Annotated in this window: 47 protein-coding genes and 1 tRNA gene (2 of these 48 only partly in view); 26 read left to right on the top strand and 22 right to left on the bottom strand. The window is 64.6% G+C overall.

From position 1 onward, the window contains the following. Nucleotides 1–716, top strand: partial view of a dienelactone hydrolase family protein gene (locus NG900_RS23980; RefSeq protein WP_252684473.1) — the 3' portion only. The gene continues 166 nt to the left of window position 1, outside the view; only the last 716 of its 882 coding nucleotides appear in the window; the start codon falls outside the window, past its left edge; it ends in the stop codon at nucleotides 714–716. A 129-nt stretch (nucleotides 717–845) separates the two neighbouring features. Beyond that, nucleotides 846–1,652, top strand: a complete 807-nt coding sequence (locus NG900_RS23985) for a ZIP family metal transporter (protein ID WP_252684475.1) — start codon at nucleotides 846–848, stop codon at nucleotides 1,650–1,652. A gap of 68 nt (nucleotides 1,653–1,720) precedes the next feature. On the opposite strand, the gene NG900_RS23990 is transcribed toward NG900_RS23985, so the two are convergent. From NG900_RS23990 to NG900_RS24000, 3 genes are all read right to left on the bottom strand, one after another. Further along, complete coding sequence (locus NG900_RS23990; RefSeq protein ID WP_252684477.1) at nucleotides 1,721–2,608, bottom strand: sulfurtransferase; 888 nt, start codon at nucleotides 2,606–2,608, stop codon at nucleotides 1,721–1,723. A gap of 15 nt (nucleotides 2,609–2,623) precedes the next feature. After that, nucleotides 2,624–3,613: a DMT family transporter gene (locus tag NG900_RS23995; protein ID WP_420804181.1), complete on the bottom strand. Its 990-nt coding sequence runs from the start codon at nucleotides 3,611–3,613 to the stop codon at nucleotides 2,624–2,626. A 97-nt stretch (nucleotides 3,614–3,710) separates the two neighbouring features. Beyond that, nucleotides 3,711–4,808: an aromatic ring-hydroxylating oxygenase subunit alpha gene (locus tag NG900_RS24000; protein ID WP_252684479.1), complete on the bottom strand. Its 1,098-nt coding sequence runs from the start codon at nucleotides 4,806–4,808 to the stop codon at nucleotides 3,711–3,713. 427 nt (nucleotides 4,809–5,235) lie between these two features. Between NG900_RS24000 and NG900_RS24005 the strand changes: the two genes are divergently transcribed. The 4 genes from NG900_RS24005 (at nucleotide 5,236) to folE2 (ending at nucleotide 9,451) form a co-directional block, all read left to right on the top strand. Next, nucleotides 5,236–5,520 carry an exodeoxyribonuclease VII small subunit gene (locus NG900_RS24005; RefSeq protein WP_252684481.1) on the top strand — a complete coding sequence of 95 codons (285 nt, stop codon included), beginning with the start codon at nucleotides 5,236–5,238 and terminating at the stop codon, nucleotides 5,518–5,520. Next, nucleotides 5,517–6,425: a polyprenyl synthetase family protein gene (locus NG900_RS24010; RefSeq protein WP_252684483.1), complete on the top strand. Its 909-nt coding sequence runs from the start codon at nucleotides 5,517–5,519 to the stop codon at nucleotides 6,423–6,425. The genes NG900_RS24005 and NG900_RS24010 overlap by 4 nt, the downstream gene beginning before the upstream one ends. Before the next feature lie 66 nt (nucleotides 6,426–6,491). Beyond that, nucleotides 6,492–8,402: a 1-deoxy-D-xylulose-5-phosphate synthase gene (gene dxs, locus NG900_RS24015; RefSeq protein WP_252684485.1), complete on the top strand. Its 1,911-nt coding sequence runs from the start codon at nucleotides 6,492–6,494 to the stop codon at nucleotides 8,400–8,402. A gap of 242 nt (nucleotides 8,403–8,644) precedes the next feature. Continuing rightward, entirely contained in the window at nucleotides 8,645–9,451 is an 807-nt protein-coding gene (folE2, locus tag NG900_RS24020; RefSeq protein ID WP_252684487.1) for a GTP cyclohydrolase FolE2, read from the top strand. A gap of 44 nt (nucleotides 9,452–9,495) precedes the next feature. On the opposite strand, the gene tsaD is transcribed toward folE2, so the two are convergent. Then, entirely contained in the window at nucleotides 9,496–10,539 is a 1,044-nt protein-coding gene (tsaD, locus tag NG900_RS24025; protein ID WP_252684489.1) for a tRNA (adenosine(37)-N6)-threonylcarbamoyltransferase complex transferase subunit TsaD, read from the bottom strand. Nucleotides 10,540–10,633: 94 nt separating this feature from the next. On the opposite strand from tsaD, the gene NG900_RS24030 reads away from it, so the two are divergent. The 6 genes from NG900_RS24030 (at nucleotide 10,634) to NG900_RS24055 (ending at nucleotide 18,483) form a co-directional block, all read left to right on the top strand. Next, nucleotides 10,634–11,857, top strand: coding sequence for a BaiN/RdsA family NAD(P)/FAD-dependent oxidoreductase (locus tag NG900_RS24030; protein ID WP_252684491.1), 1,224 nt, complete (start codon nucleotides 10,634–10,636; stop codon nucleotides 11,855–11,857). 121 nt (nucleotides 11,858–11,978) lie between these two features. Beyond that, nucleotides 11,979–12,428, top strand: a complete 450-nt coding sequence (locus NG900_RS24035; RefSeq protein ID WP_252684493.1) for a GatB/YqeY domain-containing protein — start codon at nucleotides 11,979–11,981, stop codon at nucleotides 12,426–12,428. Between the two features lie 39 nt (nucleotides 12,429–12,467). Continuing rightward, nucleotides 12,468–14,279, top strand: coding sequence for a DNA primase (gene dnaG, locus NG900_RS24040; protein WP_252684495.1), 1,812 nt, complete (start codon nucleotides 12,468–12,470; stop codon nucleotides 14,277–14,279). Nucleotides 14,280–14,592: 313 nt separating this feature from the next. Then, nucleotides 14,593–17,079 carry an RNA polymerase sigma factor RpoD gene (rpoD, locus tag NG900_RS24045; protein ID WP_252684497.1) on the top strand — a complete coding sequence of 829 codons (2,487 nt, stop codon included), beginning with the start codon at nucleotides 14,593–14,595 and terminating at the stop codon, nucleotides 17,077–17,079. A 114-nt stretch (nucleotides 17,080–17,193) separates the two neighbouring features. Further along, a tRNA-Ile gene (locus NG900_RS24050) sits at nucleotides 17,194–17,272 on the top strand. Between the two features lie 194 nt (nucleotides 17,273–17,466). Further along, nucleotides 17,467–18,483: an MBL fold metallo-hydrolase gene (locus NG900_RS24055; protein WP_252684499.1), complete on the top strand. Its 1,017-nt coding sequence runs from the start codon at nucleotides 17,467–17,469 to the stop codon at nucleotides 18,481–18,483. A 15-nt stretch (nucleotides 18,484–18,498) separates the two neighbouring features. Here NG900_RS24055 and NG900_RS24060 read toward each other — a convergent pair whose 3' ends face one another. The 3 genes from NG900_RS24060 to NG900_RS24070 are packed head-to-tail and all read right to left on the bottom strand — an operon-like array spanning nucleotide 18,499 to nucleotide 24,835. Continuing rightward, a complete protein-coding gene (locus tag NG900_RS24060; RefSeq protein WP_252684501.1) occupies nucleotides 18,499–19,776 on the bottom strand; it encodes a branched-chain amino acid ABC transporter substrate-binding protein in 1,278 nt (425 codons plus the stop codon). A 23-nt stretch (nucleotides 19,777–19,799) separates the two neighbouring features. Further along, nucleotides 19,800–23,117, bottom strand: coding sequence for an acetyl-CoA carboxylase family protein (locus NG900_RS24065; protein WP_252684503.1), 3,318 nt, complete (start codon nucleotides 23,115–23,117; stop codon nucleotides 19,800–19,802). Between the two features lie 14 nt (nucleotides 23,118–23,131). Next, entirely contained in the window at nucleotides 23,132–24,835 is a 1,704-nt protein-coding gene (locus tag NG900_RS24070) for an AMP-binding protein (protein WP_252684506.1), read from the bottom strand. Nucleotides 24,836–25,036: 201 nt separating this feature from the next. Between NG900_RS24070 and NG900_RS24075 the strand changes: the two genes are divergently transcribed. Next, nucleotides 25,037–25,747: a TetR/AcrR family transcriptional regulator gene (locus NG900_RS24075; protein ID WP_252684508.1), complete on the top strand. Its 711-nt coding sequence runs from the start codon at nucleotides 25,037–25,039 to the stop codon at nucleotides 25,745–25,747. On the opposite strand, the gene NG900_RS24080 is transcribed toward NG900_RS24075, so the two are convergent. Further along, nucleotides 25,731–26,546 (bottom strand): oxygen-binding di-iron domain-containing protein, encoded by an 816-nt coding sequence (locus NG900_RS24080; RefSeq protein WP_252684510.1) that lies wholly within the window; start codon nucleotides 26,544–26,546, stop codon nucleotides 25,731–25,733. The genes NG900_RS24075 and NG900_RS24080 overlap by 17 nt on opposite strands. Nucleotides 26,547–26,811: 265 nt before the next feature. Here NG900_RS24080 and NG900_RS24085 point away from each other — a divergent pair, with 265 nt between their 5' ends. Beyond that, entirely contained in the window at nucleotides 26,812–28,293 is a 1,482-nt protein-coding gene (locus NG900_RS24085; protein WP_420804182.1) for a DEAD/DEAH box helicase, read from the top strand. A 28-nt stretch (nucleotides 28,294–28,321) separates the two neighbouring features. Here the strand turns inward: NG900_RS24085 and gluQRS are convergent, their stop codons facing one another. Both gluQRS and NG900_RS24095 read right to left on the bottom strand, forming a co-directional pair. After that, nucleotides 28,322–29,275 carry a tRNA glutamyl-Q(34) synthetase GluQRS gene (gene gluQRS / locus NG900_RS24090; RefSeq protein ID WP_252684514.1) on the bottom strand — a complete coding sequence of 318 codons (954 nt, stop codon included), beginning with the start codon at nucleotides 29,273–29,275 and terminating at the stop codon, nucleotides 28,322–28,324. 53 nt (nucleotides 29,276–29,328) lie between these two features. Continuing rightward, on the bottom strand, nucleotides 29,329–30,231 hold the full coding sequence (locus NG900_RS24095; protein ID WP_252684516.1) for a LysR family transcriptional regulator: 903 nt from the start codon (nucleotides 30,229–30,231) through the stop codon (nucleotides 29,329–29,331). Between the two features lie 106 nt (nucleotides 30,232–30,337). Between NG900_RS24095 and NG900_RS24100 the strand changes: the two genes are divergently transcribed. Further along, entirely contained in the window at nucleotides 30,338–31,036 is a 699-nt protein-coding gene (locus NG900_RS24100; RefSeq protein WP_252684518.1) for a pirin family protein, read from the top strand. Between the two features lie 80 nt (nucleotides 31,037–31,116). Next, nucleotides 31,117–31,689, top strand: a complete 573-nt coding sequence (locus tag NG900_RS24105; protein WP_252684520.1) for a flavodoxin family protein — start codon at nucleotides 31,117–31,119, stop codon at nucleotides 31,687–31,689. Nucleotides 31,690–31,873: 184 nt separating this feature from the next. Here NG900_RS24105 and NG900_RS24110 read toward each other — a convergent pair whose 3' ends face one another. After that, a complete protein-coding gene (locus NG900_RS24110; protein ID WP_252684522.1) occupies nucleotides 31,874–32,722 on the bottom strand; it encodes a sulfurtransferase in 849 nt (282 codons plus the stop codon). A 150-nt stretch (nucleotides 32,723–32,872) separates the two neighbouring features. Between NG900_RS24110 and dnaE the strand changes: the two genes are divergently transcribed. The 5 genes from dnaE to NG900_RS24135 all read left to right on the top strand — a co-directional run bounded on the left by dnaE (nucleotide 32,873) and on the right by NG900_RS24135 (nucleotide 40,448). Further along, nucleotides 32,873–36,409: a DNA polymerase III subunit alpha gene (gene dnaE / locus NG900_RS24115; RefSeq protein WP_252684524.1), complete on the top strand. Its 3,537-nt coding sequence runs from the start codon at nucleotides 32,873–32,875 to the stop codon at nucleotides 36,407–36,409. 82 nt (nucleotides 36,410–36,491) lie between these two features. Continuing rightward, a complete protein-coding gene (locus NG900_RS24120; protein WP_252684526.1) occupies nucleotides 36,492–37,565 on the top strand; it encodes a glycosyltransferase family 4 protein in 1,074 nt (357 codons plus the stop codon). After that, nucleotides 37,565–38,833 (top strand): O-antigen ligase family protein, encoded by a 1,269-nt coding sequence (locus NG900_RS24125; RefSeq protein ID WP_252684528.1) that lies wholly within the window; start codon nucleotides 37,565–37,567, stop codon nucleotides 38,831–38,833. Before NG900_RS24120 ends, NG900_RS24125 begins: the two co-directional genes overlap by 1 nt. A gap of 12 nt (nucleotides 38,834–38,845) precedes the next feature. Further along, nucleotides 38,846–39,619 (top strand): glycosyltransferase family 2 protein, encoded by a 774-nt coding sequence (locus NG900_RS24130; RefSeq protein ID WP_252684530.1) that lies wholly within the window; start codon nucleotides 38,846–38,848, stop codon nucleotides 39,617–39,619. Continuing rightward, nucleotides 39,606–40,448 carry a glycosyltransferase family 2 protein gene (locus NG900_RS24135; protein ID WP_252684532.1) on the top strand — a complete coding sequence of 281 codons (843 nt, stop codon included), beginning with the start codon at nucleotides 39,606–39,608 and terminating at the stop codon, nucleotides 40,446–40,448. The genes NG900_RS24130 and NG900_RS24135 overlap by 14 nt, the downstream gene beginning before the upstream one ends. A gap of 16 nt (nucleotides 40,449–40,464) precedes the next feature. Here the strand turns inward: NG900_RS24135 and NG900_RS24140 are convergent, their stop codons facing one another. Then, on the bottom strand, nucleotides 40,465–41,247 hold the full coding sequence (locus tag NG900_RS24140; RefSeq protein ID WP_252684534.1) for a glycosyltransferase family 25 protein: 783 nt from the start codon (nucleotides 41,245–41,247) through the stop codon (nucleotides 40,465–40,467). A 229-nt stretch (nucleotides 41,248–41,476) separates the two neighbouring features. Between NG900_RS24140 and msbA the strand changes: the two genes are divergently transcribed. Then, nucleotides 41,477–43,201 carry a lipid A export permease/ATP-binding protein MsbA gene (gene msbA / locus NG900_RS24145; protein ID WP_289813967.1) on the top strand — a complete coding sequence of 575 codons (1,725 nt, stop codon included), beginning with the start codon at nucleotides 41,477–41,479 and terminating at the stop codon, nucleotides 43,199–43,201. Between the two features lie 157 nt (nucleotides 43,202–43,358). Next, complete coding sequence (locus tag NG900_RS24150) at nucleotides 43,359–43,955, top strand: peroxidase-related enzyme (RefSeq protein WP_252684623.1); 597 nt, start codon at nucleotides 43,359–43,361, stop codon at nucleotides 43,953–43,955. Between the two features lie 25 nt (nucleotides 43,956–43,980). Here the strand turns inward: NG900_RS24150 and rng are convergent, their stop codons facing one another. From rng to NG900_RS24190, 8 genes are all read right to left on the bottom strand, one after another. After that, nucleotides 43,981–45,450 (bottom strand): ribonuclease G, encoded by a 1,470-nt coding sequence (gene rng / locus NG900_RS24155; protein ID WP_252684536.1) that lies wholly within the window; start codon nucleotides 45,448–45,450, stop codon nucleotides 43,981–43,983. Between the two features lie 124 nt (nucleotides 45,451–45,574). Continuing rightward, nucleotides 45,575–46,198, bottom strand: coding sequence for a Maf family protein (locus NG900_RS24160; protein WP_252684538.1), 624 nt, complete (start codon nucleotides 46,196–46,198; stop codon nucleotides 45,575–45,577). Further along, on the bottom strand, nucleotides 46,195–46,665 hold the full coding sequence (gene rlmH / locus NG900_RS24165) for a 23S rRNA (pseudouridine(1915)-N(3))-methyltransferase RlmH (RefSeq protein ID WP_252684540.1): 471 nt from the start codon (nucleotides 46,663–46,665) through the stop codon (nucleotides 46,195–46,197). Before rlmH ends, NG900_RS24160 begins: the two co-directional genes overlap by 4 nt. A gap of 29 nt (nucleotides 46,666–46,694) precedes the next feature. Continuing rightward, on the bottom strand, nucleotides 46,695–47,324 hold the full coding sequence (rsfS, locus tag NG900_RS24170) for a ribosome silencing factor (RefSeq protein WP_252684542.1): 630 nt from the start codon (nucleotides 47,322–47,324) through the stop codon (nucleotides 46,695–46,697). Nucleotides 47,325–47,387: 63 nt separating this feature from the next. After that, nucleotides 47,388–48,098 carry a nicotinate-nucleotide adenylyltransferase gene (locus NG900_RS24175; protein ID WP_252684545.1) on the bottom strand — a complete coding sequence of 237 codons (711 nt, stop codon included), beginning with the start codon at nucleotides 48,096–48,098 and terminating at the stop codon, nucleotides 47,388–47,390. Then, complete coding sequence (gene hemF / locus NG900_RS24180) at nucleotides 48,095–49,003, bottom strand: oxygen-dependent coproporphyrinogen oxidase (protein ID WP_252684547.1); 909 nt, start codon at nucleotides 49,001–49,003, stop codon at nucleotides 48,095–48,097. The genes NG900_RS24175 and hemF overlap by 4 nt, the downstream gene beginning before the upstream one ends. Before the next feature lie 147 nt (nucleotides 49,004–49,150). After that, nucleotides 49,151–50,419 (bottom strand): phosphoribosylamine--glycine ligase, encoded by a 1,269-nt coding sequence (purD, locus tag NG900_RS24185; protein WP_252684549.1) that lies wholly within the window; start codon nucleotides 50,417–50,419, stop codon nucleotides 49,151–49,153. 84 nt (nucleotides 50,420–50,503) lie between these two features. After that, on the bottom strand, nucleotides 50,504–51,229 hold the full coding sequence (locus NG900_RS24190; RefSeq protein ID WP_252684551.1) for a YebC/PmpR family DNA-binding transcriptional regulator: 726 nt from the start codon (nucleotides 51,227–51,229) through the stop codon (nucleotides 50,504–50,506). Between the two features lie 183 nt (nucleotides 51,230–51,412). Between NG900_RS24190 and NG900_RS24195 the strand changes: the two genes are divergently transcribed. Beyond that, entirely contained in the window at nucleotides 51,413–52,972 is a 1,560-nt protein-coding gene (locus NG900_RS24195; protein ID WP_252684553.1) for a helicase HerA-like C-terminal domain-containing protein, read from the top strand. 71 nt (nucleotides 52,973–53,043) lie between these two features. On the opposite strand, the gene upp is transcribed toward NG900_RS24195, so the two are convergent. Further along, nucleotides 53,044–53,694, bottom strand: coding sequence for a uracil phosphoribosyltransferase (gene upp, locus NG900_RS24200; RefSeq protein ID WP_252684555.1), 651 nt, complete (start codon nucleotides 53,692–53,694; stop codon nucleotides 53,044–53,046). Between the two features lie 66 nt (nucleotides 53,695–53,760). Then, nucleotides 53,761–55,248, bottom strand: a complete 1,488-nt coding sequence (locus NG900_RS24205; protein WP_252684557.1) for an NCS1 family nucleobase:cation symporter-1 — start codon at nucleotides 55,246–55,248, stop codon at nucleotides 53,761–53,763. Between the two features lie 175 nt (nucleotides 55,249–55,423). Here NG900_RS24205 and NG900_RS24210 point away from each other — a divergent pair, with 175 nt between their 5' ends. Then, complete coding sequence (locus tag NG900_RS24210) at nucleotides 55,424–56,347, top strand: DMT family transporter (RefSeq protein WP_252684625.1); 924 nt, start codon at nucleotides 55,424–55,426, stop codon at nucleotides 56,345–56,347. Between the two features lie 22 nt (nucleotides 56,348–56,369). Then, nucleotides 56,370–56,686, top strand: partial view of an SDR family oxidoreductase gene (locus tag NG900_RS24215; RefSeq protein ID WP_252684559.1) — the start only. The gene runs 475 nt beyond the window's last position; the window shows 317 of its 792 coding nt (coding positions 1–317); it begins with the start codon at nucleotides 56,370–56,372; its stop codon lies off the right edge, out of view.

Below are 56,686 nucleotides of genomic sequence, written 5' to 3' on the forward strand. Positions count from 1 at the left end.
TTGTGCCCGTGGGCGACTTCAAGATGCCTGCCTATCGCGCCCAGCCCGAAGGCAAGACCAGGCTGCCCGTGGTCATTGTCGTGAGCGAGATCTTCGGTGTGCACGAGTACATCGCCGATATCTGCCGGCGCTTCGCCAAGCTCGGCTACCTGGCGATCGCGCCGGAGCTGTTCGTGCGCCAGGGCGATCCGCGCGCCTACGGCACGATCCAGGAGGCCGTCGCCAACGTGGTGTCCAAGGTATCGGACGCGCAGGTGGCGGGCGATCTGGACGCCACGGTGGCGTGGGCCAAGGAGAACGGTGGCGATGCGGCGCGCATTGGTATCACCGGTTTCTGCTGGGGCGGGCGTCATGTCTGGCTGGCCGCCGAGCGCAACCCCGGCATCAAGGCAGCGGTGGTCTGGTACGGACCGCTCAACAGCAATTCCACGCCGTTGCAGCCTGTTTCGCCGATCGACAAGGTGGACGAGCTCAAGGCGCCGGTGCTGGGCCTGTATGGCGCGAAGGACACCGTGATCACGGAAGACGCACGCAATGCCCTGAAAACAGCGTTGGAAAAATCCAAGAACCCGAAGGCGCACGCATCACGCATCATCGTGTACCCGAATTCGGGCCACGCCTTCCACGCCGACTACCGCCCAAGCTATGTGAAGGCTGACGCGGAAGACGGCTGGAAGAAGTGCCTCGCCTGGTTCAAGGATCACGGCGTCGAATAGCACCGCAACACCCAGCGCGAAAGGCCCCACACGTGGGCCTTTTTCTTTGGCCGCCACTGGCAAAGGTTGATAAAGCGGCATACAATTCGCCCTTCTTGCAACTCTGTTGCGTTTATTGGCCTGCGCCGCATGACCTTCGATACCACCCTGTTAGGCATTCTCCTGGCCACCGCGCTGTCTGGCGTTGGCAGCATGGCGGGCGCCGCCGCGCTGTCATTGACGGTGCTCTCGCGTGTGGTGGATCGCATGGTCAGCTTTTCCGTGGGCGTGCTGCTGGCCACGTCGCTGCTGCACTCGCTGCCGGAGGCCTTCGAAGCGCATCAGGGTGTCGAGCCCAATGCGCATGCGCTGTTTGCCACGCTGCTGGCGGGCCTGCTGGGTTTCTTCCTGCTCGAGAAGATCTCGCTGATCCGCCACTCGCACCACCACGAGGGCGACGGGCATGGCCACCACCACGGCCATGATCGGCAAGAAGCCGGCCGCAGCGGCATGATGATCCTGGTGGGCGACGGGCTGCACAATTTTTCCGATGGCATCGTCATTGCGGCTGCGTTCCTGGCCGACACGAAAGTCGGCATCGTCACCGCGCTGGCCATTGCGGCGCACGAAATCCCGCAGGAAATCGGCGATTTCATGGTGCTGCTCAATGCAGGCTTCTCCAAGACGCGTGCGTTTGTCTACAACCTGATCTGCAGCGTCTGCGCGCTGGTGGGCGCGGTGCTCGGCTACTACCTGCTGGATCGCCTGACGTCGTGGATTCCGTACGTGCTCGTGGTCGCCTCCAGCAGCTTCATCTACATCGCCGTGTGCGATCTGATGCCGCAGATGAAGCGCCGGCCGCGTAAGCAGGAATCTGCTATCCAGGTTGCGCTGATTGCGGCGGGTGTGCTGATGATCTTCCTGTTGACCAACGGCCTGCACGGTCACGCGCACTGACGCATCGCATTGCTCAACGAAAAAGCCCGGTCGATACCGGGCTTTTTGCTGTAGGCGAGGTCTGCGGGTTACGGATTCGGCCCCGTGGCCACCGGGCGCGACGGATCGCTGCACCACTCGCTCCATGAGCCGGCGTAGAGCGCGGCGCCCGTCAGCCCGGCGATCTCCATGGCCAGGGCGTTGTGGCAGGCGGTCACGCCAGAGCCGCATTGCAGCATCGCGTCTTGCGGCTGGGCGCCGGCCAGCACGGCAGCAAAGTCCGCGCGCAACTGATCGGCCGGCTTGAAGGTGCCGTCGGCCTGCAGGTTGTCGCGGAAGAAGCGGTTGCGTGCGCCGGGGATGTGCCCGCCGACGGGGTCGAGCGTTTCGTTTTCGCCGCGGTAGCGGTCGGGCGCGCGGGCGTCGATGATGGGCTTGTCGGCGTGGCCGAGGTACTTCTGCACCAAATCGGCCGTCACCATTTGCACGAGCGACGGTTTGCGGGTGATGTTGCCCGGGGTGGCGTTGAGCTGCGGCTCTTCCGGCACGACGTTGTCGACCGGGAAGTGTGCGGTTTCCCAGGCCTGCAGGCCGCCATCGAGCACGGCCACATCGGCATGGCCAACCCAGCGCAGCAGCCACCACAGGCGCGCGGCGTACATGCTCCCCTGGCGGTCGTAGGCGACAACCTGCGAATCGTCATTCACGCCCAACGCCTGCAGGCGTGCGACCAGTGCTTCCGCATCCGGCAGGGGGTGGCGCCCGTTCGTGCCGGTCTTCGGACCGGACAGCTCGTTGTCGAGGTGCATGTAGAACGCACCGGGAATATGGTTGGCGTGATACGCATCGCGCCCGGCGGCAGGGTTGGCGAGGTCGAAGCTGCAATCGATGACAACCACGCTTTCCGGCGCGCTTTGCTGCAGCGCGGCCAATTGCGGCGCGGTGATGAGGGTGGCGTAGCGAGCGCGTTCGCTCATGGCGGCAATCTCCAATCAAACTTCCGGATGAATCTCGGCTTCCGGGCCGGACACGGCGGTCTGCGGCGTCGGATGCTCGGCGCCCGACTGACGGGCGCGCATGACCGTGGTCACGATGCCGCTGCCGATGATGAGCGCCATGCCCGCCCACGACAGCGCATTCAGGTGATCATTCCAGAGCAACATACCCCAGCCGCTCGCAAAGACGATGCCGGTGTATTGCAGGTTGGCCGTCAGCAACGTGTTGCCGCGCTTGTAGGCGCGCGTCATGGCGGTCTGGCCCAGCGTAGCCAGAAGCCCGACCGCCAGCAACAGGCCGGCGGTGTGCCACGTATGCGGCTGCGCGCCGCCGATCAGCATCCACACGCCGCCGGCAATCGCACTGACGAACGAAAAGTAGAACACGATGCGCGCCTCGTTCTCGCCCAGGTCGCCCAATTGGCGGACCTCCACATAGGCGAGGGCCGTGAACACGCCCGACACCAGCCCGACCATGCCGCCGGCAAGCTGCGATGAACCCACGCCCACACTCGGCTGCAACAGGCATATCACGCCCACGAACGACATCAGGATCGCCGCCACCATCTTCCTGTCGGCGCCACCGGCCTTACCGGCCAGCGCGGCGCCTGCACCGATGATCAGCGCAATCCACACTGGCGACATGTAGTTCAGCGTCATGGCCGTCGCCAGCGGCAGCAGGCTGATCGACGTGAACCACAGCAGCAGCGACGTCACCCCGAACACGCTGCGCTTGATGTGCGACGTGAGATATGGCGTGCGGATGCCCGCGCCCGTCTTGGCGAGGATGGCACCCATCACGATCATGCCGATCACGCTGCGGTAGAAGACGATTTCGCCCGTGCTGTAGTGCGCCGAGGCGAGCTTCACGCACACGCCCATCGCCGAGAAGGCGAATGCGGCGAGGATCATCCACAGCGACTGGCGGGAGGAGCTGTCGGCCGTTGGGGCGGCGTTCTGGACAGCGGTCGTGGTATCGGCGGGCATGGCGAGGGGAGGGCGAAAAAAAACGGCGCAGGCTGCGTGACCTGCACCGTTCGTATTGTGACGCGGAAGGCGGCGGATGCCTACCTTCGGTGGCCGCTTAATACTTCATGACGCGTCGATACCACTCGTGGAAGTGCTGCATGCCGTCTTCCATGGGCGACTGGTATGGGCCGACTTCGCTTGTGCCGCGCTTGAGCAGGGCGAGGCGCCCAGCGTCCATGCGCTCAGCGATCTCGTCATCTTCGATGCACGTTTCCATATAGGCGGCGCGCTCGGCTTCAACGAATTCGCGCTCGAACAGGACGATTTCTTCCGGGTAGTAGAACTCGACCACGTTGCGTGTCTTGGTCGGGCCCAGCGGATGCAGCGTCGAGACCACCAGCACGTTCGGATACCACTCGACCATTACGTTCGGGTAGTACGTCAGCCACACCGCGCCGTACTTGGGCATTTCGCCGTTGTTGAAGCGCAGCACGGCGTCGTGCCACTTCTGGTACGCCGGCGTGCCCGGTTTGCGCAAATTGGCGTGGATGCCGACCGTCTGCACGCTGTGCCACTCGCCGAATTCCCATTCCAGGTCGTCACACGAGACGAACTGGCCGAGCCCAGGGTGGAAGGGCACGACGTGGTAGTCCTCGAGGTACACCTCGATGAAGGTCTTCCAGTTGTAGTTGCAGTCGTGCACCTCGACGTGGTCGAGCATGTAGCCGGAGAAATCGAGATCGCGCGCCACGCCCAGGCGGGCGAGGTCGTTGCGCACGTCGCGCTTGCCCTCGAACAGCAGCCCGTTCCAGTTCTGCAGCGGCGAGCGCGACAGGTGTGCGCACGGCTGTTTCTCGAAGTGCGGCGCGCCCAGCAGGTCACCTTTGAGGTCGTACGTCCAGCGGTGCAGCGGGCAGACGATGTTCTGGGCGTTGCCGCGCCCATTGAGCATGATCGCCTGGCGATGCCGGCATACGTTGGAAAGCAGTTCGACGCCGTTCGGGTTGCGTACCAGCACGCGGCCTTCGGCCTCGGCGGCAAGCGTGTGATAGTCGCCAACTTCGGGGACCATCAGCTCATGGCCGACGTAACCCGGGCCATGCTTGAACAGACGTTCGATTTCAGTTTGATACAGCGCCTCGTCGAAGTAAGCAGAGACGGGCAGCTGGGTTTCAGACGGCACCAGGTTCAGTGCGGCGCTGAGATTGGACATTATCCCCACTCCCAATAACGGTGAAAGTAGTGAACAACCCAACCATCGAAAGATTCGACGAAAAATTCGATTTGGGAAAGGACGCCATCGGCAGGTGGCCTAGGGTCTGTTGATATGGGAAACGAGCGTCTGAGGCCCCCGCTTGGGCCAACGACCATACGTTTTATGGGCCAACAGACCCAAACCATCGTACGGAACGGCGTAGCACCGGCCCGGCCTTTGGAGGAAAGGGGGCGATTGTACCCCAGGGGAATTGATAAGTCCCTGATTTTCGTCATCTTTCAGCCGTTGACCAGCCGACACCGCGCCGGACGGCGCCACGCCTCGGAACCCTGAACCAACCTCCCCGCACCGGACGCCATGTGCGCAGAGCGCACGCGGAATTGCCGTAAAATGCCGGATTGTCCTTTTCTGATTCGCAATCGGCATGCCCCGTGCCTCAAACGACGCCCCGACTGGCGCGTCCACTCCTTCCGCCACGCCGGCTTCATACGAAGCGGCCATGGCCGAGCTCGAAACCCTTGTCGCCAGCATGGAATCCGGTGAGTTGCCGCTGGAGGCCTCGCTTGCGGCGTATCGACGCGGGGCCGAGCTGGTCAAGTACTGCCAGCAGGTGCTGGAGCGTGTGGAGCAGCAGGTGCGTGTGCTCGACGGCGATGCCCTGAAGCCGCTGTCCGACGATACCGGTACCAACGAGCAGGGCGACGCATGAGCGCGCCTGCCCAATTCGCCCCATGGATGGCGTCGGTCGTTGCACGCACGGAAACCGCGCTCGAACGCGCATTGCCGGCCGAAAGCGTCTCGCCGCAACGCCTGCATGCCGCCATGCGCTATGCCACGCTGGGCGCCGGCAAGCGCGTGCGCCCGCTGCTGACGCATGCCGCCGGTGCGCTGGGCGATGCGTCGCCTGAGGCACTCGATGGCGTGAGCTGCGCGGTGGAGATGATCCACGCCTATTCGCTTGTCCACGACGACATGCCCTGCATGGACGACGACGACCTGCGGCGTGGCCGCCCGACCGTGCATCGCGCCTATGATGAAGCGACGGCTCTGCTGGTCGGCGACGCCTTGCAGACGCAGGCGTTCATCGTGCTGGCCGAGCTGGGCGCGGTGAGCCCTGCAACCCGCGCGGTGCTGGTGGGTGAGTTGGCGCACGCCTCCGGCTCACTGGGCATGGCGGGTGGTCAGGCGATCGATCTACAAAGCGTTGGCATTGCCTTGTCGCAAGATGCACTGGAAGCGATGCACCGCATGAAGACCGGCGCGCTGCTGCGGGCAAGCCTGCGGATGGGCGCGCTCTGTGCTGGAGTGAATGCCGCTGCGCTGGAGCAGGTGGATGCCTATGCGGGCGCGGTCGGCCTGGCGTTCCAAGTGGTCGACGACATCCTCGACGTGACGGCCGATACCGCCACGCTGGGCAAGACCGCCGGCAAGGACGAGGCCAACGACAAACCCACCTACGTGTCCATCCTCGGGCTGGACAAGGCGCGGGCGCTGGCTGATGAGCTGCACGCTGCAGCGGGCGCGGCGGTTTCACAGCTTGCCCAGGAGTTGGGCGAAGCGCGCACTGTCCGGTTGGCCGAGATGGCCGACCTGATCGTGCGGCGTAGCCACTGAACAACATTGCGCTGGGGTAGAGCCCAACGCCCAATGCCAAAAAACGCGCCTGAGCGGCGGTCCCACATGACGTACGAACTTCTCAACACCATCGACGATCCGGCCGACCTGCGCCGCCTGGACCGCCGCCAGCTCGAGCCTCTGGCCAGCGAGCTGCGCGCCTTCGTGCTCGATTCCGTCTCGCAGACGGGCGGCCACCTGTCGTCGAACCTCGGCACGGTCGAGCTGACCATCGCGCTGCACTACGTTTTCAACACGCCCGAAGACCGCATCGTGTGGGACGTGGGCCATCAGAGCTATCCGCACAAGATCCTTACCGGGCGCCGTGACCAGATGGGCACGTTGCGCCAGTTGGACGGCATCTCGGGCTTCCCGCGCCGCAGCGAGAGTCCGTACGACACGTTCGGCACGGCGCATTCGTCCACGTCGATTTCGGCTGCGCTGGGCATGGCTCTGGGCGCCAAGACCAACGGGGAAGACCGCGTCGCCATTGCCGTCATCGGCGACGGCGCCATGAGCGCCGGCATGGCGTTCGAGGCGATGAACAACGCGGGGGTCTATAAAGACCTGCCGTTGGTCGTGGTGCTGAACGACAACGACATGTCGATCTCGCCGCCGGTGGGGGCGCTCAATCGCTATCTGGCGCGCCTGATGAGCGGCCAGTTCTACGCGGCCACCAAGAAGGGCGTGGAAAAGCTGTTGTCGGTGGCGCCGCCGGTACTCGAATTTGCCAAGCGCTTTGAGGAGCACACCAAGGGCATGTTCGTGCCGGCCACGATGTTCGAGGAGTTCGGCTTCAACTACATCGGGCCGATCGATGGCCACGATCTCGAATCGCTCGTGCCGACGCTGCAGAACATCCGCAAGCGCGCGTTGGAAGGCGGCGGCCCGCAGTTCCTGCACGTGGTCACCAAGAAGGGCCAGGGCTACAAGCTGGCCGAGGCCGACCCGATCCTCTATCACGGCCCCGGCAAGTTCAATCCGCAGGAAGGCATCAAGCCTTCCGGCCGTCCGGCCAAGGTGACGTACACGCAGGTGTTCGGCCAATGGCTGTGCGACATGGCTGCGGCGGACAAACGCCTGGTCGGCATCACGCCGGCCATGCGCGAGGGCTCGGGCATGGTCGAGTTCGAGCAGCGCTTTCCCGATCGCTACTACGACGTGGGCATCGCCGAGCAGCATGCCGTGACGTTTGCGGGCGGTCTGGCGTGCGAGGGCCTGAAGCCCGTCGTCGCCATCTATTCGACGTTTCTGCAGCGCGGCTACGACCAGTTGATCCATGACGTGGCGCTGCAGAACCTGCCCGTGGTGTTTGCGCTAGATCGTGCTGGCCTAGTCGGAGCGGACGGTGCGACGCACGCCGGCGCATACGACATTGCGTACCTGCGCTGCATCCCCAACATGATGGTGATGACGCCGGCCGACGAGAACGAATGCCGCCAGCTTTTGAGCACGGCCTTCGCCCAGGATTGCCCGACGGCGGTGCGCTATCCGCGTGGCGCGGGCACGGGCGTGGCGGTGCAGCCGACGCTGGAGCCGCTGCCGTTGGGCAAGGCCGAAGTGCGGCGCGCATCGACGGCACCGGCCGGCCAGCGCGTGGCGATCCTGGCGTTCGGCTCGATGGTGGCCCCTGCCACGGCCGCTGCGGAACGCCTGGACGCGACTATCGTCAACATGCGCTTCGTCAAGCCGCTCGACGTGGCATGCGTGCTGGAGATGGCGCGCACGCACGACTACGTGGTCACGGTGGAAGAGGGCTGCGTGATGGGGGGAGCCGGCAGTGCCTGCCTGGAAGCGCTGGCCGCGGTGGGTGTGGCAACACCTGTGCTGCAATTGGGTCTGCCTGACCGCTTTGTGGACCACGGCGACCATGCCGCGCTGCTGGCGCAATGCGGGCTGGACGCCAATGGCATTCTCGCTTCCATCCGGGAACGTTTTGCCGTGCAGCCGCGGGCCGCGACGCCGCGTGTGGCCTGAGCTGCCTGCGGCGATAGGAAGAATCAATCACCCGTATTGCGTCTGCGGGTTTGAGTAGTTGACTGCAGAGGTAGGAAATTTCCCTTACACTCCGCAGTCCAATTTGTGAATTGTGTGCGCAGTCGCGGGATGGGTTGAGTCGATCACTTGAGGGGTGGTCACTCTCAGCCAGGTTCCGCGGTTTCACACTCGTTGCGTTCCGGTCGACTGCGATGGCCGGGCGACCGTAAAGGAAACCGATCATGAACGATATGAACCCGGCCTTCGCGATGCCGGACGTGCAGTCCAGCCACGATACCCGCCAGATTCCCATCCAACGCGTGGGCGTGCGCGGCGTGCGCTACCCGATGTCGCTGCAGACCCCGTCGGGCGTGCAGAACACTGTGGGCACGTACAACCTCGATGTGCATCTCCCGTCCGACCAGAAGGGCACGCACATGTCGCGCTTCGTCGCGCTGCTCGAAGAAGAGCGCGAACCGCTGAACCTGGCGCAATTCCAGCTCCTCCTGGAAAAGATGCTGGAGAAGCTCGAAGCCGACGCCGGCCGCATTGAAGTCCACTTCCCGTATTTCGTCAGCAAGACGGCCCCGGTGTCGGGCGTGCAGTCGCTGATGGACTATGAAGTGACGATGATCGGCGAAGTGCGCGACGGCCACACCAAGGTTCGCGTCAAGGCGCTGGTGCCGGTGACGAGCCTGTGCCCGTGCTCGAAGAAGATTTCGGAATACGGCGCACATAACCAGCGCTCGCACATCACGATCGACGCCGAGCTGGCGGCCGATACGCCGGTCGAATCGCTGATCCGCATGGCCGAAGAAGAAGCTTCGTGCGAACTGTGGGGCCTGCTCAAGCGCCCGGACGAGAAGTTCGTGACCGAGCGTGCGTACGAAAACCCGAAGTTCGTGGAAGACCTGGTGCGCGACATCGCCATGCGCCTGAACCAGGACGACCGCATCGTCGCCTACACGCTGGAAGCCGAGAACTTCGAATCGATCCACAACCACAGCGCGTATGCGCTGATCGAGCGCGACAAGCGCCTCGACAAGTAATCGACATGGCAGTAAAGAAAAAACCGCTCAAATGAGCGGTTTTTTTATGCCTGTTGGATACGAATGTCTTCGAGATCCCAGCGCGGTGTGACGCCGTACCCGTAGCCGTCCTGCACCTGCGTCGGGTCTGCCTGCAGCCGCATCGCGCCGGCAAAGGCGATCATCGCGCCGTTGTCGGTGCAGAACTGCAGGTCGGGGTAGTAGACGCGCAGGCCGCGCTTCTTGCCTTCGGCGTTAAGGCCTTCGCGCAACTGGCGGTTGGCGCCCACGCCGCCTGCCACGACGATGCGCGTGAGGCCGTGCTCGCGCGCGGCACGCAACGTCTTCTTGACGAGCACTTCGACGATGGCGTCGACGAATGCGCGGGCCAAATCGGCACGCGGCTGATGGCAGGTCTCGCTGTCGGTCAGGTTGAGCTTGCGCACCTGCGTGAGTACCGCCGTTTTCAAGCCCGCGAACGAGAAATCGAAATTGCCCGAATGCAGCATCGGCCGGGGCAGGTCGAACACGCCGGGGTTGCCGAACTCGGCCAGGCGCGAGACGGCAGGGCCACCGGGGTAGCCCAAGCCGAGCAGCTTGGCGGTCTTGTCGAAGGCTTCACCGGCAGCATCGTCGAGCGTTTCGCCGAGCAGCGTGTACTGGCCGACGCCATCCACGCGCATCAGTTGCGTGTGCCCGCCCGAGACGAGCAGCGCCAGAAACGGAAACTCAGGCCGATCCGCCTCCAGCAGCGGCGAGAGCAGATGCCCTTCCAGGTGGTGCACCCCCACCAGCGGCTTGCCCAGGGCAAACGCCAGCGCATTCGCCACCGAGGCGCCGACTAGCAGCGCGCCAGCCAACCCCGGGCCTTTCGTATAGGCGATGGCGTCGATGTCCGCGCGCCTGGCGCCAGCCTTGCCGAGCACCTCTTCCAGCAGCGGGATCACGCGGCGGATGTGGTCGCGCGAGGCCAGCTCGGGTACCACGCCGCCGTATTCCCGGTGCATGGCGATCTGCGAATACAGCGCATGCGCGCGCAGGCCGGCATCGGTGTCATACAGCGCGACACCGGTTTCGTCACAGGAAGATTCGATGCCGAGGACCAGCATGGCGAGTGAGGGAAGAAATCCGTAGGAAGGCGCCGAAGATAGCACAAGCTAAAATACGCGGTTTTCAAGCATAGACAGAGGCGGCGCGACGATCATGATGCGGTGCGATGTAGCGGTGATCGGCGCGGGCGCGGCCGGGATGATGTGCGCGGCGGTGGCCGGGCAGCGTGGAGCGCGCGTGGTGCTGATCGACCACGCGACCAAGCTGGCCGAGAAGATCCGCATCTCCGGCGGCGGGCGGTGCAACTTCACCAACGTCAATGCGGCGCCGGCCAACTACCTGTCGAACAACCCGCATTTCTGCCGCTCGGCGTTGGCGCGGTACACGGCGCAGGATTTCATCAGCCTTGTCTCCAGCTACCGCATTCCGTATCACGAGAAGCACAAGGGGCAGCTCTTCTGCGATGACAGCGCGGAAGACATCATCCGCATGCTCGAAGCCGAGTGCGAGAAGGGCAACGTCATCTGGCGTACTGGCTGCACCATCGCAGAAGTGGGCAAGGACGGCGATGCGTATCGCCTGTCGACCAGCGCGGGCGAGATCGTCGCCGACAAGCTGGTGATTGCTACGGGCGGCCTGTCGATCCCCAAGATCGGCGCGACGGATTTTGGCTATCGGATTGCGCGGCAGTTCGGGCTGAAGATTGTCGAGACGCACCCGGCGCTGGTGCCGCTCACGTTCAACGCTGAGCATTGGGCGCCGTTCTCGGCGCTGTCTGGGGTCTCGATGGAAGTGGATGTGACCGTGGCGCAGCCTGCGGGCAAGGGTGGCAAGAAGGGCGGCGCCACGACCTTCCGCGAGGATTTGCTGCTCACGCATCGTGGGCTGTCTGGTCCGGCGGTGCTGCAGATCTCCAGCTTCTGGAATTCGGGCCAGCCGCTCGCCATTGACCTGCTGCCGGACACCGACGCCGCGCAATGGCTGTGCGATGAGAAATCCGGCTCGCGCAAGCAACTCGGGACGGTGCTGGCGCAGCGGCTGCCGGAACGCGTCGCGCAAGCCTGGTGCGCCACGCACGGCGCCAATCCGCACGCGCCGATTGCCGAGCTGCAGGACAAGCTGCTGCGTGCGATCGGCGGCGCACTTAACCGCTGGGAGCTGACGCCGTCGGGCAGCGAGGGCTATCGCAAGGCGGAAGTCACGCGTGGCGGGGTCGATACGCGCGCGCTGTCGTCGGCCACCATGGAGGCGCAGAGTGCGCCTGGCCTGTACTTCATCGGCGAGGTGGTCGATGTGACGGGGTGGCTCGGCGGTTACAACTTCCAGTGGGCATGGGCCTCGGGCGTTGCGGCGGGGGAGGCAGCGTCCGCCCGCTGACTCCGTCGATTGGGGCAAGAACCGCCTTGGTTCTGTGCTACGATCAGCGATCCACTTTTTCAAGTTTGCAACCCGCTGGGCCAGCCGCTCGAGCGGGTTTTGCCGTTTATCGGAGTTTGGAATGTCGTTGAAAGCGCAGATCACGGAAGACATGAAGGCCGCCATGCGCGCCAAGGAAATGGATCGTCTGGGCACGATCCGCCTGCTGCAGGCCGCCATCAAGCAGCGCGAGGTGGATGAGCGCATCGAGCTGGATGACGCTGCCGTGCTGGCCGTGGTCGACAAGATGATCAAGCAGCGCAAGGACTCCATCACCGCATTCCAGCAAGCCAGCCGCGAAGATCTGGCCGCCAAGGAAGCGGCTGAGATTGCCGTGTTGCAGGTCTACATGCCCGCGCAGCTGTCGGAAGCCGAAGTCGACGCCGCCGTGCGCGACGCCGTGGCCAAGGCTGGCGCTGCCGGCCCACAGGACATGGGCAAGGTCATGGGCATCCTCAAGCCGGCACTGGCTGGCCGCGCTGACATGACGCAAGTCTCGGCCCGCGTAAAGGCAGCCCTGACCGGCGCCTGATCCCCTTCACACCCGCAACACCCAAGGGGCACACCCCGCGTGATCCCGCAGCCGTTCATTGACGACCTGCTCAACCGCGTCGACATCGTCGACGTGGTGGGCCGCTACGTGCAGTTGAAGAAGGGCGGCGCCAACTTCATGGGGCTGTGCCCGTTCCATAACGAGAAGTCGCCGTCGTTCTCGGTGTCGCCCACCAAGCAGTTCTATCACTGCTTTGGCTGTGGCGCGCACGGCTCGGCCATCGGCTTCCTGATGGAGTTTTCCGGGCTGTCGTATGTCGAGGCCATCAAAGACCTCGCGCAGTCCGTCGGCATGGTGGTGCCGGAGGAGCGCGGCAGCTTGCCGCCCGCCGCCCGTGCCGAGCAGCAAGCCAAGACCGTCGCACTTGGCGACGTCATGGCCCGCGCCTGCGAGCACTATCGCAAGCAGCTGCGCAGTGCCCCCAATGCCATCCAGTACCTGAAGGGCCGCGGCCTGACCGGCGAGATCGCCGCGCACTTCGGCCTCGGCTATGCGCCCGACGACTGGCAATCGCTCGAGACCGTATTCGGTCCGTATCGCGAGGACACCACCGCCGGGCCGCTCATCGAAGCTGGCCTCGTCATCGAAAGCGAAAAGACCGGCGCCGACGGCTCGCACCGCCGCTACGACCGCTTCCGCGATCGCATCATGTTCCCCATCCGCAATACCAAGGGGGTGGTGATTGGCTTCGGCGGCCGGGTGCTGGGGCAGGGCGAGCCCAAATACCTCAACTCCCCCGAGACGCCGCTGTTCAGCAAGGGCACCGAGTTGTACGGCCTGTTCGAGGCGCGCACCGCCATCCGCGAATTCGACTACGTGCTGGTCGTGGAAGGCTACATGGACGTCGTCGCGCTGGCCCAGCTCGGGTTTGCCAACGCCGTCGCCACGCTGGGCACAGCCTGCACGCCGGTCCACGTGCAGAAGCTGCTGCGGCAGGTCGATACCGTCATCTTTTCGTTCGACGGGGATTCCGCCGGGCGTCGCGCCGCACGCCGCGCGCTGGAAGCCTGTCTGCCGCACGCCACCGACAACAAGACGATCAAGTTCCTGTTCCTGCCGTCTGAGCACGATCCGGACAGCTTCGTCCGGGAAGAGGGCACCGAAGCCTTCGCCCGCGAAGTGCACAACGCGATGCCGCTGTCGCGCTTCCTGCTGCAGGCCGTGTCCGAAGATCTCGACCTGCGCCAGCCCGAAGGCCGCGCCCGCGCTCAATACGAAGCCAAGCCGCTGCTGACCGCCATGCCCGCCGGTGGCCTGCGCCTGCAGATCGTGCGGGGGCTGGCCGACATGACCGGCACCACGCCCGCCGACATCGAAGCGCTGTGCGGCCTGCGCAGCGACCCCGCCCAGGCCGGCCGCATGACACAGAAGCGCCCGCGTGTGGCGCGCACCGCACCGACAGCGCTGGAGCAAAAGGTGCTCCGCCTGCTGATGCGCTATCCCGCGCTGGCCGCCCGGCTCGATGCCGACGCGCGCGCGCAGTTGACTGCGCCCCAATTGCCCCAAGGTGAGGTATTGGCGGGGCTGCTGGCCGAATGCGATGCTGTGGGCCCTGAAGTGCACTTCGGCGCCTTTGTCGAGCGCTTGGGCCAGACGCCGTATGCCGAAGCCTTCGCGGGGTTGCGTACCGCCGTGCTTCAGGACGATATCGAGCTGGAGCCGGCCACATCCGAATTCGATACCGCCGTGCAAAAGATGCTCGCCGAGCCGCTCAAGCGGGAGCTGGAGATGCTGCAGCGCAAGATGGAAGCTGGTCACGCCAGCAACGATGACAAGGAACGCATGCGCTGGCTGGTCGGCGAAATCAGTCGCCGTCGGCAACTGGTGTAGCGCTTGCGCCGCAGCACACAGCATCAAGCGGGGCGGGTAATTGCGGTTAGCCCCTTGATTTTTCAGGCGAAAACCCGATTTTCGTTTAGACCGGCTGGGTCTGGCGTGCTAGAATAGCCGGTTTGGATTGCAAGTCCTTTTTCCCATTTTTGGGGGAGTGAGCGTGCCCATGGTGAAGGTGAAGACCTCCGCGAAGGCCGGTTCCAAGGCCAGTCCTGCTTCTGTTTCTGCCACGCGAATCTCATCGGCGCGCGGCTCGGGAGGAGGAAAGACCACAGCGGGAACGGCGAAAGTCGCGAATGGTCGGAGCCATATGGGGCAGGCAGGATCGACAGGAATCAAGGCCACTGCACCGGCAAAGACGGGGAAAGCCCAGCCGCGCCAGTCCGCCGAGGTCACCGTCGCTGCCACGCCGGCCAAGCCGGCAGCGCGCACAAAGGACACGATTCAATCTTCAACCTCAGGCAAGGTCTCGACGTCGATGAGCACGAGCGCCAGACCTGGCGGCACAGCCGCTTCCGTCGCACTCAAAGGCAAGACAACCACCGTGGCGAAATCGAAAGTTACCGAAGTCGAGAGCAAGCAGACCACTGCCAGCGCAAGCGCAACCAAGACGGGTACCGCTCGTACCAGCTCCGCAAAGCCAACCAAGGCAACCGCGGAAGACACCAAGCGCACCGCCCAGGCAGCGGCCACCCCTACAACTCCTCCTGCGGCCCACGCCGCGGCAGCGGCCGAGCCCAAGAAGCGCGGCCGCAAGCCCAAGGCAGAAACGCAGGCAGACGACAGCAGCACGGACGTGACTGAAGAATTTGACACCCCCGCCGCTCCGGCACCGAAGACCGAAAAGCTGAAGGCCCGTGACCGCAAGGCCAAGGAAAAGGCCCTGCTGAAGGAGTTCGCGGCCTCGCAGCAAGGCGGTTCGGAAGAAGAGCTCGAGGCGCGCCGCCAGAAGCTCAAGGCGCTGATCAAGCTGGGCAAATCGCGCGGCTACCTAACCTACGCCGAAATCAACGACCACCTCCCCGACGACATGGTCGACGTGGAGTCGCTGGAAACGTTGGTCGCCACGCTTAACGACATCGGCGTTGCCGTGTACGAGCAGGCTCCGGACGCCGAAACGCTGCTCCTGAACGACAACGCGCCTTCCGTGACCACGGAAGAAGAGGCGGAAGAAGAAGCCGAAGCCGCGCTGTCGACCGTTGACTCCGAATTCGGCCGCACGACCGACCCGGTGCGTATGTACATGCGCGAAATGGGCACGGTCGAGCTGCTGACGCGCGAAGGCGAAATCGTCATCGCCAAGCGCATCGAAGCCGGCCTGAAGGACATGGTCATGGCCATTTCGGCCTGCCCGGTCACCATTTCGGAAATCCTCGCCATGGGCGAGCGCGTCGCCAACGACGAAGCCAAGATCGACGAGTACATCGACGGCCTGATCGACCCGAACGCTGAAGCCGATGCTGCCGCTGCAGCCGAGGAAGAAGAGGAATTCGAGGAAGAAGAAGCCGAAGAGGAAGGCGACGAAGAGGAAGACGAGGACGATGAAGGTGCCGGCGCTGCCGCAGCTTCGGCCCGTCAACTCGAAGAGCTCAAGCAGGCTGCGCTGGTCAAGTTCGGCGTGATCGGCGAGCAGTTCGACAAGATGCGCCGCGCGTTCGAGAAGGAAGGCTACAAGTCCAAGCCTTACGTGAAGGCACAGGAAGCCATCCAGGCCGAGCTGATGACGATCCGCTTCACCGCACGCAACGTCGAGCGCCTGTGCGACACGCTGCGTGGCCAGGTGGACGAAGTGCGCAAGCTGGAGCGTGCCATCCTGAACATCGTGGTCGACAAGTGCGGCATGCCGCGCGGCGACTTCGTGTCGCGCTTCCCGGGCAACGAGACCAACCTCAAGTGGATCGACACCGTGGTGGCCGACGGCAAGCCGTACAGCGCCATCGTGGAGCGTAACGTGCCGGCCGTGCACGAACTTCAGCAGAAGCTGATCGACCTGCAGGCACGCGTGGTGCTGCCGCTGACCGAGCTGAAGGACGTCAACCGCAAGATGTCGGAAGGCGAGCGCCGCGCCCGTGAGGCCAAGCGCGAGATGACCGAGGCCAACCTGCGTCTGGTGATCTCGATTGCCAAGAAGTACACGAACCGCGGTCTGCAGTTCCTCGACCTGATCCAGGAGGGCAACATCGGCCTGATGAAGGCGGTGGACAAGTTCGAATACCGTCGCGGCTACAAGTTCTCGACGTACGCCACGTGGTGGATCCGTCAGGCCATCACGCGTTCGATCGCCGACCAGGCACGCACCATCCGGATTCCGGTGCACATGATCGAGACGATCAACAAGATGAACCGCATCTCGCGTCAGATCCTGCAGGAAACCGGCAACGAGCCGGATCCGGCAACGCTGGCGGAGAAGATGGAGATGCCGGAAGACAAGATCCGCAAGATCATGAAGATCGCCAAGGAGCCGATCTCCATGGAAACGCCGATCGGTGACGACGACGACTCTCATCTGGGTGACTTCATCGAGGATACGAACACGCTGGCCCCGGCAGAAGCGGCGCTGCATGGCTCCATGCGCGGTGTGGTGAAGGACGTGCTCGATTCGCTGACGCCGCGCGAAGCCAAGGTGCTGCGCATGCGTTTCGGTATCGAAATGAGCACCGATCACACGCTGGAAGAAGTTGGCAAGCAGTTCGACGTGACCCGCGAGCGTATCCGCCAGATCGAAGCGAAGGCACTGCGCAAGCTGCGCCACCCGAGCCGTTCGGACAAGCTCAAGAGCTTCCTGGAAGGGAGCTAAAAGCAGGATTTTCCGAGTGGGCCCGCGCCCACTTTCGGTTAAAATCTCGCACGAGGCCCGGCCTAACCCGCCGGGCTTCTTTTTTGCCGGTGACTCGTTCGAGCGCCGTTCTTTGGGCCTCTAGCTCATGCTTGGTTAGAGCAGCGGACTCATAATCCGTTGGTGCCGGGTTCGACTCCCGGGGGGCCCACCATCTTCTTCCCCCTTTATTGCGTGCTCCGCTAACGGTATCGATACGGCGGGGTGCTTCGGGGCAATCGCAATCTCGTTTCTCTCGGCAATACCCCTGTCGCCATTGGCGACAACGCATGTGCTCGGGAAGTGGCATGATCCGTGGCTTGCGCCGTTGCAGCGAGAGATGCGGCGCGTTTTCCAAGGAGCCAAGACATGCGGTTGTTCACTACGCTTGCCACCCCCAAACACATCGCACGTGCGGCCATGCTGGTCGCGACTTTGTTTGGCGCCGCCGGCGCCGTCCATGCCCAGACTGTGGCGGCTGCATCCACGCAGCAACGCGCCCAGGTGCCCGGCTACTACCGCATGGCGCTGGGCGGCAACGTGGTGACCGCGCTGTACGACGGCTATACCGATCTGCCCGCCAAGACGTTGCTCGGCCTCGATGCGAAATCGGTGCAGAGTCTGCTGGCGCGGATGTTCGTGTCGAACACGCCGGGCATGCAGACGGCGGTGAACGGCTTCCTCGTCGACACGGGCAGTCAGCGGATCCTGGTCGATACGGGTTCGGGCACGTGCTTCGGCCCGACCATGGGCGGCCTGGCCGGCAACGTGCGCGCGTCGGGCTACCAGCCCGAGCAGATCGACGCCGTATTGCTGACCCATCTGCACCCGGACCACGCCTGCGGCCTGCTGACGCCGCAGGGGCAGCCGGCCTTCCCGAATGCGCAGGTGTATGTGGCCGCGCCGGAAGCGGACTTCTGGCTGAGCGAAACCATCGCGGCTTCAAAGCCGGCAGACATGCAGCCGTTCTTCAAGATGGCGCGCGATTCCGTGGCGCCCTACGCAGCGGCTGGCAAGCTCAAGCAGTTCAAGCCGGGCGATGAGGTGGTACCGGGCGTACGTTCGGTGGTGGCCAACGGCCACACGCCGGGGCACAGCGGCTACCTGTTTGCCTCCAAGGGGAAGAGCCTGCTGGTGTGGGGTGACATCGTGCACAGCCATGCGGTGCAGTTCCAGCACCCCGAGGTGGCGTTCGAGTACGACGTGAACCAGAAGCAGGCAGTTGCCTCGCGCCGCAAGCTGTTTGCCGAAGCGGCGCAAGACAAGCTCTGGGTGGCCGGTGCGCACCTGCCGTTCCCTGGCCTCGGCCACGTACGCCGCGACGGCAAGGCCTTCGCGTGGGTGCCCATCGAGTACGGCCCCCTGCGTACCGACCGCGCTGACTGAGCTCAGATTGACCCGTTAGGCGCCTGCCGGCCGCTTCATCTTGCAGGCGGTCGGCAGATCGAGATCTTTGGCAGCCGTCGTGCTCTCGGTCTTGTGGCCCCATTGGGTGCCGTCATAGCCGACCTTGACGGTCTTGCCGTCGACCGGTGCAATGGTCGATACCACCTGCGGCAGCAGCAACTGGTGATCGACCTTGCGCATCGTCACCTCGCCCAGGAAGCTCTGCTTCTGCATGCCCTCCAGCGCCAGCGCAATCTTGAGCGGGTCGGTGGAGTTGGCTTTGCGGATGGCGTCCGTCACGAGCTCGACGGAGAGCACGGTGCGCGGCGCGAAGTGCTCACCGGCCGGTGTCTGGCGTACGCGCGCATCCATCTGCATCAGCTGGGCGTTGCCGTTGCCGGGCGTCCATTCCGACACCCACGTCACCTTGCCGAGTTTGGCCTGCGACACGGCCAGCACCGTGCCTGGCGCGCCCGCACCGCTGTGGTTGAGGTAGCGCACGTCGTAGCCCATGTCGCCGGCCGCCTTGATGAGCAGGTTCAGATCCTGCCCCCAGTTGCCGGTGAGCAGCGTATCCGCGCCGCTCGCCTTGGCCTTGGAGACGTAAGGCGCGAAGTCCTTCACCTTGCCGATCGGGTGCAGCGTCTCTCCGGTGAACTGCACGTCGGGCCGCGCCGCAGAAATCATCTGCTTGCCCACTGACGCCCACAGCCGGCCGTGCGCGTAGTCCTGATTGAGCGAGTAGACCTTGCGGATGTCGGGCTGCGTCTTCACGAAGTTGGCCAGCGCACGCATCTTCATCGCCGTGTTGGCCTCGGTGGCGAAGTGCCAGAAGCTGCAGTGCGCGCCGGTCAGGTCGGGGTCGATCGAGGCGTAGTTGATGATCAGCACGCGCTTGTCCGGGTTGCGCTCGTTGTGCTTGGTGGCTGCATCCACCATGGCCGCCACCACGGAGGAGCCCGACCCGCCGGTGAAGACGATCTTGGCGCCCGCATCGATGGCGCTTTGCAATGCCGACAGGCTGTCTTGCGCCGACAGCTTGTTGTCGTAGGTCGTCAACTCGTAGCGGGCGCCGTTCAGCACGCCTTGCGGCTGGGCGTTGGCATCGTCGATGCCGAGCTTCAGGTTGGCCAGAAACTGTTCGCCCACATTCGATAGCGGTCCGCTTAGCTGGTCGATGAACGCCACCTTGATCGGTGCGGGGTCTGCCGCGTGTGCGAGCGGGGCACAGAGCAACGTGGCCGCGCAGGCCAGTGCGGACAATGGACGGGCAAAGCGGGTCGATGTGTGCATGTCTCCTCCGTGTGTTGTTTTGGCTACCAGGTATCGATGAAGCGACGCGTAGCGGGATCGCGCGTGTGGCGGGGCGGGGCGGGCGGTGCCGATTGCAGCCCGCGCAACAGCCAGCGGCGCGTATCGGCCGGGTCGATCACGGCGTCGATCTCCAGATAGCTGGCGATGTTGAGTGCGCGACCTTCCTCGTAAGCCGCATCGACCATCTTGCGGAACAGTGCTTCGCGCTCGGCAGGGTCTTCCACCGCTTCCAGCTCCTTGCGATACCCGAGGCGGATGGCGCCTTCGATGCCCATGCCGCCGAATTCGCCGCTCGGCCACGACGCCGTGAAGAACGGCGCATGGAAGCCGCCGGCCGCCATTGCCATCGCCCCCAGGCCGTAGCCCTTGCGCAGCACGACGGTAAAGAAGGGCACGCGCAGGTTGCCTGCCGTCACGAACATGCGGCTGACGTGGCGCACAGTGGCGGTCTTCTCTGCCTCCGGGCCGACCATGAAGCCCGGCGTATCGCACAGCGAGACAATGGGAAGGTCGAACGCGTTGCACAGCTGCATGAAGCGCGACGCCTTGTCGGCCGCGGCCGAATCGATCGCACCGCCCAGGTGGCGCGGGTTGTTGGCGATGCAGCCGAACGCGCGGCCCTCGATGCGAAGGAGCGCGGTGATGATGCCGATGCCAAACGCCTGCCGCAGCTCCAGCACCGAGCCGGTATCGGCCAGCGCTTCGATCACGGCGCGCATGTCGTAGCTGCGCATGCGGTTCTCGGGGATCACGTGGCGCAGGTGACGCGCGTCGCCGGCTTCCCAGTGGGTGAGGGGGCCCTGGAAGTAGCTGAGGTAACGGCGCGCCGCGTCCACGGCTTCGGCCTCGTCTTCGACCAGCACGTCGATCACGCCATTGGGCGCCTGCACGTTGACCGGGCCCACTTCTTCGGGGGCATACACGCCAAGACCGCCGCCTTCGATCATGGCCGGGCCGCCCATGCCGATGGTCGCGTCGCGCGTGGCGATGATGACGTCGGCACAGCCCAGTAGTGCGGCATTGCCGGCAAAGCAGCGGCCCGACACGATGCCGACGGTCGGCACCAGCCCCGACAGCCGCGCGAAGTGGATGAAGGTCGGGCAGTCCAGCCCGCTGACGCCGCGCTTCTCGGTATCGCCCGGCCGGCCGCCGCCGCCCTCGGCAAACAGCACGACGGGCAGCTTCCATTGCTGCGCGAGTTCCAGCGCGCGGTCGGTCTTCTTGTGGTTGAAAGTGCCCTGCGTGCCGGCCAGCACGGTGTAGTCGTAGGCGAGCACCATGCAGCGTGCGTCCTGATCGGGGAAGTGCGCGCCGTTGACGGTGCCGATGCCGGTGATGATGCCGTCGGCGGGCGTCGAGCGGATCAGGTCGTCGAGCGCGCGCCGTTGCCGTTGCGCGGCGATGGCCAGTGCACCGTATTCGATGAACGAGCCTGCATCGCACAGGTGATCGATGTTTTCGCGCGCGGTGCGCTGGCCGGTCTTGCGGCGGCGCGCGACGGCATCGGGGCGGTTTGCGTCGAGGCCAAACGCGTGGCGATCGATGACGGCTTGCAGGTCGGGGCGGATGTGGTCGAGGTCAATCTCGGCGTCGGCGGCATCGGTGTGGTGTTCGGCATCGCTCAGGAGCAGCGCCACCAACGGTTGGCCTTCGCGTACGGTGGCGCCGGGCTGCGCGCACACCTGTAGCACCTGCCCGGATGCCGGCGCGAGCACCACGTGCTCCATCTTCATCGCTTCGATCACGGCCAGCACTTGCCCGCGCGTCACGGTGTCGCCGGGTTGGGTGTTGAGCTGGATCAGCGCGCCGTCCATCGGGGCGGTCAGCAGTTCGGCATCATCCGGCAGTTCGTCGATGAGTGATTCGCCCGGCGCAGGCTCGCTACCGGGCGCGGCGGCCGCTGACGCGTGGAGTGCACGATGCGCGCCGTCGCTGGCGCTCACCAGCTCGGCCAGACGCTGATCGAGAAACTGCGTGTGCACGGCGTTGGCCTGCACCTCCGCATCGCTGAGCAAGTCTTGCAGCAGGCGCTTGTTGGTCGCCAGTCCTTCGATGCGGAATTCGCACAGTGCGCGATACGTCTGTGCCAGGGTTTGCGCGTAGGTGCCGCGCGGTGCGTGCACGATCAGCTTGGCCAGCAGAGAGTCAAAGCGAGGGTTGGGGCGGTAGCCCGCATAGCCGCAGGTGTCGACGCGCACGCCGGGGCCGTTGGGCGGCTCAAACGCGGTGAGCGTGCCGGTGGACGGATGCGGCTGGCCCGACGCATCGAGCGTTTCCGCATTGATGCGCACTTGCACGGCATGGCCGCGCGCGTCCATCGGCTGTGCGAGCCCCAGTTCTGCCAGCGACGCCCCTTGTGCCAGTGCCAGTTGCGTCACCACCAGATCGACGCCTGTCACCATCTCCGTGACGGTGTGCTCGACCTGCACGCGCGGGTTGGCCTCCATGAAGTAGAACGAGGCGTTTGGCGTGCCGGCGCCTTCCACGAGGAACTCGAACGTGCCGATGCCGCAGTAGCTCGCCGCTTTGGCGAGTGTCACCGCCGCATCAGCAATGCGCGCACGCAGCGCGTCGTTCAACGCGGGACTGGGCGCGATCTCGATCAGCTTCTGGTGACGACGCTGCAGGCTGCATTCGCGCTCGCCCAGGTGCGAGACGTTGCCATGTGCATCGGCCACGATCTGGATTTCGATATGGCGTGGCGTGGGCACCAGCGCTTCGACATACACGTCGCCGCTGCCGAATGCTGCGGTGGCTTCGGACACGCAACGCGCATAGGCCTCGGCAATCGCCTGCGCATCGTGCACGGCGCGCATGCCGCGTCCGCCGCCACCGGCCACGGCTTTGATCATCATGCCGTGCGAGGGCGGCAGCGCCGCGAAGAACGCTTGCGCCTCTTCCAGCGATGTCGCGCCGCGCGTGCCGTTGACGATCGGAATGCCCGCCTCGTGCGCAAGCGCACGAGCGCGGGCTTTGTCGCCAAAGAGATCGAGCACACGCGGCGCGGGCCCGATGAACTGCACGCCAGCCTGTGCGCAGGCGCGTGCGAACGCGGCGTTCTCACTCAGGAAGCCGTAGCCGGGGTGGATGGCGTCAGCACTTACCGCGCTTGCGGCAGCGAGGATGGCCTCACCGTCGAGATACGCGCGCGGGCCGGTGCCGGGCAGGGGCACCGCTTCATCGGCGCGCAGCGGGTGAAGAGCGTCGCGATCGTCCTCGGAGTAGATGGCGACGGAGGGCAACCCGACCGTCGCTGCCGCGCGGGCAATGCGAATGGCGATCTCGCCGCGATTGGCGATCAGCAGTTTGCGAAACGTCATGGAAGCGTGGTGGGTTAGAGCTGTTCTGCGAGCGGTGCGAGATCCTGCTTGCGCACCTTGCCGGTGGCCGTGAGCGGCAGCGCGTCGACGATGCGCACGATGGGCACCTTGTAGACGGCCATGTTCTCGCGGCACCAGCCGGTGAGCGTGGCGTCGTCCAGCGTGCCGACGGCCTCCGGGCGCAGCATCACGAACGCGACGGGAAGCTGGCCGCGTTGTTCATCCGCACGCCCGACCACGGCCGAGCCGAGCACGGCCGGGTGCTTGCCGAGCATGGCCTCGATCTCGGCCGGGAATACGCTCATGCCGTTGACCTTGAGCATCTCCTTGCGGCGGCCGAGGTAGTGCACGTAGCCGTGCTCGTCGATGCAGCCGATGTCGCCGGTGTGGAACCAGCCGTCGCGCAGCGTTTGTGCGGTGGCTTCGGGCTTGTTCCAGTAGCCCTTGAGTAGCGTTGGCGTGCGTACGCACAGTTCGCCTTCGGCGCCGATCGGCAGCAGTGTGTGCGTGTCGAAATCGCAGATCTTGAAATCGGTGCCCGGCACCGGCAGGCCCACGAAGATCGGCTGCGAACGCAGGTCGAAATCGTCGTCCTGCATGCCGACGGTGAAGCTGTTGCACGTCTGCGTTTCCGTCATGCCCCACGCGCTCTCGGCCATCATCGAGCCGGTCAGCTCTCGCCAGGCGTGGCGGTACTCGGGGTTCAGCTTCTTCACGAACGACGACACGCCCGTGTGCCGCAGCGTGCGCAGGTTGTATTCGTGCACGCGCGGATGCGCCATCACCTCGGCCGCGCTGTCGACCAGCATCGAGCCGTTGGTCACGCGATAGCGCTGCACGCCGGCCATGAAGGCTTCCGCATCCCAGCGTGCGAGCAGCACCAGCGGCACACCGAGGAACGCGGGAAAGATCAGCCCGGTGTTTTCGCCCGCAATCCAGAACTGCGGATAGAAGCTGAGCATGACGGTGTCGGCATCGGCGCGCAGCGACACGGCAGAGAACGCGGCCGCCATGTCCACCATGTCGCCCTGCGTGTGGATGCAGCCCTTGGGCAGGCCGGTCGTGCCGCCGGTGTAATTGAGCGCGGCCACAGCGTCGAGCGACGCGGGTGGCAGGGGGATCGGCGTGGTCTGTGCCAATGCGGGCAGCAGATCGATCGCATCGTCGCAGGCCACCGGCGGCTCGGTGAGCATCGCCGGAAGCGGCAGCGTCGGCTGCGCGGGCACGACATCCGCATAACGCGTGACGAAGATGTGCTCAAGCGAGGTCTCGGCCCGCACGTCACGCACCAGCGGCATCAGGCGGTCGAGCGTGACGATCGCGCGTGGGGTGGCGTCGGTGAGCGCATGCATCAACTCCGCGCGCTGCGACAGCGGGCTGATCGGCACATACACCGCACCCAGCTTGAGGATGCCGAAGAACACCGCATTGAACTGCGGACAGTTCGACAGGAACACCGCCACCCGGTCACCCGCGCCGATGCCGTGCTGCGCGAGCAGGGCAGCAAAGCGGTCGGACAGATCATCCAGTTGCGCGAACGTCGTGTCGTGGCCGTAGAAGTGGATGGCGGGCTTGTCCGGCGTGGTGCGCGCCCAGTGGCGCAGGTAGTCGGTGAGGGGGGCGCGCCCGATCGGGTAGTGGGGCTCGCGGGGGGTATCGACCGGCCATGCGCGCGCCCAGAGCGCGCGAACGCGGCCGAGGTACTCGGACTCGTCCATCGCCAAAGCTTGTCTCCGTTGGGTTGTGCAGTGCGTGCGCAAAGCGGCGCCGCGCTGTCTATACTTGATGGTAGTTTTTTATACTAATGGGTATGAATATAGGAAGCGCCGCTTGATGCGTCAAGCATTTCAGTGGCGTGTTGCCGCCCAGATGCGCAGACGCGACGGCGCATTGCAAGGCGGCATGCGAGAATGCGCACCATGTCCATCGTCCGCAAAACTGCTGCTTCCGACGTGCAATTGCCTGCTGAAACCGAGGCGCCTGAAGCCCCCGGCGTCACATCGCCGCCCACGCGCCCGCACATCGCCGAGCGGCAGGAGGCGCGCCGCCGGCAGATTCTCGACACCGCTGCGCAGCTCTTTTTCACCAAGGGCTATGCCGGCATGACGATGAGCGACCTGTGCAACGCGCTCGGTGTGACCAAGCCGGCGGTGTACTACTACTTCACCGACAAGTACGAGATTTTCGACATCCTGTGCCGCGAGGCTGCGCAGATCTGCCTGTCGGCCATCCGCGAGACGGCCGATCCGGCGCTGCCCGTGCGTGAGCGCCTGCAGGCCTGCCTGCTGGAGATGGCGCGCCGCTGCATCGACTGCCACTACGCCGCGGCACTCACCTACCGCGACCGGCAATACCTGCGCCCGGAAACGGTGGAATGGCTGCACGGCATGTCGCGTGGCTATTACCGCGATCTCTATGCCTTGCTTGATGAAGGCAAGCGTGCCGGCGTGTTCGACTTTGGCGATGCGCGCGTCGCGGCGCACTCGATGGGCGGCGTCATGGGCTTCATGTACACGTGGCACGACCCCTCGCGCATCGATGCCGGTGTGCTGGCGCACGAGCTGTCGAGCGCCATGATGAAGATCATCCTGCCCGCAGCGCCGAGCCCGGCCGCTAAACCCGCGTCCTGAGCGTTGCGCCTGCTGGCGTGTTCGGCAGCGCCGGCAGCCGGAAGATGTCCGGCGTCATCAGGTCGATACCGCAGTCGAGTGTTTCCACCCAATCGATGAACCGGTTGACCATGGCCTTGCCCCGGAAAGCTTGGCCATGCTGGGGCACGATCCATTCGATATCCAGCCCGCGCACCATCTGCGCCCACAACCTGCACACGCGATTTCCGCTCATGTAGCGGCGATGGAACGGCGCCATCAGCGGCAGATGCGCGTCAAAGTCTTCCACCGGTTTGGCGGCCACGTTGGCATGCACCATCGACGCCCCCAGATCACCCGAGAACAGGATGCGCGACACGGGGTCGTAGAACTGGAAGTTGCCTTCCGAGTGCAGGAAATGCGCCGGCACCGCCAGCAGATGCGATTGCCCCAGCGGGATCGCCATGCCGGAATCCGGGATCGGCACGATGCGGCCCTCGGTCTTGCCGACCGTGCAGAAGTGCGGCAGAAAGCGTTCCCACACGCGCGAGATCAGGATGTCGCAGCTCGAACTCGTGAGCCATCTGCCGGCCGAGGCAACAATGTCCGGATCCGCATGCGAGGCGAGCACGTAGTCGAGCTGCTTGGGCGGAAAGTACCGGTACATCGCCAGGAAGAGCGCGTTGTACGTCATCTGGCCACCGGGGTCGATCAGCGCGCCGTGGCCGTGATCGACGATGAGGAACTGGTTGGTCTGCACCGGCAGGGTGTCGTGATCGTCGACCAGGTCGGAAAACATCAGGCACACGTGCCCGGGCGTTTCGTAGAGCGTGGTGACCATGGGATGGGAAGGGTGCAGGTTGGAATGCCGCGATGGTCGCGCAGCGACTGCCTGGTACGCTTGATCCGTGTCAAGGCAGTTGTGGTGCCGGCGTTGGCTGTGGTGAGCCGTTGATCCGGCCTGGGACCGGTCTCACGTGATAAACTTTTGATTTTTAACGCTTTGCGCGAGCCGTTGGCGGCGCTTCCTACTGTTCCCGCCCGCGCCAATCGCGCGCCTGCCATGCCCCTCGGCATGCCGCATCTCCCCTATGAATACTGCAACGATGTCTGAAGCGTCTGAAGCGCCGGCCAATGAATCGGTGACGTTCGACAGCTTCGGCCTGCATCCGGACGTCCTCCGCGCGCTGACCGAAAGCGGCTACACCAAGCCCACGCCCATCCAGGCGGCGGCCATTCCGGTGGTCACCGCCGGCCGCGACGTCATGGGCGCCGCGCAAACCGGCACCGGCAAGACCGCCGGCTTCTCGCTGCCGATCATCCACAATCTGCTGCCTGACGCCAACACGAGCGCATCGCCGGCACGCCACCCGGTGCGGGCGCTGATCCTCACGCCCACGCGCGAGCTGGCTGACCAGGTGTACGACAACGTCGCCAAGTACGCGAAGTACACGGCGCTGCGCAGCGCGGTCGTGTTCGGCGGTGTCGACATGAACCCGCAGACCGAGCAACTGCGCCGCGGCGTGGAAATCCTTGTCGCCACGCCGGGCCGTCTGCTTGACCACGTGCAGCAACGCAGCGTGAACCTCTCGCAAGTGCGCATGCTCGTGCTGGACGAAGCTGACCGCATGCTCGACATGGGCTTCCTGCCCGACTTGCAGCGCATCATCAACCTGCTGCCGGCGCATCGCCAGACGCTGCTGTTCTCGGCCACGTTCTCGCCCGAGATCAAGAAGCTGGCTTCAAGCTACCTGCGCCATCCGCAGACGATTGAAGTCGCGCGCAGCAACGCCACGGCCGAGAACGTCCGCCAGGTCATCTACACCGTGCCGGACAACCACAAGCAGGCCGCGCTTGTGCACCTGTTGAAGCAGCGTGCGGATCAAGGCCTGCCGCGCCAGTGCATCGTGTTCTCCAACAGCAAGATCGGCTGTTCGCGCCTGGCGCGTGCGCTGGAGCGTGAAGGCATCAACGCCAACGCTATCCACGGCGACAAGACGCAGACCGAGCGCATGCAGACGCTCGAAGCGTTCAAGCAAGGTACCGTCGATGTGCTCGTCGCGACCGACGTGGCTGCGCGCGGGCTCGACATCTCGCAGATGCCGTGCGTGATCAACTTCGACCTGCCGTTCAATGCCGAAGACTACGTGCACCGCATCGGCCGCACGGGCCGTGCCGGTGCGTCTGGCGATGCGCTGTCGCTGTTCGCGCCGGGCGATGAGCGTTTCCTGGCGGACATCGAAAAGCTGATCAAGCGCAACCTGCCGCGCGAGCAACTGGTTGATTTCGACCCCACCGGTGAACAGGCCCGTGACCGCGAACGCCGCGAGCGCGATGAAAAGCGCGCCCGCAGCGAAGTCCGCCGCGCCCGCGAGCGCGACGAGCGCAACGGCGCCCGCGTGCTGGATCACACGATCGTGCGCCCGGCATTCCGTCCGTCGGATGATCCGTTCTTCAATCGTCCGTACGAATCGACGGCGCCTGCTGAATCGGCAGAGGCCGCCAAGCCGGCGCAAGCGGCAGGCCACCCGCGCAGCGCCAAGCGCCCCATTGCTGCGCTGCTCGGCGGCGTACCGCGCAAGCGTTAAATCAACGCAGCAGAACGGCGGCCGATGTTCACAACATGCGTGCCGCCGGGGTCAACCGTGCAACGCGGTTGGCCCATGCCGGGACGGCTTCCCGGTAGAACGTTTCCATCTCCCCCGCGCGAATCTCCAGCCCCAGGTGCCGGGCCGCTTCAATCAGTGCGGTTAGCGGCTGGCTGCGGTTGATGGCGCGCGCGCCGGTCTGCTTGCTGAGCTTTTCCCCATCCGCGTTCACCACCACGGGCACGTGCAAGTAGCGCACGGCGGGCAGCCCCAGCAGCTGTTGTAGATAGATCTGGCGCGGCGTCGAGTCGAGCAGATCTGCGCCGCGCACCACGTCGGTGATGCCCTGCGTGGCATCGTCTACCACCACTGCAATCTGATACGCCCACATGCCGTCGGCGCGCTTGAGCACGAAGTCGCCCACGGTTTCGGCCAGGTTCTGGCATTGCGTGCCTTGCCAGCGGTCGTTGAAGCATACGGTGGCGGCATCCGCGTCCGGCACGCGCACGCGCCAGGCGCGCGGCTGACGGCCGTTCAGGCCGTTGCGGCAGGTGCCCGGATAGATCAGCGTCTGGTGGCGCAGGCGGCCGTTGGCATCGATGGTGGTGACGGAATCGGCGATCTCGCGGCGCGTGCAGCCGCACGGGTAGAGGCTGCCGACGGCTTGCAGTTGCTCCAGCGCCTGCTCGAAGCGCGACAGGTGCGTGCTCTGCCACTGCGGCGCTTCGTCGGGAATCAGCTGCAGTGCCTCCAACGTGGCGAGGATGTCGCGGTCTGCGCCGGGCACGTTGCGCTGGAAGTCGATGTCTTCGATGCGCACGAGCCACGTACCGCCGTGTACGCGCGCATCGAGCCAGCTCGCCAGCGCGGTGACCAGCGAGCCAATATGCAGCGGGCCCGTGGGCGACGGCGCAAAGCGGCCACGGTACGGGCCACGTGATGCGGAGGTGGATTCCGGAAATTCGAGATTGGCTTGGGACAACGCAGAACTCCAGGCACGGATGCCGATACGGCTATTGTGGAGGATCGATCCGGCTACTGCATCAGCAGGGCTTGCGCTAGGCGCGGGTCGTCGAGCTTGTCGACCCACCATTGCAGTGCCTTGCCGCGCATATTGTTGCGCCAGGCCACCTGAAAGGTGCCGGCACGGTCGTCTTCGGTGGTGGTCTTGGCGATCAGCACGCCGGAATCCAGATACGGCTGCGCCAGCGGCACCGGCAACCAGCCGCAGCCCAGGCCGCGAATCTGTGCCTGCACCTTGTCGGCCATGGACGGCACCACCAGCGTGTCCTGGCCGGCCATGATGCCGATGGTGCGCGCTGGCAGGCTGCGTGACGTATCCCCCACGGCAACGATGCGGTGGCGCGTGATGGCCGCCGCAGGCAGCGGCTCTTCCATCTGTGCGAGCGGGTGATGTGCAGCCACTGCGAATACGAACGGAATGGTCCCGAGCGTACGCGTTTGCAGGCCCTGGACTTGCATCGCCTGTGCCGGTCCGATCAGCAAATCCGCGCGGCCCGACAGCAGGGCATCCCACGTACCGGCCAGCACCTCGCGGCAGAAGCGCAGGCGCGTGGCGGTGTTCTCGGCGTAGAAATCCTGGATCACAGGCATGAGTGCGCGAAAGTGCATGAGGTCATCCACCACGATGGTCAGCGTGGCTTCCCAGCCAGTGGCCAGGCGCTTGACGCGACGGGCCAGTTCATCGGCGGCCTGGAGCAGATGGCGGCCTTCATCAAGCAGCGCGCGGCCGGCAGGGGTGAGTTCTGCGCGATGGCGCCGGCGGTCGAACAGCAGCACGTCGAGATCGTCTTCGAGCTTGCGCACCACATAGGTGAGCGCCGATGGCACTTTGCCGAGCTCATGGGCGGCGGCAGCAAAGCTGCCTTTGCGTTCGATCGCATCCAGCACTTCCAGAGATTCGAGTGATAGCGCCATGTTCAGATTTTTTGATGGTATGAATCAAAGACGTACCGCGCAACTATAGCCAATCTGCGTACCATTCACACATCAACGCAGTGATTTGGATAGGAGGTTCATCAAAATGATTGAAATCCGCCCCTCGGAAGACCGCGGTTACGCAGACCACGGCTGGCTGAAGTCGTATCACAGCTTCTCGTTTGCCGATTACATGGACTCGGAACATGTCCAGTTCGGGCCGCTGCGCGTCATCAACGAAGACCGCGTCGCCGCCGGCATGGGCTTCGGCACGCATGGCCATCGCGACATGGAAATCATCAGCTATGTGCTCGACGGCGAGCTGGCGCACAAGGACAGCATGGGCAACGGCAGCGTGCTGCGCCCCGGCGACGTGCAACGCATGACGGCTGGGACAGGCGTGCGTCACTCCGAGTTCAACCATGCGCAGGACCAGACCACGCATTTCCTGCAGATCTGGGTGTTGCCCGCGCAGTTGAACCTCACGCCGGGTTATGAAGAGCGCCATTTCGACGAGTCGGCCAAGCGCGGCAAGCTCGCCCTGATCGCCAGCGCCGATGGCCGTGACGATTCGGTCAAGGTGCATCAGGACATGGCCCTGTACGCCGGCAAGTTTGACGGCGCCGAAACCGCCACGTTGCCTATCGCCGAGGGCCGCCGTGCCTATGTGCACGTGGTGCGGGGCAAGATTAGTGTCAACGGCCGTACGCTGGTCGGGGGCGATGCCGCCAAGCTCACCAGCGAAACGGTGGTGACGCTCTCAGGTGGCGAAGACAGCGAAGTGCTGGTGTTCGATTTGCCGTAATGTTGACGGCGCACGCTGTGTGCGCCGTTTTTCTTGTTCTCGTCATTCCCCGTCGTTACCCCAACCACAAGAGGATTCCCATGGCACGAGTTGCAGTCGTTTATCACAGCGGTTATGGCCACACCAAGAAGCAAGCCGAGGCCGTGTTTGCGGGCGTGCAGAACGCCGGCGCCGAGGCGCACCTGATCTCGGTCACCGACGTCAATGACGACACCTGGGCGCTGCTGGCCGGTGTCGACACCATCATCTTTGGCGCGCCGACGTACATGGGCGGCGTCTCGGGTGACTTCAAGAAATTTGCTGACGCGTCGTCCAAGGCATGGTTCACGGGCGCGTGGAAGGACAAGATTGCCGCGGGCTTCACGAACTCGGCGTCGATGAACGGCGACAAATTTTCGTCGATCCAGTACCTGTGGACGCTGTCGCAGCAGCACGGAATGATCTGGGTGGGCACGGGCATGATGCCGGCCAACAGCAAGGCCGCCACCCGCAACGACATCAACTACCTGGCGGGCTTTGGTGGCGCGCTGGCGCAATCGCCGTCGGACGCGAGCCCCGAAGAAGGCCCGCTGCCCGGCGACCTGGAAACCGCCAAGCTGTTCGGCGAGCGCGTCGTCGCCATTACCAACCAGTTCGTGCGTGGCCGTCAGTAAGCTCCGTTCGCGCAAAAGAAAAACGCCGGCATGTCCGGCGTTTTTTATTGCTCGCGTGTGCGTCAGAATCGCGTGCCCGTTCCGCAGAACATGCCGCGGTTGGACCCGCCCGCGCAACTGGTCGAGCAGCCGCCCAGTGCTACCAGGCAGAGCAGGGTGGCGATGAGGGCGGCAGCCAGGCGCTTCATGCGGCGGCCTGGGTTTGGTGGAGGGCGCAGTGCGGGCAGCGCTGGCCGGGGACGTAGTCGGCCGATTGCTGCTCTTCCGGCGTCACCACGGCGCGGCAGGCAAAGCACTGCTTGGGGCCGGCCGGTAGTAACTCGGGGTTGAGCGCCGTGCGGTGGTCGAAGACGAAGCAATCGCCATCGTAATGATCGCCGCCGACTTCCTCGAAGTACTTCAGGATGCCGCCTTCGAGCTGATATACGCGCTCCACGCCGATCTCCTGCATGTGGATGGCGGCCTTTTCGCAGCGGATGCCGCCCGTGCAGAACGACACCACGGTCTTGCCGGCAAAGTCATCCTTGTGCGCGGCAATGGCGGGCGGGAATTCGGTGAACTTCTTGATGCCGTAGTCGACAACGTTCTTGAACGTGCCGACGGCGACTTCGTAGTCGTTGCGCGTGTCGAGCATCACCACGGGGCGGCCTTCGTCGTCGTGGCCCTGGTCGAGCCAGCGCTTGAGGTCCGGGGGCGTGACAAACGGCGCGCGACCCTCTTCCGGGCGGATCAGCGGGTGGCGCATGGTGATGATCTCTTTCTTCATGCGCACCAGCAGGCGGCGGAACGGCTGGTGGTCCGAGATGCTTTCTTTCGGGTTCAGATCGGCAAAGCGGGGGTCGGCGCGCAGCCAGCCGACGATGCCGTCGATCGCCTCACGCGAACCAGCCAGGAAGATGTTGATGCCCTCGGGGGCCAGCAGCACGGTCCCCTTCAGCTCGCGTGCCTGGCACTCGGCCAGCAGGGCGGGGCGCAGGGTCTCGCGGTCATCGAGGGTGACGAATTTGTAAGCGGAAATGTTGACGATCTGCATGTGCTGCCGCGCCGGTTTTTGGCGCCTTGGGTAACCCGTTGATTCGTAAGCCGAAATTATAGCCGCCCCTGCGGCCACACGGGGTTGTCGATGGTCAATCGAACCCGGGGCAAATGCTTTGCGGAAGGTGTCACCCGGTACAATACGCGGATGAATTCGCCGCGCTTCGTCCACCTCCGTCTCCATTCCGAATATTCCGTCGTCGATGGCAATGTCCGCCTCGACGATGCCGTCAAGGCCGCCGCCAAAGATGGCATGGGCGCCCTGGCGCTCACCGACCTCGCCAACGCCTTTGGCCTGGTGCGCTTCTACAAGGAAGCGCGCGGCAAGGGCATCAAGCCCATCGTTGGCGCCGACGTGTGGATCACCAATCACGACGAGCGCGACAAGCCCAGCCGCCTGCTGCTGCTGGTGCGCAACAGGCAGGGCTATCTGAACTTGTGCCAGTTGCTGGCGCGGGCATGGCTGTCCAACCAGCACCGCGGCCGGGCTGAAATCGCCCCCGAGTGGTTCGACGAACCTGGCGTGGAAGATGCGCCACTGGCGTCCGGCCTGCTGGCGCTGTCCGGCGCCATGGGCGGCGACATCGGCATGGCGCTGGCCAACGGCAACGACGCCTTGGCACGCAAGCTGGCGACGAACTGGTCGCGCGTTTTCCCCAACGCGTTCTACATCGAGCTGCAACGCGCCGGCCACGCCGGTACCGAGGTGTATATCCAGCAGGCGGTGAAACTGGCCTCGGCAATGCAACTGCCGGTGGTCGCCACGCATCCGGTGCAGTTCATGACGCCGGACGACTTTACGGCGCACGAGGCGCGCACGTGTATTTCGGAAGGCGAGTTGCTCGCCAACCCGCGCCGCGCCCGCCGCTTCACGACCGACCAGTATTTCAAGACGCAGGACGAGATGTGCGCGCTGTTTGCCGACATCCCGTCCGCGCTGGCCAACGCAGTGCAGATCGCGCAGCGCTGCAACCTCACGCTGGAGCTGGGCAAGCCGAAGCTGCCGCTGTTCCCGACGCCCGATGGCATGTCTCTGGACGATTACCTCGTCCACCTCGCCAAGGAAGGGCTGGAAAAGCGCATGGAGGTGCTGTTCCCCGACGAGGCGGTACGCGAATCCAAGCGGCCCGAGTACTACGCACGCCTGGAATTCGAGACCGGCACCATCATCAAGATGGGCTTCCCGGGCTACTTCCTGATCGTGGCGGACTTTATCAACTGGGCCAAGAACAACGGCGTGCCGGTCGGGCCGGGCCGGGGCTCGGGTGCCGGCTCGCTGGTGGCGTATGCGCTGGGCATTACGGACTTGGACCCGCTCAAGTACAACCTGCTGTTCGAGCGTTTCCTGAACCCGGAACGTGTGTCGATGCCCGACTTCGACATCGACTTCTGCCAGCACGGCCGCGACCGCGTCATCCAGTACGTGAAGGAAAAGTACGGCAAGGACGCCGTCTCGCAGATCGCCACCTTCGGCACCATGGCCGCCAAGGCCGCGGTGCGTGACGTGGGCCGCGTGCTCGACCTCGGCTACAACTTCGTCGATGGCGTGGCCAAGCTGATCCCGTTCAAGCCGGGCAAGCTCGTCACGCTGGAAGAGGCCAAAAAGGAAGAGCCGCTGCTGGCCGAGCGCGAAGCCAACGAAGAAGAAGTCAAACAGCTGCTGGAACTTGCCCAGCGTGTGGAAGGCATGACGCGTAACGTCGGCATGCACGCCGGCGGGGTGCTGATCGCCCCTGGCAAGCTGACCGATTTCTGCCCGCTCTACACGCAGGGTGGGGAAGACGCCGGCGTCGTCAGCCAGTACGACAAGGACGACGTGGAAGCCGTCGGCCTGGTCAAGTTCGACTTCTTGGGCCTGACCACGCTCACGATTCTCGATTGGGCCGAGCGCTATATCCGCATGCTCGATCCATCGAAGGCGGACTGGAATTGCAGCCAAATTCCGCTGACGGACAAGAAGGCGTTCGACATCCTCAAGACGGCCAATACGGTCGCCGTGTTCCAGCTGGAAAGCCGCGGCATGCAGGGCATGCTGAAGGACGCCAAGCCCGACCGCTTCGAGGACATCATCGCCCTGGTGGCGCTGTATCGCCCGGGCCCGATGGACCTGATCCCCAGCTTCTGCGCGCGTAAGCACGGCCGCGAGAAGGTGGAGTACCCCGACCCGCGCGTCGAGCCGGTGCTCAAGGAGACCTACGGCATCATGGTCTACCAGGAGCAGGTGATGCAGATGGCGCAGATCGTGGGCGGCTACTCGCTCGGCGGCGCCGACTTGCTGCGCCGCGCGATGGGTAAGAAGAAGCCCGAAGAGATGGCCGAGCACCGCGAGCTGTTCCGCAACGGCGCCGCCAAGGATGGTCTGACCACCGAAAAGGCCGACGAAATCTTCGACCTGATGGAGAAGTTCGCGGGCTACGGCTTCAACAAGTCGCACGCGGCGGCGTATGCGCTGCTGGCGTATTACACCGCGTGGTTGAAGGCGCATCACCCGGCCGAATTCATGGCAGCCAACATGTCGCTCGCCATGGACGACACCGACAAGGTGAAGATCCTGTATGACGACGCGGTCGGCAAGAACGGCCTGAAGGTGCTGCCGCCCGACATCAACGCGAGCCAGTACCGCTTTGCGCCCACCGATGCGAAGACCATCCGCTACGGCTTGGGTGGTATCAAGGGCAGCGGGCAAGGCGCCATCGAAGACATCCTGCGCGCGCGCGAAGACGGCCCGTTCAAGGACTTGTTCGACTTCTGTGAGCGCGTGGATCGTCGCCAGGTGAACCGTCGCACGATCGAAGCGCTGGTGCGCGCCGGTGCCTTCGACAGCCTCAACGAGAATCGCGCGCAATTGCTCGCCTCGATCGGCCTAGCCATGGAAGCCGCCGAGCAGAAGGCCGCCGCTGCCAACCAAGTCTCGCTCTTCGATCTGATGAGCGGCGACGATGCCGAAGCACATCGCCCGGAACTCGTCGACGAGCCGGCCTGGACCACCAAGCGCAAGCTGCAGGAAGAAAAGCAGGCGCTGGGCTTCTATCTGTCCGGCCACCTGTTCGACGAATGCCGCGAAGAAGTGCGCCGCTTTGCGCGCACCACGCTGGCCGATCTCGCCCAGGAAGTGACGAGCAAGGGCAACGGCGGCGGTGGCGCGGGTGGTGGCTGGGGGGGCAATCGCGACGCGCGCAACAAGACCGTGGCCGGCGTCATCGTCGGCCAGCGCACGCAGATGACCCAGCGCGGCAAGATGCTGATCGTCATGCTCGATGACGGCTCCGCCAGCGAAGCCACGGAAGTAACGGTCTTCAACGAAGTCTACGAAGCGAACCGTGCGCTGTTCAAGGAAGACGAAGTGCTGATCGTGCAGGGCAGCGCCCGTCACGACATGTTCACTGGCGGCGTTCGCGTCACGGCCGAATCCGTCATGGATATGACGCAGGCGCGTGCCAAGTTTGCACGGGCGATTCGTCTATCCATGAATGGCGATTCGACGGCGGCCAAGCTGCGCGATTTGCTCGCGCCGCATGTGGCGGCCGATGGCAATGGCGTCTCGGTGCGCATCAGCTACGTCTGCGAGCAGGCCCGCTGCGAAGCCGTGCTAGGCGATGCGTGGCGCATCGTGCCCAGCGAGGACGCGATTGCGGCGTTGCGCCAGGCGCTGGATGCCGAGAACGTGGCGACGGTCTACGAGTAGTTCGAAGATGGCGCAGGGGTGCCATCGCCGGGCACGGGCCTGGCATGACTACAGTCTTCATACGATATCTACTAGAGCATCCATGAACGTCGGAATCTCGTGCAACGCGCTGGGCTACAGCGGCGGAAGCGAGCGCTACGCGATGGACTTGGTGCGCGGCTTGCACGAGCGCGCCATCCGTCCCGTGTTCTTCGCCAAGATGGTGGACAAGGCGCTTCCGGAGTACAGCCAAGTCAAGGCCGTCGCACTGCCCACGCGCAAGCTGGGCAAACTCAATGACCACGTTTTCGGCTGGCTGGTGCGCCATCTGGCCAAGCGCGAGCATATTGACCTGATGATCGGCTGCAACCGCACCGGCGCGTCGGACATTGCCATCTGCGGTGGTACGCACATCGGCTACCTCAAGAGCTTTCCCAAGGACGCGGCATTCTGGGATCGCCAGCAGATCGAACTGGAGCGCCGTGATTACGTGCGCTCGCACGTGATCGTCGCGCACTCGAAGCTGATGGCGCAGGAGGTGCTCGATTACTACGACATCCCCGCCGCCAAAGTGAAGACGGTGTACCCGCCGGTGAGCGAGGCCAAGTTTTCGCCCGTGGACGAGGTCGAGCGTCAGCGCCTGCGTGACGAACTCGGCTTCGCCAAGGGCCGGGTCACGTTCGTGTTTCCCTCATCCAGCCACAAGCGCAAGGGGTATCCGTTGCTGGAGGCGTTTTTCTCCAAGACGGATCTCCCCGTGCAGTTGGCGGTGATCGGACGGCCGGTGTCGTCGTCCTCGCCCAACATCCGCTATCTCGGTTATCGCAAGGACATCGAGAACGTCTATCGCGCGGCCGACTACACGATTCTTGCCTCGCATTACGAGCCGTTCGGTTTGATCGGGGTGGAGTCTGTGCTGTGCGGCACCCCCGCCGTGCTGGCGAGCAATATCGCCTGCACGGAGGTCATCTCGGACGAGGGCGCGCCCACGTTCGACGTGAACGATCCGGCCACGCTGGCGCGCACGATCGAGGCGGCTGTGGCGCGTGCGCAAGCGGGCCAGGCACGCTTGGCGAATCCGCGCGAACACCTGCGTTACGACCCGGGCATCGCGGCGCACATCGACGCCTTGCTTGCCTTGGCGCCCGGCGCGGAGGCAGCGCGATGGGTGGCTTGATGCAACGTAGCCGGATGCTGGTGTCCAGCATGCCGGTGGCACTGGCTGTGCTCGGGATCGTCATCCTGCCGGCCTTCATGTTGTCAGTGACCGGTGCTGCGTTTCTGGCCTTCACGCTGTTGTTGATTGCGGCGTTCGGGTCGATGCTGGCTTCGCCCGCAGAGATCATGGGCCGACTGCGTGCGATGTGGCGCGAGCACCGTCGGCTGATCCTCGCCATGGCGGCCATGCCGACGGCAATGCTGATCAGTGCGCTGCTGAATCCTGCAGCGCCGCGCAGTGTGCCGTTTGCTTATGGCCGGCTCTGGTTGATCGGGTTTGTGCTGTTTGTGCTGTTGCAATTGTCGCCCAAGCAGCTGCAGAGGGTGCAGTGGGGCTGTGTTGCGGGGGCACTCGCTTCGGTGGTCTGGGCGTATCTCGAATTGCGCGTGGCGCGAGCAGATAGGGTCGGGGCGTTTGCCAACGCGATCCCGTTCGGGAATCTGTCACTGCTGATGGGTTTGTTCTCGTTGATTTCGATTGGCTGGTCCAAGGAAGACGGCTGGCCGCTCGTCGCTTTGCGCGTGGTGGCTGGCGGGGGCGGGCTTTACGCGTCGTACCTGTCGCAGTCCCGCGGTGGCTGGATCGCGATTCCGGTGCTGCTGCTGATTGCCGTGGCGACGCTGCGGCATGTGAGCTGGCAGAAGCGTGTGACGGCTTTGCTAGTGTTCTTTGCCTTGTTGGCTGCCGTGTGTGCGTCCTCCACCATCGTTCGCACGCGCTTTGATCAAGCAACGAACGATATTCGCGCCTACCAAGCGGGCCAAACCAATACCTCGGTCGGTATTCGCTTCCAGTTGTGGAAGGCCGCCACGATGATGCTGGAGCGCCACCCGCTGGCCGGCGTAGGCAGGGGGCGGTTTGAACCGACGCTGAAGGCCCTTCACGCAGAGGGTGTGATCACGCAGGAGGCCACCGCCTTCGAGCATGCCCATAACGAGTTTCTATACAATGGCGCCACGCTTGGCGTGCTGGGCATCGGCGCATTGCTGGCGCTCTATCTGGTGCCTTCCATGTACTTCCTGCGTGCCGCGCAGTGCGATGACCGCATCCTGCGCACTACCGGTGCAATGGGCCTCACACTGTGCGTCGGCTTCATGTTGTTTGGTTTGACCGAGGTGATGTTCATCATCGCGCAGACCGTGGTGTTTTACAGCGTGATGGTGGCCGTGTTCACCGCGCATATTCATCGGCGTCGGCAGGAGCTTGGCGCCAACCCTGTTCTCTGAGATCGCTTCCGCATGTCTGCATCCAATCGAGCCACGCTCGCCGTCATCATCGTCGCCAAGAACGAAGCCGCTGACATCGGCGATTGCATCCGCTCGGTGCGCGACTGGGCGGATGACGTCATCGTCTTCGATTCCGGCAGCACCGACGGCACGCAGGACATCTGCCGGCAACTGGGCGCGCGCGTGTTCGAGACCGACTGGCCCGGCTACGGCGAACAGTCGAACCGCGCCTTGCGCGAAGCCCGTACCGATTGGGTGCTCTCGCTGGATGCCGACGAGCGCATCAGCCCTGAGCTGCGCGCCGAGATGATCGCCGTACTGGAATCGGGCAGCTCGCACACCGTATATTCGATGCCGCGCAGTTCGAGTTTTTGCGGCCGCTTCATGAAACATTCGGGCTGGTGGCCCGATCGCATCCGCCGCTTCTTCAAGCGCGAGTTGGTGACGTTCTTCGATGCGCCGGTGCACTCGCATCTCGTCTTCGAGGGTACGGTGGGCGATTTCCGCGCACCGATCATCCATTACTCGATCCCCGACCTGCGGGCCGCGCTCGACAAGGCCAACGACTATTCGACCGCCGGTGCGGCAGCAGCCTTTGCCAAGGGCAAGCGCGCCTCGCTGGGCAGCGCGATTGGCCACGGGCTTTGGGCCTTCATCCGCACGTACATCATTCAGCGCGGGTTCCTGGACGGCGCGGAGGGCTTCATGCTGGCCGTATCGAACGCCGAAGGCACCTACTACCGTTACGTCAAGCTGATGATGCTGCACCGTCATGGCAAACGCTGATCGGCCGCGCCGTATCGCTCTCATTGTCACGACGTACAACCGGCCGGACGCGCTCGCCCGCGTGCTGGCCGGTTGCGGTGCGCAAACAGATCAAGCCTTCGACGTGATTGTCGCGGACGATGGTTCGCGCGATGACACGCGGGTGGCGGTGGAGGCCGCGGCCAAGGCGGCGCCGTATCCGTTGCGCCACGTCTGGCATCCTGACGACGGCTTTCGCGCCGCTGAAATTCGCAACCGCGGCGTGCTGGCAACGGAGGCCGATTACCTTGTCTTTCTCGATGGCGATTGCGTGCCGCGTCCTGACTTTGTCGCCCGGCATCGCGCGTTGGCCGAGCCGGGGCGGTTGCTGTCCGGCAGCCGCATTCTGCTGGACGAGGAATTGACGCGCGAGGTTGTGGCTCAGCAGGTCGACATCCATCTGAAGGACCGCGCGTACTGGTTCGGGGCCTGGCGTGCGGGCCGCATCAACAAGTTCTTGCCGTTGCTGGTGCCGGGGCTGCCGGTGCCGCGTACGTTCAAGGACACCAGCCTGCGCGGCATCAAGAGTTGCAACCTGGGCGTCTGGCGCCGCGATTTCGAGCGTGTGAACGGCTTCGACCAGAGCTTCGTCGGCTGGGGCCATGAAGATGCCGACCTAGCCGTGCGCCTCTACAACGCAGGCGTACGGCGCAAGCGCGGCTTCTGTGCCACCGAGGTCTTCCACCTGTGGCACCGCGAGCGGTCGCGCGAGCAGGAAAGCCCCAACTACGGCCGCATGATGGCGCGCCGCAATACGGACATCATCCGGGCGGAATCCGGGCTGGCAGAACTGCGAGGGCAGAGCGCCTGACCGGGCGAAGCTGCGCTCACCAAGTCTTTTTCTGCTTGGCGAGGCCAAGGAATGGCCGTACGAAGATCTGGTAGAGAAACTTGCGCACAAAGAGTTGACGCAGATGATGTCCAGCCCCCAGCCGGTCATCTGCCTCGCGGCTCTTGATGGCACGATCAGCCTCCAGGTTGGAGCCACTGTCGAAGTTCTGCACGCCGATCACATACGGTACGACCGCGCGCATCTGCACGATCCCCTCGCGCTCGAATTTGTACCAGTAGTCGGCTGCCAGCCACACGGGGTAAAGCTGCTCGACCATGCGTTTGGCTGCTGCGCGTGTGACGAAATAGCCATGCGCCAGCCACTGGTAGTTGGCGAGCTTGACGATGCTGTGAGCCGCGGTCAGCGGCTTGGCGCTGCGCTTGTAATAGCGATCGATGTGCGTGAGCAGCGTGACGACGGGCTCGTCGGGTGATACCTGCTGTACGAGGGCGTCGAGCACGGCGGCCACGTCCGGCCCGAGTTTCGCGTCGTCTTCGAGGATGAGCGCGTAGGGCAGGTTCTGTTCCAGCATCGCCCGATAGACGCCCAGGTGGCTTAATGCACAGCCGACTTCGCCGACGGTCAGTTCACGGCTTTGGGCGATCGCGCGGGCGTGGTCGTAGTGGCGCGACAGTTCGTCGGCGGGCAGTGCCTTGCCGTACACACCAGGAAAGCGGCTGTGCGACAGACCCAGGGCATCGAGTTGGCGTTCCAGCGCGTGGCGACGGCCGGTATCGTGGTCGAGATTGATAAAAAACGTGGGAACGCGCGAACTCATTGCGGTAGCGTCAGGTGATGCGCGGGTGCGTATTGTCCGGCGATTGCGCGGCGGGATGGGCCGGGTAGTGGATTGCCGCTAAAATGCCGGGTCGCCCGTCTGTCTGATGGCACGCGCAGCAACGCATCTTGCCGGCAGTGCCGGTCGCCATGCGACGCAGGCTGCCCACCCTTATTCGAAAACCGCCGTGAGTATACAAGCAAAGTCCGACCACTCTTCCACCAAGCCGTTGCTCAAGCGCTTGTGGACCTACCTGCGCCCAGAGTTGACCGCCTTCGTTCTGGCCATGGTCGCCATGGGCGTGGTGGCCGCCACGGAGGGGATCATCCCCAAGGTCGTGAAAGACCTGCTGGACCAAGGCTTCGGGGGCGAATACGCCGGCAAGCTGTGGCAGGTGCCGGCCATGCTGGTGGGCATTGCCGTGGTGCGCGGCGTGGCGCAGTTTGCGTCGACGTACCTACTGAGCCTGGTGTCGAACAAGGTGCTGCTGAACCTGCGCATGAAGATGTTCGAGCGCCTGCTGCAGGCGCCGGCTTCGTACTATCAGCGCAATACGGCGGCGTCGATCATCAATGCGGTGATCTTCGAGGTCAACCAGGTGCTGCAGGTGCTGACCGGCGTGTTCATCACGCTGGTGCGCGATTCGATGACGGTACTGGCGCTGCTGATCTTCCTCTTCTATACCAACTGGCGCTTGACGCTGGTGGTGGCGGTAATTTTGCCGGTCATCGGCTTGCTGATGTCGCGCATCAACCGCCGCCTGCGCTCGCTCAACCGTGAAAGCCAGAACCTGACCAACCAGGCCGCCTACGTGGTGGAAGAGGCCGTTGGCGGCTACAAGGTCGTCAAGCTGCACGGCGGCGAAGCGTATGAATCGCTGCGCTTCAACGCCATGACCAACCGGCTGCGCGGCTATGCCATGCGCGTGGCCGTGGCCGGCGGCCTGAACCAGCCGGTGACGCAGTTCCTGGCAGCGCTGGCGCTGTCCATCATCCTGGCAATTGCCATGCTGCAGGCGCAGGCCAACCAGACCACGGTCGGCGGCTTTACCGGCTTTGTGATGGCGATGCTGTTGCTGATCTCGCCGCTTAAGCACCTGACCGACGTGAACCAGCCGCTGCAGCGCGGCCTGACCGCCGCCGAATTCATCTTCGGCCTGATCGATACGCCGATCGAACCGCAAGAAGGTGGCAAGCAGATCGACCGCGCCCGCGGCGACATCCGCTTCGATAACGTCACCTTCCGCTATGGCGAAGATGGTCGTGCGGCGCTCGACAGCATCAACCTGCACGTCAAGCCGGGCGAAATCGTTGCGCTGGTGGGCCCGTCGGGCAGCGGCAAGACCACGCTGGTGAACTTGCTGCCACGTTTCTTTGATCCGACCTCGGGCACCATTTCCCTGGATGGGGATGCACTGGCCGACCTCTCGCTGCACGACCTGCGCCGTCAGATCGCCTTTGTGAGCCAGGACGTGGTGCTGTTCAACGACACCATCGCTGCCAACGTGGCGTATGGCGCGCGTGATGCCACCGAGATCGACATGGCGCGCGTGCGCCGTGCGCTGGAAGCGGCCTACCTGACGGATGTGGTGGACAACCTGCCCGAAGGCATCGACACCAACATCGGCGACAACGGCTCGAAGCTGTCGGGCGGCCAGCGCCAACGCCTGGCGATTGCCCGCGCGATCTACAAGGATGCGCCGATCCTGATCCTGGACGAAGCGACCTCCGCGCTCGACTCCGAATCCGAGCGCCAGGTGCAGGCCGCGCTGGAGCGGCTGATGGAAGGCCGCACGACGCTGGTGATTGCACACCGCCTGTCGACCATCGAAAACGCCGATCGCATCGTCGTGCTCGAGCACGGCAAGATTGCCGAAGCCGGCACGCACCGCGAACTCATCGACCGCGATGGGTTGTATGCTGGACTGCATCGCATCCAGTTCGCCACCCAGTAGAGACCGCCGAGAAAATGATTCTGACGGCCCAGCGCCGCCTTGCCGTACGATTTGTACTGTCAGCGTCGGCGCTGAACCGTCAGAACCGCTTCGCTTCATTTTTCGACGGTCTCTAGCCCTTCGGGCGGCGTGCTCAGATGCTCAAACCAAAGGAGACATCGTGACTGCCACGCCGCCCATCAGCCGGTTCCCTGTTCCTGAACTGGCCGACATTCCCGAAGACATTCGCGCACGCATCCTCGAGGTGCAGGAGAAGACCGGCTTTGTGCCGAACGTTTTTCTCGCGCTATCACACCGGCCCGACGAGTGCCGCGCCTTCTTCGCCTACCACGACGCGCTGATGCTGCGTGAGGGCAGCCGCCTGACCAAGGGCGAGCGCGAGATGATCGTGGTGGCCACATCCGGCGCGAACCAGTGCCTGTATTGCGTGGTCGCGCACGGCGCCATCCTGCGTATCTACGAGAAAAATCCGCTCGTGGCCGACCAGGTGGCCGTCAACTACCGCAAGGCCGATATCACCCCGCGCCAGCGCGCCATGCTCGATTTTGCGATGAAGGTCTGTACCGCTTCACATACCGTCAACGAAGCCGACTACGAAGCATTGCGCGCGCATGGCTTCGATGAGGAAGACGTGTGGGATATCGCGGGTATCACGGCGTTCTTCGGCTTGTCGAACCGCATGGCGAACGTGATTTCGATGCGGCCGAACGAGGAGTTCTTCCTGCTAGGCCGCCTGCCGCGCGAAAAAAAGTAAGCGCCTGGAGTCAGGCGCTGTGCGACTACATCAGGATGATGTCGTACTGCTCCTGGCTCGCCGCCGAGGATTCCACCTGCAATGAAATCGGCTTGCCAATGAAATCGCCCAGCATCGCAAGGTGCTGGCTTTCCTCTTCCAGGAACAAGTCGATCACCGATTGTGAAGCGAGGATGCGGAACTCGCGCGGATTGAACTGCCGCGACTCGCGCATGATCTCGCGCAGGATGTCGTAGCACACCGTGCGCGGCGTTTTCACCTGGCCCTTGCCCTGGCACACCGGGCACTGCTCGCACAGCACGTGCGCGAGCGATTCCCGGGTACGTTTGCGCGTCATCTCCACCAGCCCCAGCTGCGAGAAGCTGTTGACCGTGATGCGCGTGCGGTCGCGCGACAGTGCCTTGCGCAGCTCGGCCAGCACCGCATCGCGATGCTCGGCGGACTCCATGTCGATGAAGTCGATGATGATGATGCCGCCCAGGTTGCGCAGCCGCAGTTGCCGCGCGATGGTGTGCGCGGCTTCCAGGTTGGTCTTGAAGATCGTGTCGTCAAAGTTGCGCGCGCCCACGTAGCCACCGGTGTTGACGTCGATGGTCGTCATCGCTTCGGTCTGGTCGATCATCAGGTAGCCACCCGACTTCAGATCGACCCGGCGCGACAGCGCGCGCTCGATCTCCGCCTCGATGTTGTACAAATCGAAGATCGGCCGCTCGCCCGTGTAGTGCGTCAGGCGCTCGACCACCGCCGGCGTGTATTCCTGCGCAAATTCGATCAGCTTCTGATGATTCTCGCGCGAATCGACCTGGATGCTGCGCGTTTCGTCCGTCACGAAATCGCGCAGCACGCGCTGTGCGAGGTTCAGGTCCTGATACAGGATCGATGGCGCGGGCAGGGTAGTGGCGTTGTGGCGGATGGTCGCCCAGATCTTGCGCAGGTAGGCAACGTCGTTGGCAAGTTCTTCGTCTGTCGCTTCCTCGGCGATGGTGCGCACGATGAAGCCGCCACGCTCCTCGGTTGGCACCATCGCGGTCACGCGGGCACGTAGCGCTTCACGCTCGGCCTCATTGCCGATCTTCTGCGAGATGCCGATGTGTGGGTCCTGCGGCAGGTACACCAGCGTGCGGCCGGCAATGCTGACCTGCGTAGACAGCCGCGCGCCCTTGGTGCCGATCGGGTCCTTGATGACTTGCACCATCAGCGCCTGACCTTCGAACAGCGTTTTCTCGATGGCGACCTGCGGCGTGGGCGGGGCGTCCTTCGCATCGCGCGGGTGCCAGATATCAGCCACGTGCAGGAAGGCGGCGCGCTCCAGGCCGATGTCGATAAAGGCAGACTGCATGCCAGGCAGCACGCGCACGACCTTGCCGAGATAGATGTTGCCGACCAGGCCGCGCGTAAGCGTGCGCTCGATGTGGAGCTCCTGAACGGCGGCTTGCTGGACGATGGCCACGCGCGTTTCTTGTGGCGTGATATTGACGAGGATGTCTTCGGACATGGGGATACCTGGAGAGCGGGTTTCAGCACCCGCCTCTGGGCTTGTCGTGCGCGCCCGAAGCGTGTCTTGAAACCGGCCCTCGCACACGGATAGGTGTGCGGGTTACAGCGTGTACGGCTTGGGGTTAGAGCACAATCGCCGCTTGTGCGAGCAGCGCGGCGGTCTCGAACAAGGGTAGACCCATGATACCCGAATAGCTTCCCGAAATATGGGCGACAAAGGCGGCCGCGCGGCCCTGGATGCCATACGCGCCGGCCTTGCCGAACGGCTCGCCGCTGGCAATGTAGCGGGCGATGTCGTTGTCCGTCAGCACGGCGAAGCGCACGTCGGAAATGGAGAGTGCGTGCATGGGCGTGCCGTCGGCTTTGACGACGGTGACGGCGGTCAGCACGCGGTGCTCGCGGCCGGACATGCCGCGCAGCATGCGGTGGGCATCGGCGGCGTCGGTCGGCTTGCCGAGGATCTCGCCGCCCAGGCACACCGTGGTGTCAGACGTAAGGATCGGCAGCGCAGGGAGGTCGCGAGCGAGGCGTCGCCGCACCGCGGCCTGTGCTTTTAATGCGCAGACACGTTGGACGTAGTCGTCGGGCGTCTCGCCGGGGAGCACGGCTTCCAGCGCTTCGGCATCTTCATCGTCGCTGGCCAGCAGCAGCTCGAAACGCGCGCCGATCTGGCGCAGCAACTCCTGCCGACGCGGGCTTTGGGATGCGAGATAGAGGTGCGGCGCGCCAGGTGCGTCCATGGTCATACGCGATGGTATGGGTGGTTCTGCGTGATGCTCCACGCGCGGTAGAGCTGCTCGGCCAGCAGCACGCGCACCATGCCGTGCGGCAGGGTCAGGCTGGACAGGCGGATCAGCATTCGAGCCTTCGCCTTGAGCGCCGGGTCCAGCCCGTCCGCGCCGCCGATCACGAAGGCGATGTCGCCGCCTTCCTGTTGCCATCCGGTGAGGGACTCGGCGAGTGCCACGGTGGTGAGGTCCTTGCCGCGCTCATCCAGCGCGATCATGCGGCAACCCTTGGGCAGTGCGGCTTCAATGCGCGCGGCTTCGAGTTGCATGACGGTGGCGGCGGTGCGGCTGCCCGAGCGCTGCTCGGGCTTGATCTCGCGCAGTTCGATGCGCAGCTCGGGCGGCATGCGCTTGGCATATTCAGCGAAGCCGTCCTCGATCCAGGACGGCATCTTGTGCCCGACGGCGATGATCAGCAACTGCATGGCTGCATGACAAAAGGGCCTGCGTGGCGTTACGCCGCGCGCTTCTTGGCCGGAGCGCGTTTGGCTGCCGTCTTGGTCGCCGTTTTTGCAGCCGTCTTCGTGGCGGGCTTACCGGTGCCGGTTGCGCGCTTGGTGGCGGGCTTCTTGGCAGCGGTCTTGGCGGGCGCCTTTTTGGCCGGCGCTGCGGCTTTGGTCGGGCGCTCGCCTGCAAGCTTCGGCTTGGTGGTGCGACGCTTGGCCGGCGTGACCTCTTCGGCCTCGTCTTCCTCGTCGTCAAAGCCTTCGCTGGCCTTGGGCAGGCCGCGCTTGCCCGTGCCGCCGAGTTCAATGCGCACCGGCTTGTCACCCCAGATCTCTTCCAGGTTGTAGTACTGGCGCAGTTGCGGCTGCATGATGTGGACCACGGCATCGCCGCAGTCGACCAGCACCCATTCGCCCACGTCTTCGCCTTCCACGGCGATGATGTGGCCGCCGGCTTCCTTGACGGCGTCACGCACCGATGCGGCGAGCGCCTTGGTCTGGCGGTTGGACGTGCCGCTGGCGATGACCGTGCGGTCGAACAGTTCGGTCAGGTGCGTCGTATTGAAGACCTTGATGTCTTGCGCCTTGACGTCTTCGAGCGCGTCGACGATTACGCGTTGTAGTTTGCGAATATCCATACTGAGTGAGAAGAACGTTTAAAGGGCGAGAAAAAAGGTCAAAAAAGCGCTTGGGAAGCGCGGTCAGGCACTGACCGTGCCATTGGCACGGCGGTACAGCGAATGCGATTGGATCAGATCGGCCACGCCGGCGGGCAGGTCGGCGTCGCAGCGCTCGCCTGCGGCAAGCTGCTGGCGCAGGCGGGTGGACGACAGGTCGACGGCCAGGGTCTGGTCGATCCACATCTGGCCGGCGGGTGCGCATTGTATCAATGCCGTGTCGCCCCGGCGCACATCCAGTTCGCGTTGCACGGGCGCATGCAGCGCCTGCAGGTCAAAACCGGGCCGCGTGGCGACGCACAGGTGAACGTATTCGAACAAGTCTTGCCAGCCGTGCCACGTGTCCAGGCCGACAAGCTGGTCGGCGCCCATCAGCCACGCCATGGAGGTGTCCGGGCCGTAGACGCCGCGCAGTTCACGCACGGTGTCGATGGTGTAGCTGGGGCCGTGGCGGTCGACTTCCATGCTGCTCACGTGGACCTTGGCGCGGCCACCGCGTACCGCTTGGGCGGCCAATTCAGTCATGGCAAAGCGCAGCGGGGCGGGCGTGATGTCGGCGGCCTTTTGCCACGACACGCCGGTCGGAATCCACAGCAATTCGTCCAGATCGAGCTGGGCGATGCACAGTTCGGCCAGGGCGATGTGGCCGACATGCGGCGGATCGAACGTGCCACCCAGCAAGCCGAGGCGATAGGGGCGTCCAAGATCGGGGCGGGCGAAAACGGGAAGCGTCATACCCAGTCACGCGCCGGCAGGAAATCGGTGTACAGCGCGGCTTCCGGCGAGCCCGCCTCGGGCTGCCAGTCGTAACGCCAGTTGGCCACGGGCGGCATCGACATCAGGATCGATTCTGCACGGCCGCCGCTTTGCAGGCCGAACAGCGTGCCGCGGTCGAACACCAGGTTGAACTCGACATAGCGGCCACGGCGATAGGCCTGGAAGGCGCGTTCGCGCTCACCGTAGGGGGTGGCGTGACGGCGCTCGGCGATGGGCAGCCAGGCGGACAGGAACGCGTCGCCGACGGAGCGCATCATCTCGAAGCTGCGCTCGAAGCCGAGTTCGGCAAAGTCGTCGAAGAAGATGCCACCGATGCCGCGCGCTTCCTTGCGGTGCTTCAAGTAGAAATAGTCGTCGCACCACTGCTTGAAGCGCGGGTAGAGCTCGTCGCCGTAGGGGGCCAGGGCGCCTTGGCAGGTGCGGTGGAAATGCGAGGCGTCTTCCGCAAAGCCGTAGTAGGGCGTGAGGTCCATGCCGCCGCCAAACCACCAGACGGGCTCGGCATCGGGCCGCACGGCGACGAAGCAGCGCACGTTCATGTGCACCGTCGGCACGTACGGGTTGCGCGGGTGGAAGACCAGCGACACGCCCATCGCCTCGAAACCGCGCCCGGCCAATTCGGGCCGGTTGGCGGTGGCGGACGGGGGTAGGGTGTCGCCCATCACGTGCGAGAAGCCGACGCCGCCGCGCTCCAATAACGCGCCGCCTTCCAGAATGCGGGTGCGGCCGCTGCCGCGCAGGCGCTCGGTTGGCGGTTTTTCCCACGCGTCGGTGAGGAAGGTGCCGCCGTCGAGCGCGCTGGCGGCAGTGGTGATGCGGTCCTGCAGGTCCAGCAGGTAGGCGCGGACGGCTTGGGTATCCATCAGATCGGAAAGGGTCGCGTGGGCGGCCGAGTCATGCGTTTGTCACCATTGTAGCGGGGGGCCCGCCTGGGCAAGGTGGGGATCACCCGGGGTGACGTATGCCGCGCATGCCCCGAGTTGGGGCACTGGCGCGGTCAAACAGCAGGTTTAGTGACGAATGGCGCGGTGGCCGATATCGGTACGGTACTGGGCGCCGTCGAACTGGATCTGCTCGATGACGTTGTACGCGGCACGTTGCGCGGCCTTGACGGTGTCAGCCAAGCCGACCACGCATAGCACACGGCCGCCGCTCGTGGTCAACACGCCGTCCTGGAGCGTGGTACCGGCGTGGAACGTGACGCTGTCTTCCGTCTCTTTCGGGATGCCTGTGATCACGTCGCCCTTGCGCGGGGTATCCGGGTAGTTGTGGGCGGCCATCACCACGCCGAGCGCGGTACGGCGGTCCCATTCGAGTTCCATGCCGTCGAGCTTGCCGTCGATGGCGCGGTCGAGCACGTCGTACAGGTCGGTCTTCATGCGCGCCATGATGGGCTGCGTTTCCGGATCGCCCATACGGCAGTTGAATTCGAGCGTCTTGGGGTTGCCATCGGCGTCGATCATCAGGCCGGCGTAGAGGAAGCCGGTGTACGGGATGCCGTCTTTTTCCATGCCGCGAATGGTCGGCATGATGATCTCGCGCAGCGCGCGGGCGTGCAGCGTGGGCGTAACCACCGGCGCGGGCGAGTAGGCGCCCATGCCGCCCGTGTTGGGGCCGGCGTCGCCGTCGAGCAGGCGCTTGTGGTCCTGGCTGGTCGCCAACGCCACCACGTTCTTGCCGTCGCACACGACGATGAAGCTCGCTTCTTCGCCGGCCAGGAATTCTTCGATGACCACGCGCGCGCCGGCATCGCCCAGGCGGTTGTCGGCCAGCATCATGTCGATGGCGCTGTGTGCTTCTTCCAGCGACATGGCGACGACCACGCCCTTGCCGGCGGCCAGGCCGTCGGCCTTGATGACGATCGGGGCACCTTCCTGATCCACATAGGCATGCGCCTGCGCGGCGCCGCTGAAGGTCTGATACTTGGCAGTCGGAATGCCGTGGCGCTGCATGAACGCCTTGGCGAAGTCCTTCGACGACTCAAGCTGCGCCGCGGCCTTGGTCGGCCCGAAGATGCGCAGGCCCTTGGCGCGGAACAGATCGACGATACCGGCGGCCAGCGGGGCTTCCGGGCCAACGACCGTGAAGTGGATGCCTTCACGCTCGGCAAATGCGGCCAGCACTTCCGGGTCCGTGATCGGCAGGTTCTGCAGGCGTTTGTCGAGCGCCGTGCCGCCGTTGCCCGGTGCCACATACACCACCTGCACCTTGGGCGAACGTGCCAGTTTCCATGCCAGGGCGTGTTCCCGTCCGCCCGAACCGACCACCATCACTTTCATGCTGTACCTACTCAAAAAATCGAAAACTGGAAAACAAAAACGGCGATCGGTCAGGTCGATCGCCGTTATGCGCGTGTCTGGGGCTTATTCCTCGATGACCGCGTTGGTGAAGACTTCCTGCACGTCGTCCAGGTTTTCCAGGACGTCGAGCAGCTTCTGCATCTTGACCGCGTCTTCGCCGGTGAACACGATTTCGGTCTGCGGCTTCATGATGACTTCGGCCAGTTCGGCCTTGAAGCCAGCGGCTTCCAGCGCGGTCTTGACCTTGCCGAAATCGTGGGGCGGGCAGATGACTTCGAGCGAGCCGTCTTCATGCGTGACGACGTCGTCGGCGCCAGCTTCGAGCGCGGCGTCCATCAGCTTGTCTTCCGGCGTGCCCGGGGCAAAGATGAACTGCCCGACGTGGTCGAACAGGAACGCCACCGAGCCGGCGACGCCCATGTTGCCGCCGTACTTGTCGAAGCCATGGCGGACTTCGGCCACGGTGCGCGTACGGTTATCGGTCAGGCAGTCGACGATGATGGCCGCGCCATTGATGCCGTAGCCTTCGTAGCGGATTTCTTCGTAGTTCGCGCCTTCCAGGCCACCCACGCCGCGCTGGATGGCGCGCTGGATGTTGTCCTTGGGCATGTTGGCGTCGGTGGCCTTGTCCATGGCCAGGCGCAGGCGCGGGTTGGAATCGGCATCGCCGCCGCCCAGGCGGGCCGCCACGGTGATTTCCTTGATCAGGCGCGTCCAAATCTTGCCGCGCTTGGCGTCGGCAGCGGCTTTTTTATGCTTGATATTGGCCCATTTGGAATGACCGGCCATGAAACTCTCCGAGCGGAATGCGGTGGAAATGCTGTGGAATCCGGCGCCCAGATGGCGGTTTGACGCCACCAGCACGCTCTATAATCGGTCGCAGATTTTAGCATGCTGCACACGCCCGCCGACCCGTCCATCCGGTCGAGCAATAGGCGCCCGCCCCCAAAGATTGATCCCCGTCTGAATGCCATGACCGATCCCATCCTCGTTGCCAAGAACACGAAAACTGAGCTGGTGCTGTTGCCCCAGCTCGCCAACCGGCATGGTCTGATCACCGGCGCCACTGGCACCGGCAAGACTGTCACTCTGCAAACGATCGCGCAGGGCCTGTCGAAGATCGGCGTGCCAGTCTTCCTGGCTGACGTGAAAGGTGACCTGACCGGCATTTCGCAGCCCGGCCAGTCGAACGACAAGCTCAAGGCCCGCCTGCAGGAGCGCGGCCTGGAAGAACCGCAATGGGCCGGCTGCCCCGTCACGCTGTGGGATGTGTACGGCGAGAAGGGTCACCCCGTGCGCGCCACCGTGTCCGACATGGGCCCGCTGATGCTCTCGCGCATGCTGGAGCTGAACGACATCCAGACCGGCGTGCTGAACCTCGTCTTCAAGATTGCGGACGATTCCGGTCTCGCGCTGCTCGACATGAAGGACTTGCGTGCGATGTTGCAGCACGTCGGCGAGCATTCGTCGGATTACACGAACAAGTACGGCAACATCTCGTCAGCCAGCATCGGGGCCATCCAACGCAACCTGATCGCGCTGGAAGAGCAGGGCGCCGACCAGTTTTTCGGCGAGCCGATGCTCGACATCAACGACCTGATGCAGACGGTGCGTGGCCAGGGCGTGATCAATATCCTGGCCGCCGACAAGCTGCTCAACGCGCCCAGGCTGTACGCGACGTTCCTGCTGTGGATGCTCTCGGAGCTGTTCGAGCACCTGCCGGAAGTGGGCGACATGGACAAACCGAAGCTGGCCTTCTTCTTCGACGAGGCGCACCTGCTGTTCAACGACGCGCCGCCGTCGCTGCTGCAAAAGGTGGAGCAGGTGGTGCGGCTGATCCGCTCGAAGGGTGTGGGCGTGTACTTCGTGACGCAGAACCCCTCGGACGTGCCCGACACGGTGCTCGGCCAGCTGGGCAATCGTGTGCAGCACGCGCTGCGCGCCTTCACGCCGCGCGATCAGAAGGCCGTGAAGGCGGCAGCGACCACGATGCGCGCGAACCCGGAATTCAGCATCGAACAGGCCATCGGCGAACTGGCGGTGGGTGAGGCGCTGATCTCCATGCTGGATGAAGGCGGCCGTCCGGAGATCACGGAGCGCGCGTTTGTCGTGCCGCCGGCATCGCGCATCGGGCCGATCTCGGATGATGAGCGCCGCGCACTGATCGCCAACTCGCTGGTGGCGGGGCGTTACGACACGGCCGTTGATCGTGATTCGGCGTATGAAATCCTGACCGGTCGTGTCGCGGGCGGTGGGGCGGCATCCGCATCGACCTCGGGGTCGATCGGCACCGATTTTGGCGCCTCGAGCGGTTCGGTGCCTGCCCCTGCACAGGCGCCCGCCCAACAGGGCGGCGGCTGGCTGGGCGAGGTTGGCTCGATCCTCACCAAGGGCACGGGCCGCACTGGCCGTGGCGATTCGATTGTGGAAACGCTGGCCAAATCGGCAACACGTACGATCGGCTCGACGATTGGACGCGAGATTGTGCGCGGCGTGCTGGGCAGCATCCTGGGCGGATCGAAGAGGCGCTGAGCGTTTGCCTCGCCCCAAAAGCAAACAGCCGGCAATGCCGGCTGTTTTTGTTTGCGCAAAGTGCGGCGCAATCAGTTCTTCGTGCCGAACAGGCGGTCGCCCGCGTCGCCCAGGCCGGGGATGATGTATGCGTTCTCATCCAGATGCGAATCGAGCGACGCCACGAACAGCTTCACGCCCGGATGCGCCTTCTGGAACACCTCCACGCCTTCCGGTGCGGCCACGAGCGCAAGGAAGAGGATGTTTTCATCCGGCACGCCGCGTTTTTTCATCACGTCGATGGCGTGCACGGCCGAGTAGCCGGTGGCGACCATCGGATCGCACAGGATGAAGGTGCGGTCTTCCAGATCGGGCAGCCGCACGAGGTATTCCACCGGACGGTGTTGTTCATCGCGGTACACACCGATGTGGCCGATGCGCGCTGACGGAATCAGCTCGACGAGCCCGTCGCTCATGCCCACGCCCGCGCGCAGCACCGGCACCACGGCCAGCTTGCGGCCGGCGATGACGGGCGCGTCCATCGGGCCCATCGGCGTGTCGATGTGGCGGCTGGTCAGCGGCAGGTTGCGCGTGATCTCGTAGCCCATCAGCAGCGTGATCTCGCGCAGCAGCTCGCGGAACGTGCGCGTGGACGTGTCCTTGTCGCGCATGTGCGTGAGCTTGTGCTGGATCAGCGGGTGATTGAGGATGAACAGGTTCGGGAAGCGCGGATCTTGTTTCATGGCGAGGCGGGAATACAGGGATTCGGAGATGGGGCGCATTGTACGGCGCGCCCCGCAGCTCAATGATCAGCGGCGGCCGCGCATCAAGATAACGTACACCACGGCGGAAATCGCCAACCCCACGAACCACGCATACGTGTACAGCGCCTCGAACACGCCGGGCACGCTGGCGACAAAGCCCGCCTGCTTGAAGAAGCCCGGCAGGTTGGGCAGCACGCCGATGATGAGGGCGATGATGGCGCGGCCGTTCCAGCCGTTGCCATAGCCGTAGGGGCCGTCCACGCGGAACAGCTCGCCGGTCTTGAGCACGGTGCGGCGCACCAGGAAGTAGTCGACCATCATGATGCCGGCCACGGGCCCGAGCAGCGCGCCGTAGCCGACCAGCCAGGTGAAGATGTAGCCCTTGGTGGTCTCCAGGATCTTCCACGGCATCATCGCCAGGCCGATGCCCGCCGTGATGTAGCCCCCGATGCGGAACGAGATGCGGTGTGGCGCCAGGTTCGAGAAGTCATATGCCGGCGACACCACGTTGGCGGCGATGTTCGTCATCAGCGTGGCGGTAATCAAGGCCAGCAATGCGACGATGACCGACGGGCCCGTCATCTTGCCGGCCAGCGTGACCGGATCCCAGATAGCCTGGCCGTAGATGACCACGGTGGACGAGGTGACGAGCACGGCCACCAGTGCCAGCAGCCCCATCGGCAGCGGCAGCCCGATGGCTTGGCCGACGAGCTGATCGCGCTGGCTGCGCGCAAAGCGGGTGAAGTCCGGAATGTTCAGCGCCAGCGTGGCCCAGTAGCCGACCATGGCCGTAAGCGATGGCCAGAAGAAGCCCCAGAACTCGCCAGCGCGCTTGCCGCCTTCGGCAAACGCCGACGGTGCCGACAGCATCGGGCCAAAGCCGCCCGCATTGATGTACGCCCACCAGACCAGACCCAGCGCTGCCAGGATCAGCAGCGGGGTGGCCAGCGCCTGGAAGCGCTTGATCGACTCCAGCCCCTTGGTGATCAGCCAGATGTGCAGGCCCCAGAACAGCAGAAAGCAGAATCCCTGGCCGGGGTTGATGCCCAGGCCGGGAATGTTGCTGCCTACCAGCATGTTGTTGGTGACGACGTTCAGGATCGTGTAGATGGCCTGGCTGCCCAGCCACGTCTGGATGCCGAACCAGCCGCACGCCACGATGGCCCGCAGGATGGCCGGCAGTTGCGCGCCGCGCACGCCAAACGATGCCCGCACCAGCACAGGGAAGGGGATGCCGTACTTGGTGCCCGCGTGGCCCACGAGCACCATCGGCACGAGCACGATCAGGTTGCCCAGGAACACCGTCAGCACGGCCTGCCACCAGTTCATGCCCTCGCTCATCAGGCCCGAGGCCAACATGTAGGCCGGCACCGACACCACCATCGACACCCACAGCGCGGCGTAGTTGGCGGCGGTCCAGGTGCGTGCGGCGGGCGGGGTCGGGTTGAGGTCTTCGTTCCAGAGGGTCGGATCGGGTGCTCCGGCGGCACCCGCGGCAAGCGTGGAGGAGGCGGGCGAGGTGGTTTGGCTCATGGCGATAGGGAATCCGTTGTCGTTCTAGATATTCGGAATACAGGCGCGATTGTACGGCGGTCCGAGAGGCTTCCAAGCGAGACCTGTGCCACGCGGGATCCGGCCCCGCCCCCGGAACGATTTGTTGAATTCACATACAATCGACGCGCTCGCCAACCAGCCTCGCGCCCTCGTTGTGACCACCGCGTCCTCTGCGTCTTCCACCCCTACGCGCACCACCGACACCGGCGGCCTGTTGCTGGCCTCTGTGGGCGCCGTGCTGTTCTCGGCCAAGGCCATCGTTGCCAAGCTGATGTATCGCTACCAAGTCGATGCAGTGATGGTCATCACGCTGCGGATGTTGCTCGCTGCGCCGCTGTTCATGGCGATGGGCTGGTGGCAGTCGCGTCGCTCGGCGCCGCTCGCATTGGCTGACCGGTGGCGCATCGTTGGCCTTGGCATCATTGGGTATTACCTCTCCAGCTTTCTCGACTTCCTGGGCCTGCAGTACATCACGGCGGGGCTTGAGCGGCTCATTCTGTTTCTCACGCCATCGTTCGTGCTGCTGATCACGGCCACGGTGTTCAAGCGGCGCATTACCGGCTTGCAATGGGTGTCGCTTGGGTTGGCGTATGCAGGCATCGTGCTGGTGTTTGCACATGACCTGAACCTGGGTGGCAATAACGTGTGGCTGGGCGGCGGGTTGGTGCTCGCCAGCGCCATCAGCTACGGTATCTATCTGCTGGCGAGTGGCGAACTGGTCAAGCGTGTCGGCTCGATGCGGCTGGTGGCGTATGCGATGTGCGTGTCGACGGTGGCGTGCGTCGTGCAGTTCCTCGTGCTGCGGCCCGTGTCGGCATTGGTGTTGCCCTGGCAGGTGTATGGCTTGTCTGCCATCAATTCGGTGTTCTGTACGGTCGCACCCGTGACCATGACGATGATGGCCGTGGCACGCGTGGGCGCGCCGGTGGCGTCGCAGGCGGGCATGATCGGGCCGGTGTCGACGCTGCTGCTCGGTTGGTGGCTGCTGGGCGAGCCGATCACGCTGTGGCAGATTGCCGGCAGTGCGCTGGTGCTGGCCGGCATGGCGCTGTTGTCCCGGCGGGGCCTATCGAAATAACCCTCAAAAGGAGTCAGGCAGGATGGATCTGGGTTTGAAGGGCAAGCGCGCACTGGTATGCGGCGCGAGCAAAGGATTGGGCTTCGCCTGCGCCGATGCGCTGGCCGCCGAGGGCGTGGACGTGGTGATCGTCGCGCGCGGCGCCGAAGCGCTGCTGGCCGCAGCCGAGCGCATCCGCAACGCACACGGGGTGCGCGTCGAGGCGGTCGCCACCGATATCACCACGCCCGAGGGGCGCGCTGAAGCACTGCTCGCCTGCGAGCGTCTGGGCGGCTCGCCTGACATCCTCGTCAACAACGCCGGCGGTCCGCCCCCGGGCAACTTCCGCGACTGGGACCG

The sequence above is a fragment of the Ralstonia soli genome (assembly GCF_023955655.1).
GTDB lineage: Bacteria > Pseudomonadota > Gammaproteobacteria > Burkholderiales > Burkholderiaceae > Ralstonia > Ralstonia soli.

What these genes read in the sequence shown, in the direction of transcription:
- NG900_RS24120 (WP_252684526.1), top strand. Translation starts at nt 36,492, where the DNA reads ATGAACGTCGGAATCTCGTGCAACGCGCTGGGCTACAGCGGCGGAAGC.
- NG900_RS24105 (WP_252684520.1), top strand. Translation starts at nt 31,117, where the DNA reads ATGGCACGAGTTGCAGTCGTTTATCACAGCGGTTATGGCCACACCAAG.
- NG900_RS24190 (WP_252684551.1), bottom strand. Translation starts at nt 51,229, where the DNA reads ATGGCCGGTCATTCCAAATGGGCCAATATCAAGCATAAAAAAGCCGCT.
- NG900_RS24085 (WP_420804182.1), top strand. Translation starts at nt 26,812, where the DNA reads ATGTCTGAAGCGTCTGAAGCGCCGGCCAATGAATCGGTGACGTTCGAC.
- rlmH (WP_252684540.1), bottom strand. Translation starts at nt 46,665, where the DNA reads ATGCAGTTGCTGATCATCGCCGTCGGGCACAAGATGCCGTCCTGGATC.
- NG900_RS24000 (WP_252684479.1), bottom strand. Translation starts at nt 4,808, where the DNA reads ATGTCCAATCTCAGCGCCGCACTGAACCTGGTGCCGTCTGAAACCCAG.
- NG900_RS24010 (WP_252684483.1), top strand. Translation starts at nt 5,517, where the DNA reads ATGAGCGCGCCTGCCCAATTCGCCCCATGGATGGCGTCGGTCGTTGCA.
- NG900_RS24205 (WP_252684557.1), bottom strand. Translation starts at nt 55,248, where the DNA reads ATGAGCCAAACCACCTCGCCCGCCTCCTCCACGCTTGCCGCGGGTGCC.
- NG900_RS24030 (WP_252684491.1), top strand. Translation starts at nt 10,634, where the DNA reads ATGATGCGGTGCGATGTAGCGGTGATCGGCGCGGGCGCGGCCGGGATG.
- NG900_RS23985 (WP_252684475.1), top strand. Translation starts at nt 846, where the DNA reads ATGACCTTCGATACCACCCTGTTAGGCATTCTCCTGGCCACCGCGCTG.
- NG900_RS24160 (WP_252684538.1), bottom strand. Translation starts at nt 46,198, where the DNA reads ATGACCATGGACGCACCTGGCGCGCCGCACCTCTATCTCGCATCCCAA.
- NG900_RS24060 (WP_252684501.1), bottom strand. Translation starts at nt 19,776, where the DNA reads ATGCACACATCGACCCGCTTTGCCCGTCCATTGTCCGCACTGGCCTGC.
- NG900_RS23990 (WP_252684477.1), bottom strand. Translation starts at nt 2,608, where the DNA reads ATGAGCGAACGCGCTCGCTACGCCACCCTCATCACCGCGCCGCAATTG.
- NG900_RS23995 (WP_420804181.1), bottom strand. Translation starts at nt 3,613, where the DNA reads ATGCCCGCCGATACCACGACCGCTGTCCAGAACGCCGCCCCAACGGCC.
- NG900_RS24065 (WP_252684503.1), bottom strand. Translation starts at nt 23,117, where the DNA reads ATGACGTTTCGCAAACTGCTGATCGCCAATCGCGGCGAGATCGCCATT.
- NG900_RS24100 (WP_252684518.1), top strand. Translation starts at nt 30,338, where the DNA reads ATGATTGAAATCCGCCCCTCGGAAGACCGCGGTTACGCAGACCACGGC.
- NG900_RS24055 (WP_252684499.1), top strand. Translation starts at nt 17,467, where the DNA reads ATGCGGTTGTTCACTACGCTTGCCACCCCCAAACACATCGCACGTGCG.
- dnaE (WP_252684524.1), top strand. Translation starts at nt 32,873, where the DNA reads ATGAATTCGCCGCGCTTCGTCCACCTCCGTCTCCATTCCGAATATTCC.
- NG900_RS24125 (WP_252684528.1), top strand. Translation starts at nt 37,565, where the DNA reads ATGCAACGTAGCCGGATGCTGGTGTCCAGCATGCCGGTGGCACTGGCT.
- rng (WP_252684536.1), bottom strand. Translation starts at nt 45,450, where the DNA reads ATGTCCGAAGACATCCTCGTCAATATCACGCCACAAGAAACGCGCGTG.
- NG900_RS24175 (WP_252684545.1), bottom strand. Translation starts at nt 48,098, where the DNA reads ATGACGCTTCCCGTTTTCGCCCGCCCCGATCTTGGACGCCCCTATCGC.
- NG900_RS24110 (WP_252684522.1), bottom strand. Translation starts at nt 32,722, where the DNA reads ATGCAGATCGTCAACATTTCCGCTTACAAATTCGTCACCCTCGATGAC.
- folE2 (WP_252684487.1), top strand. Translation starts at nt 8,645, where the DNA reads ATGAACGATATGAACCCGGCCTTCGCGATGCCGGACGTGCAGTCCAGC.
- NG900_RS24080 (WP_252684510.1), bottom strand. Translation starts at nt 26,546, where the DNA reads ATGGTCACCACGCTCTACGAAACGCCCGGGCACGTGTGCCTGATGTTT.
- NG900_RS24135 (WP_252684532.1), top strand. Translation starts at nt 39,606, where the DNA reads ATGGCAAACGCTGATCGGCCGCGCCGTATCGCTCTCATTGTCACGACG.
- NG900_RS24075 (WP_252684508.1), top strand. Translation starts at nt 25,037, where the DNA reads ATGTCCATCGTCCGCAAAACTGCTGCTTCCGACGTGCAATTGCCTGCT.
- NG900_RS24070 (WP_252684506.1), bottom strand. Translation starts at nt 24,835, where the DNA reads ATGGACGAGTCCGAGTACCTCGGCCGCGTTCGCGCGCTCTGGGCGCGC.
- rpoD (WP_252684497.1), top strand. Translation starts at nt 14,593, where the DNA reads ATGGGGCAGGCAGGATCGACAGGAATCAAGGCCACTGCACCGGCAAAG.
- upp (WP_252684555.1), bottom strand. Translation starts at nt 53,694, where the DNA reads ATGAAACAAGATCCGCGCTTCCCGAACCTGTTCATCCTCAATCACCCG.
- hemF (WP_252684547.1), bottom strand. Translation starts at nt 49,003, where the DNA reads ATGGATACCCAAGCCGTCCGCGCCTACCTGCTGGACCTGCAGGACCGC.
- NG900_RS24140 (WP_252684534.1), bottom strand. Translation starts at nt 41,247, where the DNA reads ATGAGTTCGCGCGTTCCCACGTTTTTTATCAATCTCGACCACGATACC.
- tsaD (WP_252684489.1), bottom strand. Translation starts at nt 10,539, where the DNA reads ATGCTGGTCCTCGGCATCGAATCTTCCTGTGACGAAACCGGTGTCGCG.
- NG900_RS24195 (WP_252684553.1), top strand. Translation starts at nt 51,413, where the DNA reads ATGACCGATCCCATCCTCGTTGCCAAGAACACGAAAACTGAGCTGGTG.
- NG900_RS24130 (WP_252684530.1), top strand. Translation starts at nt 38,846, where the DNA reads ATGTCTGCATCCAATCGAGCCACGCTCGCCGTCATCATCGTCGCCAAG.
- NG900_RS24035 (WP_252684493.1), top strand. Translation starts at nt 11,979, where the DNA reads ATGTCGTTGAAAGCGCAGATCACGGAAGACATGAAGGCCGCCATGCGC.
- NG900_RS24005 (WP_252684481.1), top strand. Translation starts at nt 5,236, where the DNA reads ATGCCCCGTGCCTCAAACGACGCCCCGACTGGCGCGTCCACTCCTTCC.
- dxs (WP_252684485.1), top strand. Translation starts at nt 6,492, where the DNA reads ATGACGTACGAACTTCTCAACACCATCGACGATCCGGCCGACCTGCGC.
- NG900_RS24095 (WP_252684516.1), bottom strand. Translation starts at nt 30,231, where the DNA reads ATGGCGCTATCACTCGAATCTCTGGAAGTGCTGGATGCGATCGAACGC.
- purD (WP_252684549.1), bottom strand. Translation starts at nt 50,419, where the DNA reads ATGAAAGTGATGGTGGTCGGTTCGGGCGGACGGGAACACGCCCTGGCA.
- rsfS (WP_252684542.1), bottom strand. Translation starts at nt 47,324, where the DNA reads ATGGATATTCGCAAACTACAACGCGTAATCGTCGACGCGCTCGAAGAC.